This is a genomic window from Dyadobacter sp. OTU695 (assembly GCF_038440355.1).
In the GTDB taxonomy this organism is placed as follows: domain Bacteria; phylum Bacteroidota; class Bacteroidia; order Cytophagales; family Spirosomataceae; genus Dyadobacter.
Map to the genome: position 1 here is coordinate 57,672 of NZ_JASATN010000019.1, position 57,671 is coordinate 115,342.

Annotated in this window: 49 protein-coding genes (2 of these 49 cut by a window edge); 8 read left to right on the top strand and 41 right to left on the bottom strand. The window is 49.7% G+C overall.

Features of this window, described 5'->3' with window-relative positions:
- The 5 genes from AAHB90_RS26285 to AAHB90_RS26305 form a co-directional block, all read right to left on the bottom strand.
- Positions 1-1,003: the 5' portion of a TonB-dependent receptor gene (locus tag AAHB90_RS26285; protein ID WP_446717930.1), read on the bottom strand. Its footprint begins 2,333 nt before the window's first position; only the first 1,003 of its 3,336 coding nucleotides appear in the window; it begins with the start codon at positions 1,001-1,003; its stop codon lies beyond the left edge, outside the window.
- A gap of 192 nt (positions 1,004-1,195) precedes the next feature.
- Positions 1,196-2,320 (bottom strand): FecR family protein, encoded by a 1,125-nt coding sequence (locus AAHB90_RS26290; RefSeq protein WP_342088209.1) that lies wholly within the window; start codon positions 2,318-2,320, stop codon positions 1,196-1,198.
- Positions 2,321-2,436: 116 nt separating this feature from the next.
- Positions 2,437-3,036, bottom strand: a complete 600-nt coding sequence (locus AAHB90_RS26295) for an RNA polymerase sigma factor (RefSeq protein ID WP_342088210.1) — start codon at positions 3,034-3,036, stop codon at positions 2,437-2,439.
- A gap of 103 nt (positions 3,037-3,139) precedes the next feature.
- A complete protein-coding gene (locus AAHB90_RS26300; RefSeq protein WP_342088211.1) occupies positions 3,140-4,150 on the bottom strand; it encodes a T9SS type A sorting domain-containing protein in 1,011 nt (336 codons plus the stop codon).
- 78 nt (positions 4,151-4,228) lie between these two features.
- Complete coding sequence (locus AAHB90_RS26305; protein WP_342088212.1) at positions 4,229-5,773, bottom strand: sulfatase family protein; 1,545 nt, start codon at positions 5,771-5,773, stop codon at positions 4,229-4,231.
- 175 nt (positions 5,774-5,948) lie between these two features.
- Here AAHB90_RS26305 and AAHB90_RS26310 point away from each other — a divergent pair, with 175 nt between their 5' ends.
- Together AAHB90_RS26310 and AAHB90_RS26315 are read left to right on the top strand one after the other, a co-directional pair.
- Positions 5,949-6,392 (top strand): DUF6934 family protein, encoded by a 444-nt coding sequence (locus AAHB90_RS26310; RefSeq protein WP_342088213.1) that lies wholly within the window; start codon positions 5,949-5,951, stop codon positions 6,390-6,392.
- Positions 6,393-6,408: 16 nt separating this feature from the next.
- Positions 6,409-6,567, top strand: a complete 159-nt coding sequence (locus AAHB90_RS26315) for a hypothetical protein (protein ID WP_342088214.1) — start codon at positions 6,409-6,411, stop codon at positions 6,565-6,567.
- A 42-nt stretch (positions 6,568-6,609) separates the two neighbouring features.
- Here AAHB90_RS26315 and AAHB90_RS26320 read toward each other — a convergent pair whose 3' ends face one another.
- The 16 genes from AAHB90_RS26320 to AAHB90_RS26395 all read right to left on the bottom strand — a co-directional run bounded on the left by AAHB90_RS26320 (position 6,610) and on the right by AAHB90_RS26395 (position 31,315).
- A complete protein-coding gene (locus AAHB90_RS26320; RefSeq protein WP_342088215.1) occupies positions 6,610-7,794 on the bottom strand; it encodes a cellulase family glycosylhydrolase in 1,185 nt (394 codons plus the stop codon).
- 22 nt (positions 7,795-7,816) lie between these two features.
- On the bottom strand, positions 7,817-8,845 hold the full coding sequence (locus AAHB90_RS26325; RefSeq protein WP_342088216.1) for a family 43 glycosylhydrolase: 1,029 nt from the start codon (positions 8,843-8,845) through the stop codon (positions 7,817-7,819).
- A 20-nt stretch (positions 8,846-8,865) separates the two neighbouring features.
- Positions 8,866-10,941: a hypothetical protein gene (locus tag AAHB90_RS26330; RefSeq protein WP_342088217.1), complete on the bottom strand. Its 2,076-nt coding sequence runs from the start codon at positions 10,939-10,941 to the stop codon at positions 8,866-8,868.
- Positions 10,934-11,806 (bottom strand): sugar phosphate isomerase/epimerase family protein, encoded by an 873-nt coding sequence (locus tag AAHB90_RS26335; protein WP_342088218.1) that lies wholly within the window; start codon positions 11,804-11,806, stop codon positions 10,934-10,936. The genes AAHB90_RS26330 and AAHB90_RS26335 overlap by 8 nt, the downstream gene beginning before the upstream one ends.
- Positions 11,807-11,864: 58 nt before the next feature.
- A complete protein-coding gene (locus tag AAHB90_RS26340) occupies positions 11,865-12,983 on the bottom strand; it encodes a Gfo/Idh/MocA family protein (RefSeq protein ID WP_342088219.1) in 1,119 nt (372 codons plus the stop codon).
- Between the two features lie 145 nt (positions 12,984-13,128).
- Positions 13,129-13,854 carry a ThuA domain-containing protein gene (locus AAHB90_RS26345; RefSeq protein WP_342088220.1) on the bottom strand — a complete coding sequence of 242 codons (726 nt, stop codon included), beginning with the start codon at positions 13,852-13,854 and terminating at the stop codon, positions 13,129-13,131.
- 165 nt (positions 13,855-14,019) lie between these two features.
- On the bottom strand, positions 14,020-17,598 hold the full coding sequence (locus AAHB90_RS26350; RefSeq protein WP_342088221.1) for a PVC-type heme-binding CxxCH protein: 3,579 nt from the start codon (positions 17,596-17,598) through the stop codon (positions 14,020-14,022).
- A gap of 51 nt (positions 17,599-17,649) precedes the next feature.
- Positions 17,650-18,351 carry a DUF3823 domain-containing protein gene (locus tag AAHB90_RS26355; RefSeq protein ID WP_342088222.1) on the bottom strand — a complete coding sequence of 234 codons (702 nt, stop codon included), beginning with the start codon at positions 18,349-18,351 and terminating at the stop codon, positions 17,650-17,652.
- Positions 18,352-18,378: 27 nt separating this feature from the next.
- Positions 18,379-20,286, bottom strand: coding sequence for a RagB/SusD family nutrient uptake outer membrane protein (locus AAHB90_RS26360; RefSeq protein WP_342088223.1), 1,908 nt, complete (start codon positions 20,284-20,286; stop codon positions 18,379-18,381).
- 17 nt (positions 20,287-20,303) lie between these two features.
- The gene (locus AAHB90_RS26365) at positions 20,304-23,798 is read right to left on the bottom strand and encodes a TonB-dependent receptor (RefSeq protein ID WP_342088224.1); all 3,495 of its coding nucleotides are present in this window, start codon (positions 23,796-23,798) and stop codon (positions 20,304-20,306) included.
- A 217-nt stretch (positions 23,799-24,015) separates the two neighbouring features.
- On the bottom strand, positions 24,016-25,161 hold the full coding sequence (locus tag AAHB90_RS26370; protein WP_342088225.1) for a FecR family protein: 1,146 nt from the start codon (positions 25,159-25,161) through the stop codon (positions 24,016-24,018).
- Between the two features lie 92 nt (positions 25,162-25,253).
- The gene (locus AAHB90_RS26375) at positions 25,254-25,871 is read right to left on the bottom strand and encodes an RNA polymerase sigma factor (protein ID WP_342088226.1); all 618 of its coding nucleotides are present in this window, start codon (positions 25,869-25,871) and stop codon (positions 25,254-25,256) included.
- Positions 25,872-26,019: 148 nt separating this feature from the next.
- Entirely contained in the window at positions 26,020-26,940 is a 921-nt protein-coding gene (locus AAHB90_RS26380; RefSeq protein WP_342088227.1) for a hypothetical protein, read from the bottom strand.
- Between the two features lie 76 nt (positions 26,941-27,016).
- Entirely contained in the window at positions 27,017-28,090 is a 1,074-nt protein-coding gene (locus AAHB90_RS26385) for an aminotransferase class V-fold PLP-dependent enzyme (RefSeq protein WP_342088228.1), read from the bottom strand.
- A gap of 106 nt (positions 28,091-28,196) precedes the next feature.
- Positions 28,197-30,104, bottom strand: coding sequence for a phosphoglycerate dehydrogenase (gene serA / locus AAHB90_RS26390; RefSeq protein ID WP_342088229.1), 1,908 nt, complete (start codon positions 30,102-30,104; stop codon positions 28,197-28,199).
- A 236-nt stretch (positions 30,105-30,340) separates the two neighbouring features.
- The gene (locus AAHB90_RS26395; RefSeq protein WP_342088230.1) at positions 30,341-31,315 is read right to left on the bottom strand and encodes a YheT family hydrolase; all 975 of its coding nucleotides are present in this window, start codon (positions 31,313-31,315) and stop codon (positions 30,341-30,343) included.
- 115 nt (positions 31,316-31,430) lie between these two features.
- On the opposite strand from AAHB90_RS26395, the gene AAHB90_RS26400 reads away from it, so the two are divergent.
- Complete coding sequence (locus AAHB90_RS26400; RefSeq protein ID WP_090386381.1) at positions 31,431-31,622, top strand: cold-shock protein; 192 nt, start codon at positions 31,431-31,433, stop codon at positions 31,620-31,622.
- 63 nt (positions 31,623-31,685) lie between these two features.
- Here the strand turns inward: AAHB90_RS26400 and AAHB90_RS26405 are convergent, their stop codons facing one another.
- The 11 genes from AAHB90_RS26405 to AAHB90_RS26455 form a co-directional block, all read right to left on the bottom strand.
- Positions 31,686-32,621 carry a polysaccharide deacetylase family protein gene (locus AAHB90_RS26405; RefSeq protein ID WP_342088231.1) on the bottom strand — a complete coding sequence of 312 codons (936 nt, stop codon included), beginning with the start codon at positions 32,619-32,621 and terminating at the stop codon, positions 31,686-31,688.
- A complete protein-coding gene (locus tag AAHB90_RS26410) occupies positions 32,618-33,646 on the bottom strand; it encodes an aldo/keto reductase (protein ID WP_342088232.1) in 1,029 nt (342 codons plus the stop codon). The genes AAHB90_RS26405 and AAHB90_RS26410 overlap by 4 nt, the downstream gene beginning before the upstream one ends.
- 102 nt (positions 33,647-33,748) lie before the next feature.
- Positions 33,749-34,129 (bottom strand): co-chaperone GroES, encoded by a 381-nt coding sequence (locus AAHB90_RS26415; protein ID WP_188934320.1) that lies wholly within the window; start codon positions 34,127-34,129, stop codon positions 33,749-33,751.
- 97 nt (positions 34,130-34,226) lie between these two features.
- A complete protein-coding gene (locus tag AAHB90_RS26420) occupies positions 34,227-35,696 on the bottom strand; it encodes an MBOAT family O-acyltransferase (protein ID WP_342088233.1) in 1,470 nt (489 codons plus the stop codon).
- A gap of 4 nt (positions 35,697-35,700) precedes the next feature.
- Entirely contained in the window at positions 35,701-36,645 is a 945-nt protein-coding gene (locus AAHB90_RS26425; RefSeq protein WP_342088234.1) for a glycosyltransferase family 2 protein, read from the bottom strand.
- Positions 36,646-36,717: 72 nt separating this feature from the next.
- The gene (locus AAHB90_RS26430; protein WP_342088235.1) at positions 36,718-38,415 is read right to left on the bottom strand and encodes a hypothetical protein; all 1,698 of its coding nucleotides are present in this window, start codon (positions 38,413-38,415) and stop codon (positions 36,718-36,720) included.
- Positions 38,402-39,835 carry a DUF6056 family protein gene (locus AAHB90_RS26435; protein ID WP_342088236.1) on the bottom strand — a complete coding sequence of 478 codons (1,434 nt, stop codon included), beginning with the start codon at positions 39,833-39,835 and terminating at the stop codon, positions 38,402-38,404. The genes AAHB90_RS26430 and AAHB90_RS26435 overlap by 14 nt, the downstream gene beginning before the upstream one ends.
- A complete protein-coding gene (locus AAHB90_RS26440) occupies positions 39,828-40,778 on the bottom strand; it encodes a glycosyltransferase family 2 protein (RefSeq protein WP_342088237.1) in 951 nt (316 codons plus the stop codon). Before AAHB90_RS26440 ends, AAHB90_RS26435 begins: the two co-directional genes overlap by 8 nt.
- An 85-nt stretch (positions 40,779-40,863) precedes the next feature.
- Complete coding sequence (locus AAHB90_RS26445; protein WP_342088238.1) at positions 40,864-41,787, bottom strand: DMT family transporter; 924 nt, start codon at positions 41,785-41,787, stop codon at positions 40,864-40,866.
- Between the two features lie 2 nt (positions 41,788-41,789).
- Entirely contained in the window at positions 41,790-42,872 is a 1,083-nt protein-coding gene (locus AAHB90_RS26450; protein ID WP_342088239.1) for an LptF/LptG family permease, read from the bottom strand.
- Positions 42,873-42,886: 14 nt separating this feature from the next.
- The gene (locus AAHB90_RS26455; RefSeq protein WP_342088240.1) at positions 42,887-43,549 is read right to left on the bottom strand and encodes a metal-dependent transcriptional regulator; all 663 of its coding nucleotides are present in this window, start codon (positions 43,547-43,549) and stop codon (positions 42,887-42,889) included.
- Positions 43,550-43,702: 153 nt separating this feature from the next.
- On the opposite strand from AAHB90_RS26455, the gene AAHB90_RS26460 reads away from it, so the two are divergent.
- From AAHB90_RS26460 to AAHB90_RS26475, 4 genes are all read left to right on the top strand, one after another.
- Positions 43,703-45,052, top strand: a complete 1,350-nt coding sequence (locus tag AAHB90_RS26460; RefSeq protein WP_342088241.1) for an Nramp family divalent metal transporter — start codon at positions 43,703-43,705, stop codon at positions 45,050-45,052.
- Between the two features lie 77 nt (positions 45,053-45,129).
- Entirely contained in the window at positions 45,130-47,076 is a 1,947-nt protein-coding gene (locus tag AAHB90_RS26465; protein WP_342088242.1) for a KUP/HAK/KT family potassium transporter, read from the top strand.
- 143 nt (positions 47,077-47,219) lie between these two features.
- Positions 47,220-47,408, top strand: coding sequence for a hypothetical protein (locus AAHB90_RS26470; RefSeq protein WP_342088243.1), 189 nt, complete (start codon positions 47,220-47,222; stop codon positions 47,406-47,408).
- Between the two features lie 90 nt (positions 47,409-47,498).
- Positions 47,499-48,956 carry an ATP-binding protein gene (locus AAHB90_RS26475; RefSeq protein ID WP_342088244.1) on the top strand — a complete coding sequence of 486 codons (1,458 nt, stop codon included), beginning with the start codon at positions 47,499-47,501 and terminating at the stop codon, positions 48,954-48,956.
- Here the strand turns inward: AAHB90_RS26475 and AAHB90_RS26480 are convergent, their stop codons facing one another.
- The 8 genes from AAHB90_RS26480 to AAHB90_RS26515 form a co-directional block, all read right to left on the bottom strand.
- Positions 48,957-49,475, bottom strand: a complete 519-nt coding sequence (locus AAHB90_RS26480) for a phosphoribosyltransferase family protein (RefSeq protein WP_342088245.1) — start codon at positions 49,473-49,475, stop codon at positions 48,957-48,959. It abuts the gene before it with no gap.
- Positions 49,476-49,535: 60 nt separating this feature from the next.
- Complete coding sequence (locus tag AAHB90_RS26485; protein WP_342088246.1) at positions 49,536-50,240, bottom strand: glutamine amidotransferase-related protein; 705 nt, start codon at positions 50,238-50,240, stop codon at positions 49,536-49,538.
- A 23-nt stretch (positions 50,241-50,263) separates the two neighbouring features.
- A complete protein-coding gene (locus AAHB90_RS26490) occupies positions 50,264-51,649 on the bottom strand; it encodes an aldehyde dehydrogenase family protein (protein ID WP_342088247.1) in 1,386 nt (461 codons plus the stop codon).
- Between the two features lie 98 nt (positions 51,650-51,747).
- On the bottom strand, positions 51,748-52,521 hold the full coding sequence (locus tag AAHB90_RS26495) for a glucose 1-dehydrogenase (protein WP_342088248.1): 774 nt from the start codon (positions 52,519-52,521) through the stop codon (positions 51,748-51,750).
- A 50-nt stretch (positions 52,522-52,571) separates the two neighbouring features.
- A complete protein-coding gene (gene tnpA / locus AAHB90_RS26500; RefSeq protein ID WP_342088249.1) occupies positions 52,572-53,039 on the bottom strand; it encodes an IS200/IS605 family transposase in 468 nt (155 codons plus the stop codon).
- Positions 53,040-53,406: 367 nt separating this feature from the next.
- Entirely contained in the window at positions 53,407-54,783 is a 1,377-nt protein-coding gene (locus tag AAHB90_RS26505) for a glutamine synthetase family protein (protein ID WP_342088250.1), read from the bottom strand.
- Positions 54,784-54,811: 28 nt separating this feature from the next.
- Positions 54,812-55,435 (bottom strand): DUF4230 domain-containing protein, encoded by a 624-nt coding sequence (locus AAHB90_RS26510; protein WP_342088251.1) that lies wholly within the window; start codon positions 55,433-55,435, stop codon positions 54,812-54,814.
- A 3-nt stretch (positions 55,436-55,438) separates the two neighbouring features.
- Positions 55,439-56,452, bottom strand: coding sequence for a bile acid:sodium symporter family protein (locus tag AAHB90_RS26515; protein WP_342088252.1), 1,014 nt, complete (start codon positions 56,450-56,452; stop codon positions 55,439-55,441).
- Between the two features lie 209 nt (positions 56,453-56,661).
- Here AAHB90_RS26515 and AAHB90_RS26520 point away from each other — a divergent pair, with 209 nt between their 5' ends.
- Entirely contained in the window at positions 56,662-57,489 is an 828-nt protein-coding gene (locus AAHB90_RS26520; protein ID WP_446717931.1) for a glycoside hydrolase family 16 protein, read from the top strand.
- A gap of 35 nt (positions 57,490-57,524) precedes the next feature.
- Here the strand turns inward: AAHB90_RS26520 and AAHB90_RS26525 are convergent, their stop codons facing one another.
- Positions 57,525-57,671, bottom strand: partial view of a PepSY-associated TM helix domain-containing protein gene (locus tag AAHB90_RS26525; RefSeq protein ID WP_342088254.1) — the end only. 1,011 nt of this gene lie beyond the right edge of the window; only the last 147 of its 1,158 coding nucleotides appear in the window; the start codon falls outside the window, past its right edge; it ends in the stop codon at positions 57,525-57,527.

Below are 57,671 nucleotides of genomic sequence, written 5' to 3' on the forward strand. Positions count from 1 at the left end.
CGTAAATAGCAGTGGCGGAAGCGTCTTTCAAAACCTCAATCGACTCTATATCAGCATTATTCAACAAAGTAGGATTGCCGGAATAGGGAAAACCATCGACCACATAAAGCGGCTCGTTGCTGCCCTGAATGGAGTTGGTTCCCCTGACGCGCACGCTGATGGGACTGCCCGGAGCGCCCGTATTCTGCGAAACGTACACACCCGCCGCACGCCCCGCGAGCGACTGCACCAGGTTGGTAGCCGGGTAGGCATTCAGTTCCGACGATTTAATGGAAGAAACCGAGCCTGTAAGATCGCTTTTTTTGATCTGGCCGTAACCGATCACGACGATTTCCTGTAACGACTTATCTTCCAGCATCAGACTGACCGTCAGGTCGGTTTGGCTACCCAGCACAATTTCCTGGGATTTATAACCTACAAAACTGAAAACCAGCACTGAATTGGGCGCGCTTGTTTCGGGAATTTCGAGCTGAAAAGTACCGTCGGTGTAAGTGGTTGTGCCCGTTTGCGTTCCTTTCAGGACAATGCTCACGCCGGGTAGTCCCGTGTTCGACTCGCCATCGAGTACTTTGCCGGAAACTGCCCGTTTGGGTGCATTAGCCGGAATAGGTTGCCCTGCCGGCGCATCGGGCGCACTGGTTTCTATTCTTCTAAGGATGATGATCTTGCCCGACACTTCGTAGTCGAGCCCGAGCGGCGTCAGAATATGGTCGAGCGCTTCGTATAATGGCTTATCTTTTAGTGAAACTGTCACTTTCCGGGCCGATTTGATCAGTTTGGAACTGAACACGAAGCGTACATCGACCTGTTTTTCCACCTGGCTGAGTACCTTCTTTACTTCACTGCCGTTCGCTGTCACCGACACTTTCTGGCTGAGGAGGGATTGCGCGCTACCTTCACGTGCATAACCCGCAACGATAAATACAAAGGCAAGCATGAGTTGAGTAGCTGTCATTCGCATGGTCCACAGTAATACCCTACGGTACTTTAAAGGTTTTTTCATAGATTTGATTGTTTTGTAGAATAGGAAATTTGGCAAAACGATCCCTGCCTCCCACTGGGGAGGGTAATGGCGACCAACCTGTCAGGGAATTTTTCGGAGCCGGTGATGCGGGAACATTGCCGGCTCTTTTCTTTGGGTAAACTTTCTGTTTTTTCTGTTCTGGTTTTTAAAGGGTTACGTGATTGTTTGTGGTTAATTCCTGCATCCTTTGCTGTGGATAATCACCTGACCATCGACGATCTCATAGCTGGATTCTACGGCCTTGCATATAATACTGAGCTTGTCATGAAGTGTCTGGTTGTCGAGGCGTGCGGTGAGCGGGCAATCTTTCAGTAATGCCTCATCGTAGAGAATATCGATGCCATAGGCCCTGGCGATGGTGTTAAAAACGTCGCTGGCTGGTGTATCTTCAAATTCAAACTGGGGGATTTCCTCCTTGGCAACCACTATTTCAGGCTTTTCGACCAGCGTTTTCACCATTTTGACCTCGTTACGGGCGTAGATGATCTTCTGGTTCGGGGTAAGCACGACGCCCTGCAACTGCTTGTCGGCCACCTTCTCTTTCAAATGCGGATCCGACTGTGCGAATACCGATACTTTTCCAGTTCTCACTTCCACGGTCACTTCGCGGGAACCGCCATAGGCTTTGATGCGAAAACTGGTACCGAGGACCTTCGTCACCAATCCATTGGCATACACCAGAAACGGATGACCGGGATCTTTCGCAATGTCGAAAAACGCTTCTCCTTCAAGAAATACCTCCCGTCGCTCCCCATCGAACCGTTCGGGATAGCGAATGCGGCCTTTTGGTGCAAGGCTGATCTTACTGCCGTCGCTCAATGCCAGTTCCATGGTTTGGGAGGTCGAATTGACCTTTTCGGTAAGCGATTCGCTGCGCTCGATCATGCTGTCCTGCTGGCCGAGCTGCGGCTTTTCTTCCCTTTTAATCATCACCGAATAAACGGCCCAGCCCAGGAGCATGATGAATGCCACTGAGGCAGCAAACTGCATCCAGGGGATGGAAAATACCGGTACCAACCGACGGGAAGTCCGGGCGGGCTCCTCACTGGTTTCGGTAATCCGGCCGACGGTCTGTTTCACCACCTGATTAATCTCCGCATCGTCGATCTCCGCCTCGTGCAGGCGCAGGGAAAGCACAATAGCTTTGGCTTGCTCTATTTTTTCGAGCATTTCGGGATTAGCGTCAATCCAGTCGTCCCAAAGCGCGTCGGTTTCAGGAGTGGGCGACAATGTCCATTGGCGAAAGAAATCGTCCCAGACAAAGTCTTCAACAGAAAAATCGTTGTAGCGGTCCATACCAGTTCATTGTGTCTAAATGAGTATAGACAAGGCCGGACGCCGGATACCAACAATTTTTAAATTATTTCTTCAAAAAAGAATAAAAATCTCCGGAAAGACTGATGATCTGGGATTTAGAATAGAAAATGCAGCAGAAAAAATATGAGGAATTCCACTTTCCAATGCATTTTCAAATGCCGGATAGCGATTTGAAGCAAGTTAGAAACCGTCTGCGGCGTAATGGCCATTACCTCGGCGATCTGTTCCCGGCTGAGTTCCTGGAAAAATTTGAGGTACACCACTTCCTTCTGCCGTCGCGGCAATGCATTCAGCAGTTTCTGCAATTGGTACGTGCGGGTATTGGTCGCCTCGTTTCGGATGTAGTCGTCCTCCACCGAGAACTCGATTTCGAAATAGTCGTCCTCCTCCTGCAATGCCTCCCCGCCCACCCATGTGCGCGAAGACACCTGCCGGTGCATAAGCCGCCGGAGCGAAGCCATCAGATAAGGCTTTACTGCCGCGTCAGGACTGAGGTTGTCCCTTTTTTCCCACAGTATCAGAAACAGGTCCTGAATACTGTCCTTTACCAGTTCGCGGTCTTTGGAAAACTTGCTCCCGTAGCGGAAAAGCAGGCGGAAATTATCGGACATCAGCTTTTCGAACGCCCGCACCTCCCCTGCCAGGAAATCCTGCCAGAGCACGCGATCTTCCGGAAAAGAGGACTTTGAATTCATAACTTGTTGAAAGGGAAGACTAAATAAGTCAAACTTAACGGCAAACTCAATTTATTTTACAAGATAAGTTTAATTGAATCAGGTTATCGTCCTATCTGAAAAACTATTCGATCATCACTTTAAGTACCTGCTTTTGACCATTCTGATTTTGTAATTGCAAAAAATAAACCCCGGAAGCGGGCGGGCTCAACGGTTTCAGGCTTAATTTGTCCAGGCCCTCGATAACCGTTTTCGAAGGCAGTACCTTACCATTTACATCGATCAGACGGACCGAGGCCGCATTTACCTCTTTTGCGGAGAGCGTAATATGGTCTCTTTTGGCCGGATTCGGTGCTACGAATGCATTATTCTCGACTGGTTTCGTTTTCTCGTCGCCGATGGATATTTCATCGATCCGGACCTTACCTACCCCATTCCGGAAGCGCATTTCGAAGTTGGAAAGCTTGGTTTTGGAATAGGCGGACGCACCGGGATAGGCTTTTGTAGCCCTCGCTACGGGCTGGTTATCGGCCCACAGATCGTATGTGCCCGGCTGCACCGTTTCTTCGGTGGATGCCGTAACGTGGTAAGAAAAAGGCTTTTCCGAGTTATTCAGCGCCCATGTGAGGGTCACCTGCTTCTTTTCGGAGTAAGTTTCACTTACCTGCCTGGTTTCCAGGTCTTTAATATTAAAACCACTTTCAAGAAAGTTAACCGAGCATTTGGCAAACATCAATCCGTTACCCGGGAATGAGTTGTTGACAGGGTTGAAATCCTCGCCAACATAGAAATAGATGGCATTCAATGCAGCTGCCTGAATCCCTTCCACGCTAAATGTAATACGGACAACGAGCGTTTCGGGGCCGGGACTGAACGGCGTGGCGCGCATAGCACGTATAATACCTCCCGTTGCTGAATCCAGCCGGCTACGGGTGAGCTCCATATAGCCCTTGTGAAATTTGTGGTAGGACAGTGCCGGAGCCGTGAGAATAACGTGGCTGAACTGGCCGGTATCGGGCTGCGGGTTGATCAGCCCGGTGGTTTGGCTGAAATCCTGGTGAAAATAAACGTTTTGGGCGCTGCCGGCCAATGACGCCAGCAGCGCGAATACGGAGGTAAAGTATCTTTTTAGCATAAACCGGTTAGGAGTTTATGCATTTAGACGCAGAGAGTTTGAAATGGTAACGCGGTGTAGTAGTAAATTTTGAAAAAATCAACGACTTCGTCCAGCCTCTCGAACCTTTTCAAGTTCCGCGGCCATCGCCTTTACCCTCGCCGGATACTTGTCCGCCATATTGTTTTTCTCCCCGATATCTTTACTCAAATCATACAACTGAGGTTTGGGATTAGCGCCAGTCTCGATATTGGTAAGCTCTGCCACCGCCTTTCCTTCACGCGGCTCGATGTACTTCCAGTTCCCCTGCGTGATCGACAATGCCCCACCCTGCTTGATCAGCCAGCTACGGCCGATCTGGCTTTTGCCCAACATCGCATCCATTACATTAAAACTGTCCACAGCCTCCTCACTTTCCGGTTTCTGCTGGAAGAAATGCGCGAACGAAGCCATCATGTCGATCTGGCAAATCAACGCATCTGAAACGGTACCTGGCTTAATCACCTGTGGCCAGCGCGCCAGCCAGGGGACACGGGTGCCCCCCTCGAATGCGCTGTATTTGCCACCACGCAGCAGGCCTGCGGCGCTGTGGCCTTTCGCCAGTTCGACGGCGCGGTCGGCGTAGCCGTCGTCCAGTACCGGGCCGTTGTCGCTTGAAAAGATGACCAGCGTGTTGTCGGCGATTTTGAGCTCGTCGAGTTTCTTCAAAATCTCCCCTACCATCCAGTCCATTTGCAGGATCACATCACCCCGCAATCCCATTTTGCTTTTGCCTTTAAACTGCGTGCTGGGCATCCGGGGAACGTGGATATCGTTGAGCGAGAAATAGAGAAAAAACGGGCTTTTGCGGTTGTCTTCTATAAATTGTTCTGCTTTGCTGAGAAACACATGCGCGATTTCTTCGTCGGTCCACCGGGCCTGTTTACCGCCTGTCATCCAGCCGATCCGACCAATGCCGTTTACAATGGTATTGTTATGCCCATGATTGGGCGAAGCGGGTAGTTTTAGCAAATCGGGATTTTCAAGTCCCGTGGGTTCATTGCCGATTTTCTTCGAATAATCGACTTCGATAGGGTCGGCCGGGTCGAGGTCCTGCACATCGTGATTTTCGACAAAAACCGTCGGAACACGATCTGAGGTTGCGGGAAAGAAGAAGGCATAATCAAACCCGACTTCATTTGGGCCTTTGGTAATGGGTTTATTCCAATTGATCGTCTTATTGGTTTCACCCAGTCCCAGGTGCCACTTGCCAACTGATGCGGTTTTATAACCTGCATTCTGAAAGATTGCCGGCAATGTAAGTTGGTTAGTCGGAATGATCAGCGACGCATCGCCGGGAAGCACGCCCGTACCCTTTTGCCGCCAGGGATACTTGCCTGTCATGAGCGCGAAGCGTGAGGGCGTACACGTAGCCGAGCTCGCGTGCGCGTTCGTGAAGCGAATGCCTTCTTTGGCGAGGCGGTCGAGATTAGGTGTGCTGATTTTTGTGGCGCCATAAGCACTAAGGTCGCCATAGCCGACATCGTCGGCGTAGATAAAAATGACGTTGGGTTTGGATTGCTTTTTCTGCGCATTTACCGCAAACGGCACAAGCATGGCTGCCGCCAGTAGCCACGGCGACATCAATGAGTACTTCAATTTCATAAGGTTGGGGTTAAGAATTCTGGCCGTGAAGATATTCATTCGGAATGATTTCGCCGGTTGAAAATCGAAAACTTTGCCCGGAAGCAGGATCTTGAAAAAAAGGCAACCGCCTGCTAATCGGATTTGGAGAGGGTGGGTTGGAATGCGTAATGTTGTGAGAATACAGCACTATGTTATGGATCAGCCCTTTTACGATGTTAAAGTTCTTGAAGATGGTTGCCGCTTTGACTTTCTAAGTATTGGCTATACTGCAACCCATAAAGCGATACTTTACAAAGAGACCGAGATTCCTTTTTTATTTTCCCTGACATTAGCAGAAGTCCAATGGGACGGGAAGCTCTCAACGACTATCAACAATAGCAATGCAGACGTAAAACCCACCATGGCGACAATTACCAAAACATTTGAAACTTTTACCGCTGCCAATCCGAGGGCTGTCATTGTGTTTATGGGAAATACCGATGCAAAAACCCGACTATACAGAATTGCCATTTCTCGAGATCTCGATAAACTGTTGGAAAAATATGTGATATGGGGAATCAGAAATGATAACGGAAACGCGAACTGTTTGAACCCAATCAGCCCTATCAATATTTCTTCGTTACCAGCCGATTTCTAATTTAAATATGATCAGGATGAAAACACAAGCAAAGAAAATGCAAGATTTCAAACCGCAGCCTCTCAAAGGCGTTTATGCCAATTCCGACGAACTGGGCAGAGACATGAACAGGTTTTTCCTAGAGAGTCTTTTGGAATCAGCTTACAATCGATTGCAACAAAAACAGGAACAATAACAAACAGCCCGGAATCGCTTCCGGGCTGTTTGTTATTTAAAACTAGCTCTTTTTCTCGCTGGTTAATTTCTTAATCAAATCGACCTCAGCCTGCTTGTAAGGCGTTCCGTCTTTTCTGAAAATATCGTGGAACCACAGGTCGGGCTCTTTGGTGTAGGTCTTTTTCCAGCTGTCCCAAGGATAAATAGTCTGTGATTTGCCATCCACAAGGCCCCAGTTGATGGCACCCACATTGTATTTCTTGGCAACAGGCAGTGAACCCTCAAAGAAGCTGCCATTTCCGCGCGACATGTATTCGGTACAGATCAGCGGACGGTCGTATTGCTGCAACCACTTGATGCGTTTTTCAAACTCCTGCGCATTTTCGTAGTTATGGAACGTAATGACGTCCGACTGCTCGATTTGCGCTTTTTCGATTGGTTTCAACGTCTGCGGCGTCGACCAGTCGCCTGCCCATACGCCGGATGACAGCGGCTGCGAAGGGTTCACCGAACGTGCCCATTCGAACGATTTTACCATCAGTGGCAAAACGTAAGCCACTTTGTTGGGCAATTCCACTTTACCGTACGAGCTGTTGTTGGTGTTATCCGGCTCATTCCAGATATCCCACATCAGTACCCTGTCGTCGTTAGCGAATGCCGCAACGGTACCTTTCACATACCTTTCCAGGCGCGGATACTGCGTGCTATCCTTCAATGCGTTGAAACCCGGGTTTTGTACCCAGCCTGAGTTATGAACACCTGGCTTAGGGTCGCGTTGCTTACCCAGTTTCGGAAATGGATCCCAGCAGGAATCGAACAGCACCAGCACGGGTTTGATATTGTGCTTTTTGGTAATGTCCAGGAAAGTGTCGAGGCGTTTGATGAACCCTGCGGAATCCTGCTGGTAGAGCAGATCGTGCAGGTATACGCGCATAGTGTTCATACCAATGTTTTGCGCCCAGCCGAGCTCTTTATCGATGGTAGCGGTGTCGAAAGACTCCGCCTGGAACATTTCGAGCTGGTTAATAGCCGTGCTAGGCAGGAAATCGGCGCCTACCAGCCAGCCTTGCTTGGCATACCAGTCCTTGGCTTGCTCTTTGGGCCATATTTCACGGCCGGCGCCCGGGTTCCCGGCAGCTTGCTCCTGTGCGGGCGTTTCCTCTTTCTTTTCATCTGCTTTCTTGGCGCAGTTCTGCAACATCAGGCAGGCTGCAACAGCCCAGATCGTCGTTTTTAACAATTTCATCAGGTGTTTAGAATTGGTTTTGTTATTTAAAAAGCGGTGCAGGCCGGTTTTCTATGCTTGGCTCCGCATTGGAAATTTCGGGCCATCCGTTTTTCCAGATCAATTTATCCAGCATTAAAACGCGACGATTGGCTCCGGTAGAAACCCTGGGTTCGGCCTTGCGGATCGCATGGTACAAAAGCCAGTCGGCGCCCGCATCGTCGGTTATCCAGCGTGCATTATGCCCCGGCCCGGCATATACATCATTGCCATGGAGCAATATGGTGCCTGTGCCGCGTTCTTTCAAATCCTTGCCATCCTGGTCGAGAAACGGCCCGAAAATGGATTTGGAACGCCCTACCCGGATGTGGTATTTACTTTTTTCAAATTCGCAGCAGCTTTCTTTCGAACCTAAAAAGTAGTAGTAATCGCCTTTTTTCTGGATCATCACCGCCTCGAAATCGCCCGCTGCTATTTTGAATTTCTTCGAAAGATCCGGCACCGATTTGCCGTCGGCCGACAGTTCCACGCCGTAAGTGCCTTGCGTAGGTTTGTCGCTGAAACTACCCCAGAATACATACTTTTTGCCATCAACTTCGAGGTAAAACGGATCGATCGAGTTGGGTACTTCCACGTCCACGCTATTAAACAGCTTTCCCTGGTCCACAAACGGACCGGCCGGCGCATCTGCGATCGCGAGCCCAACACCCGGGTTCACATCGCCCCAGGTCGAATAGGCATAATACATGTGATACTTCCCATTCACTTTCACGACGTCAGGAGCCCAAATGCCGCCTTTTTCTTTCCAGGCAGGTTTGGTAGTAAATGCCTCTTTGACATAATCCCAATGCACGAGGTCTTTAGAACGCACAATCGGTACCAGCCGTGAACCGCTGCCATCTCCCCAGTCGTCCTGCGTTCCGTAAGCGTAAAAGTATCCGTCGTCGGCCTTCACGACCGTCGGATCGGCCAGAATGGGTTCGAAAACCGGGTTTTTGTATTCCTTATCGCCCGGGCCTCCCGGACCAGTCAGCATCAGTGGTATTAGCAGTGATAAGAGTGGTTTAATCATTTTGTTTCGGTTTAATATCGTTATTCAAGCCAGACAATCTGGGTGAATGCGCCATTCGCGGCCACATCCCAGACCTCCACACGCAGCCATTTCCGGCCTTTCATGTTTTGGGTAAATTTAAAACTCTTCTGGCCGAATGCCTGTGTGTCGCTCAAATTAATCATGTCGTGAAAAACTTCCTTTCCATCGCCGGAGATCACCTCGGCGCGATTGAGGGGAAAAGTCCATTGGGCGTCCAGGCTGATTTCTACATTCCCTTTCGGGTCCGCCCTGGTTGTTTCGCCTACCACGGCATTATTCACTTTAAATGAGGGGATCAAAACCTCGCCGGTCGTGACGAAAAACCTCCCTTTCCGAATGGCATCCAACACTGGCTGCCAGCCGTCTTCGAAGCGAGGAAGCTGGTCGAGTTGAAGGTAATTGACATTCAAATGCCCGTACAATTCATAATCCGGCTCAATCCGGAAAAGGTCCGCTTCGGCCAGCACATTCTTTTTATAACCCCAATTGGCCATATCATCCATCAGGTCCAGCACGCGTTTCCCGAGTTTCGGTTGCGACAGATCGGCCGGCATAGCCTTCCATGCAGCGCCCAGAAAATGATCGGATTTAAAGAATGCCTCGTCCTTATGTTTGTCGGGAAAACCGGTGGAGCCCTTCGTACGCGCGTGGGCCGTCCACGCGAGTCCGTTTTCCATTTCCAGTAATTTCAGCATTTCGTCTTTGTTGCCAATGCGGTAAACCTTGCCGTATTCAGGGTGGTCTTCCACAAAAGGCTGATCCTTCTCCCGAGACATGAGCCAATAAACCGGCTTTGGAAAAATATTCATCCAGTGCCCGCCAAAGAAATTATTCGGCTCCTCGCCTGGTAACAACAGAAAATTGCCTCCGGAAAGCCGTGCACATTCCGCAAACATCATTTTCAGTTCCGGCCAGCGCTTCGCCTCCGGCCCACGCGGGCTGCCCGGACCGTGAAACTCTGCCAGGTGCACGATATTCACACCCGTATTTCTGAAAGCCTTTACAAAGCCCGGCATATCGGGCAGCGGCTTGCGCGTCAGAACGTCGTCGACATGCTCCTGATGAAAGTGGCTGGACATGGTATAATAGCCAGGAATGGGCTCATATTTGTCCGAATGCGTAAATGCCTTCACATTTTCCAGCACCTTGCCATCCTTTTCCCGACTCAGCAAGCAGAAGAAATTGTAACGCTGCTGCGTCCCGGGAGGCGCATTGAACCATGGTACCCACCTGCGGTCACCGAGCAGATCGTGGCGGATACCGATGCCGAACCCGGGAAGCAGGCTGCGATAGTTCTCGCCATACCAGATGTGTTCGAGGTTATAGCAATTATCGAGCGGATAAAAATACTGGTGCGGCGCGGGGAATACAGCCAGGTTACCTTCTTTTCCCTGACCTATGATTGTGCGGTATTTGACGGCCATCATCTCGACCGTATCCATTTTGGCTACCGTCACATTACGCATAAAATCCTCGGTATCGGCCCAGAAAAGTTTCTGCCAGGGGCTTTCGCGAGACGTAAGCCCTATGTCGTAAATCACTGCCAGCGAATCGATGTTCGTCGACATCACCGCTGCGATGTTCATCAGCGGACTGCCGTTGTACAATGTGAATTGAATGGATCCGGAGAACGGCCCCGCATTGGCGCCGTTCACGGTAATTTCCGTGCGGGAGCCATTGCTGGCCACTTTTATATCGGTTTTGTCAAGCGTGACGGCGTAGCTCTGGTATTTCTGGTAGGCGGTTTTATCAAAGAAAATATTCCAGCCATTCTGCGAAACGAGGTCACGCTTGCCTACCGTGAGGATAACGGCCGGATCGAGATTGCGGGCGATGGTGTATTGCTTTTCTTTGGTACCAATACCCAGGCTGCCGATCAGCGGATTTGTTTTGTTTAAATCAATGGAAACTTTCCCCGTTTCCGCATTGCCGGCGGGCCATTCCACGTTCAGCATTGCATCGCTGACGACCGCCTGGACACCACTTTTCTTGTCAAAACCTTTTAAATCGACGGGCACCTGCGCTTTCAGGTTTGCCGCTATGATGGACAAGAAGATAATCAGGATGTTACGCATTGATGGTAGAATGTGTTGGGACAAACATTTTCTTGTAGAAGGCGAGCCCTTCTTCCGCCAGCTCATCGGCGCTGTTCGCCAGTGGTCGCCAGATGCAGGCCGCACGCGCAAGTTCTTTGGAGGGTTGTCCGAAGGTTTCGATCACTACGGCGCCGTCATAACCGATGTTGGTAAGCGCTTCCTGAATGCCCTGCCATTCCAGATGGCCGGTTCCCGGTGTGCCGCGGTCGCTTTCGTTGCCTTGTACATGACAAAGCAAATCTTTCCCGATTTTCCTGATCGAAGCCGGAATATCTTTTTCCTCGATATTGGAATGGAACGTGTCGAGCACGATTTTGAGATGCGGACTCCCTACTTCACCTAAAATTGACAATGCCTGATCGACCGTGTTGATCATATCGGTTTCGAAGCGGTTCAAAGGTTCCAGGCCAAGGATTACCCCGTAGTCCCCGGCAATCTGACTCACTTCTTTCAATATATTCACGCACCACTCGCGTTCCTGCTTTTTCTGTTCTTCCGAAACAATGCGGGTTTTGCCAACGGCCGAATAAACAGGCCCGCCAAAAACCGGGCTGCCCATTTGTTCGGCAATGCGGATGCAATCGATGATGTACTGCTTGCCAATCTCGCGAAATGCGGGATCGGTACTTGAAATGTCCCGCTCCGGCCCGAATGCACCACTGATGGTGATTTTCAGGTTGAGGTCGCGGGCTGTCTCTTTGATGAGTTTCCAGTCGATGATACTGGTGTCTTCGACGGCTATTTCGATAATGTCATAGCCCATGTTCTTCACCTTGGTGAGCAGATCGATATTGGCCGTCGAGAATGGGGATACCCAGATGAAGGTGCTGGCTCCAAATAACATAAGGGTTCAGGATTAGCAAAAGCCAGGTTGTAATGCCTGGCTCTTTTAGTAGGATAAATTATGCTTCAAAACTCGGGACATTCACACGGATACCGCCCTTCATGGCCGACTCATGTGCGCAAATGCCCGCGCAGGTGTAGTTGGCGGCCAATGCGGCGTCCACTGCCGAATCACGGCCTTCGACAATCGCTGCCACGAATTCCTGCACCAAATGCGGGTGGGAACCGCCATGGCCGGCGCCCTGAAGGAAAGAAACGTGGTTCGGATCGTCGATCCTCTCGCGTTTGGTGAAATGCTTGATGGGTTCAATCAGGAGTTCGTCGGTATCCGGCACATTGATGCGCGACGCATTTTCACCACCATCAAATATCACATGCTCCTCATCCTGCAACTGCTCCCATTCGAACGACATTTTGGTGCCATACACATCGTAACTCTCGCGGTACTGACGCACGACGTCGAACAGCGAACGGGTTGCTTCTGCTACCACATCGGTGCCTTTCAATGTAAATGTGGCTGTTTCAACGGCAAAAGGCGATCCGTAGCGACTAGCAAGATCATCGCTCAGACGGCCGGAGCCATGGCAAACGACGGTTTCAGCAATGGTATTATTGATTTTCAAAAGCGGGGAAATGGCATGCGTGCCATTCAGCATCGGCGGGTAACCTTTCCAGTACTCGCCCCAGCCTTCCATGCTCATATCCTGAATATGCGATCCGCGCACAAACTGAATGCGTCCCAGCTGACCGGTTTGTGCCAGGTTCAGGCCATAGAGAAATTCACGGGTATAAAGCGCGGTTTCCATCATCATATACACCTTACCTGAGCGGCGCTTGGCCTCTACAATGGCCTTGCAATCTTCGACAGTCATGGCCATCGGAATGGTGCACGCGGTGTGTTTGTTGGCATTCAGGGACGCGAGCGTCATGCGGGCGTGGTCGGGTACGGGAGTTACCACGTGTATTGCGTCCACGTCGTCGCGCTTGGGAACGTCTTCGAAGTGTTCGAAAACCAGGTTAGGGTCGAGATTGAACTTGGCGGTCAGCTCGTCGCGGGTTTGTTTGCTGCGGGTACAGATACCAACGGCTTTGATATTCGGATGACTTTGATAAATGGGAATAAACTCCTTCCCGAAACCCATACCCACGATAATTACTGTGATTTGCTTGTCGCTCATTGTTATTTTGTTTAAAGCCCCCGGGTTGAAACCCGGGGTTAAGAAATGGATTGATTTGCTTCTTTGTTCGAGCCTACGGCTCTTTTTTCTGAGCCAGAGGCTCGAACATTTTCGGCCCGGGGTTTCAACCCCGAGGAAATGGGGCCTACTTTGATGCCCATTCTACTGCGTTTCTCAGAATGGTTTGATATGGCTCAATGGTATGCGATTTTGCATCATGGCCCAATGCAATGCCTACAATTCTTCCCTTCGGATATTTTACAATGAAAATGCTTGGAAAAACCTTGTCCGAATTTTCGGCTCTGGCTGTCGCCAGTACTTCGATGGGCGTGCCGGCAGAATCCGGCTTGAAGTAATACAGCTCGTCGTCCAGCTTGAAATGCTCAGGGACGCCCTTGGTTACAGGGTGCTTTTGGGTAATCGTTACTTCAAACGGCCCGTATTTATCATGACCTTTCGAGCCGCCTCCTACGAGCTTCTGGTTGTATTCTGGCCAATCCGCCCAGTTGTACCAAAGCGCGGGGTGCGCCAGTACCAGGCCTTTTCCCGAGTCTACAAATGCAAAAATGGCTTTGCGCGTCGCTTCGTCTGCAATAGGCTGGTTGTTGCTGAGGTATAGCACGTCGATGTCTTTCAGTTTGGCCAGAATGGTGGTCGGGTCGCTGGTGTATTCCACCGTCGCGAGGCCATCTTTTTGCAGCGTTTGAACATCTTCCTGCTTATACCACCGGTCGAAATCGTGCGAGGCGCCGCCGCCTACCAGCAGCACACGGATCGCCTTTTTCTTTCCGGGGTTTGCCATTGCATTGCCGGAAATCATAGCTAACAGAAGCAGTAATGCGGCAATGACTTTTGTGGTTGATCGGGTCATTTTTGGTTTATGAGTTTAAAGTTTAGAGTTCAGAGTATAGGAGTCTAAGGGGCTATTAGTCAAGGCTTGCTGGTGATGGATTTGAGAGTCTTGCGTTAGGTAGGTTCCCGAGTATAAGCAATGATTAACACCACTCTAAACTCATAAACCCTGAACTCTCTAAACTCATAAACTCTTCACCACGCGCAGGATCCCGTTCATACCGCGCCAGTGACCTGGGAATGTGCATACGTAGGGATAGTCGCCCAGCTCGTTGGGTACTGTGAATTCCAGTGTTACGGTTTCACCGGTGTTCACCAATCTTGTGGAATACAGCACTTCAGGGATTTTCGGAACATATTGCATTTCTGCAGCTTTGGGATTAGTGAGAAGTTCATCCGCGGCCTTGCCTACTTTCTGCAACGTGCCCGGTTTGATGATCAGCAGGTTATGCTGCATTCCGTCTGGGTTTTCAAGGTTAATGACTACTTTCTGGCCTGCCTTTGCGGTAATCAGCTTTTTGTCATACTGCATGATCTCCTTTTCGACTTTCAGTTCGATCAGCATCGCATCGGAAGCGACGGCCTTCGGAGCAGATTTAGCAGATGCGCCTGCATTATTTCCAGCTTCGTTCGGGCGGTTCAGTTCCAGTGATGCTTTTTGAAAATTACCTACAAACCCGAAACGGCCTTCATATTCTCCGATCCTGTCCTCTCCTTCCATATCCTCCCCGCTCCGCACCGAATTGCTCAGCGGCGCATTGAAAAGCATATGCGCTTTGCCGGTAGCCGCTTCTTTGCCATCAATCTCGATACGGATGTTACCGCCTTGCGTGAGGCTCGCTACTACGTCAAACTTGTCCGGCAATGTGCTGGTTGTGGCTGCCTGGCTGAGCATTCCATGCTGTTTCACGGCCATAATCAGCTTGCCATCCTGGATGTAAAGGGCATACCCGCCATCTTTTCCGCCCTGGCCGGCAATGAAGCCTTGCAATGCACGGTCGCGTCCCTTGTTAATGGTGGCGCGGATTGTGATCTCCTTGCCTGTCACATCGGGTGGGAATTGCAGCGTATTTCTTCTTCCCAATGGATAAACCTCTTTGCTGAGCGCCTCCGTTACCTGGGTGGTGAATGTCGACTGCTGCGAACCATTGCCCGCAGCCGCCAGAAAGCCCTTTTCATGTTTGATCGCCGCAGCGAGAAGGGCGCGGGAAAGCCATTGGTCCTTCGCATTCTGCTCATCGAGCGTGGCCTGGTAAACGGCCGCACCTGCTTTTTCCGACGCCGGCAGTTCCGCTATGGCCACGAACACACTTAGCCGGGTATTCAAACTGGCGTCGTTCATGCCTTTTTCAAGCATTTCAAAACTCTGCTCTTGCCTCGGCAATACGCTTGCGGCCGCTTTGCGCACGCCTGCCGCCGGGTGGCTCAATGCCTTGTTCACAACCTGCAATGCTTCTGCATTCGGGCCATCAAACATACCCAGCCCGTGTAACGTCCACAAAGCATGTACTGCAGGGCTGTTCAAGCCAATTTCATCGACCTTGGGATTGTTGATAATCTTGTACAAATCCGGCACGACCGATAGTTTTTTCGACTCCACAAGCAAGCGCTGGGCGGTCATCCGCCAGAACATATTGTCGTTTTCCAATGCGGCAACCAGTCCCGGCAAATCGTCTTTCGAGAGTTTCAATGCATTCGACTTCCTGCCTTTTTTATAAACAATTCTGTAAATGCGGCCGTGATTGAGGTCGCGCATGGGGCTGCTGAATGCATTACCCGGGCCATGCGGCTGTTCTTCAAATGGGAGAATGAATTTCGAAGGCGACTGCGCCGGTACGAACACATTATGCTGGATGATGAAATTATACCAATCGGCAACCCATACAGCACCGTCGGGGCCCACTTCGGCCTGCACGGGTCCAAACCATTCGTCGGAGCTGGCCATGAAGTTCCAGCCATCCTTCTCCTTAAAACCCGCTCCGTCCGGTTCCAGAATGGATTTGTGCACCAAACGGATCGTAGGCTCGCTGACGAATGCTATCCGGTTCCAGTATTCTTTCGGGTAATTTCTGGCCGTGTAAAAATGGTGGCCTGCGGCGGAAGTGAAGCCTCCTACAACGTCGACCTGCCGGAGGTTCGGGGTTACGGCATGCGCATCGTAATGCCCGTCGATCTTCTGAATAGCCTGCACCGACTGCTGTTCTTCACCCAAAGTACGCTGCATCAACCTACCCGGCATCGAAAAGAACGCGCTGTGCGTGTTGTTGGCAGTGGAGAGGAAAACGTTGTTATCCTCCGTAAAACCGAGCCCCCAGGTGTTGTTACTGCTGCTGCCGAGGTATTCAAAGTCTTTTCCGTCCGGTTTAAAATGGTAAAGGCCCTGTGAGAAACTCATTTTCTTGCCATTGATAGTCCCGTCGAATGCCGAGTAACCCAGCACGCCCCAGATTTTATTATCAAATCCATATTGCAGGTTAGACGGGCCGGCGTGGGTATCGTTTTTGCCCCAGCCTGTCATAATCACCTCGCGCACATCGGCCACGTCGTCGCCATTGGTGTCTTTCAAAAACACGAAATCAGGCGCCATGGAAACGATCACACCGTCGTTTGAAAAAACCATGCTGGTAGGAATGTTCAGCTTATCGGCGAAAACGGTGAATTTATCAGCCTTGCCGTCACCATTGGTATCTTCGCAAATCTTAATGCGGTCGTTCGAAGCGCCGTCCGTTTCCTTGAATGTGTTGGGGTAATCGACCGACTCTACGACCCAAAGCCGCCCGCGCTCGTCCCACGACATCGCTATGGGATTGGTAATGTCAGGCTCCGAAGCAAAAAGTTGTATTTCAAAATCCGGCGGGATCTGCGTCAGCTTGTTGGATTCGGTGGGTGAAAGCGATTCCTGCATTTTAGGCACCACGTGCCGTTTGGTATAATGCGAAATTGTGTCGGCATCGTAAATATCAACGTCTGGCAGGTTCAGAGCCGCGATCTGCGCCTGTACCTGGTCGCCGATCGCCCATAGCACACCATTTCTTACCAGGTCGAGAAATCCCTTGTTAGTCCAGGTGCTATCCTCGTGACCATATGCGGTGTAAAAAACCCGTCCTTTGCCCTCGTTGCGCACCCATGTGTAAGGCTCGTGCACCTCGCCCTCCGGGTGGGCTTCCACGCGCTCGCCCAGGACGGTCTTATCGGGATTCAGGTTTTTGTGGACGTAAGTTTCATCCCAGGTCTGAAAGGCGGTAATGCCTTTCATGACCTGGTGATCCGGTTTTAGAATAGTATTCTTAAATGTGCCTGTCTTGTGCGAGGCAAACTGGCCGCCGATGGTTTTGATATACCAGGAAGAATTCCTGAAACAACCGGAGGCCGAATGGATCGGGATAAGGCCCTTGCCTCCCTCGACGAATGCTTTCATCGCGCTTTCCTGCGATGGCGGGAGTGAATCGTGGTTGGCATAGATAATCAGGCCATCGTATTTGCTGAGATTTTCGGGGTTAATATCGTTGAGATCGGTCGTGTACGACATATTGATCCCGCTTTTGAAAAGCTTGATCGACAACCAGGGAGCATATTTACCCGAATCGTGGTGTTTGCTGTTGTGCCCCAGAAACAATACTTCGGCTCTTCGGCCCTTGGAAGCGCCGACCTTGGGATCCGATCGCTCGGAGGTTTGTACCCCGGCGGCAGGCCCTCCTATTTTACTCTTTGCACATGCCAGCGCCATCAGCCCGACAAGCAGGAGTGCAATGTAATTCCTCATTCAAATTGGTTTTTAAAGAAAAGTTTCGGTTTTAGTGCGGGAATCAACCCCTTATAAATTGACTTTCTGGACCGGCGAGAAAACCATGTCCTCCACATCCTTAATCTTCACGCCTACCCTTGCGAACACGTAGGCCTGGGCAGGCGAAAGCGTTGGGACGCTGGCTGTGAGATTAATGGCATTCAGGTCTTTGATATCAGCCCCGGGCATATCCGTTACTGCAACATTGGTAGCGCGTGCCACAAAATCTGTTTTGTTCACATACAATGAGACCCTTTCGATGTCTTTACCCTCGCTGCCGGTCAGGATTTTTTCGAGTTTGAGCGACACATTCACCTTACTCTCGCCCCCGCTGAACTGCGGCGTGCGGATCATGTAGTAAGGTATTACCTCCACATCCAACGTCTGGGTGCCCGAAAGGTTTACGAACACCGTATCCTTCGAAGCCGCGTCCTTGACAATCGTTTTGAATGGCCCCCGGTTTCTTGGAAAAACCAGTTTGTAACTGCCATCGAAAAGCAATGCGGAGTAGGAACCATCCTGCGCGATCGGCGCGTCGATGGCCGCCAGCTTGCCAAAACCGGGCTGCCAGAGTTGGAGCCGCACCTGGCCTTCTTCCACCCCCACAGGCTCGCCTTTGTACACGATCTGGCCTGAGAGCGTCGATTTGGGTTCGGTGTAGTTGTCTTTGTCGCAAGCCGTCAGGAGCGCAACCATCGCAATAAGCGGCATTATATGAAATCTGATTTTCATGATATCGTATCCTTTGAATGTGATGGTCTATTGGTTCGGGTTTCTGACGAGCTTCGGATTATTGCTGATGATCGCGTCGTCGATGTACGAATAGTAGTTACCGAGCTGGAAACGGTCGGCGCCAGTGACACGGCTCAGCTTGACCGGCTTGTAAATCCATTTGCCATTGTTAGCAGAGCCCGGATCGTAGATTTTGTACGACCACAATCCCCACGGCTGCGTGTTGCGCTTGGTGGCCTTACCCAGGTCTTTGGAAACTTCCGCCACGGTAATCGCATTGCCGTCCTGAATGAGGTGGGCGATGCGCCATCTTTTCATGTCATACAAAAGATGCCCTTCGAAAGCAAACTCCACGCGGCGTTCATGCACGAAGCGGTCGAAATTGAGTTCGGAGGCTTTCAGGGGCGTTACCAATCCTGCACGTGCGCGGACCTGATTCATGTAACCTGCCGCTTCTGCTGCCTGGCCCAGTTCAAATGCGGCTTCTGCTGCATTCAGGAGCACTTCGGCGTACCGGTAGCGGACGAGCCACACCTCGCTGTTCACCCCGCGCTGGCCGGAGCCGAGCACCGGATCGAGGTATTTGCGGAGGTAAAACCCGGTTTGCGCAGTGAATTCAAATCCGTCGATCGGGCCGTCGAAGCCTACGACTTGTTCGGGTACCGTTTTACCCGGAAGCGTTTTTTGGGCACCGCGGTCGTCGCCGCTGATGATTGTGCCATTGGCGAGCTGGTAACCGGCCCAGATATCCACTTTACGGCTTTTGAATGTGGTACCCGGCAGGATCACCGTTCCGGCAAGGCGGGCGTCGCGGCCTGCGAAAATGTCGGTTTGATCGTTGTAGTAGATCGGCGTTCCGTTTGCATTGGTGGTGGGAATCGGCGCGAATGTGTTGTCCAGTTTCTCGAATGCTTCTACAAATTGCAGCGACGGGTTAATGCGCCCTCCTTCCTCTTCCTCGGCACCGTAACGCGGCTGGTTCCAGCCGGTGAAGTAATGCACCTTTCCACTTTGCAGTTTGAAATCCTCTACAAAAATGACTTCGGAATTATTGGCCTTATCATAGAAAATGCTGGCGAAGTTTTCAGACAGGTCCGGCTTTTTGGTATACAATGCATAGGTCCCCGCCTTACCGGAAATGATTTCCTTGGCAGCTGTCAATGCTTTGGTATAATAACCATTCGCCATCGTCGCCGGAATGCCTACCTCGCCGCCTGGAAGTGATACTGCTGGCGTATTAGCCCCGTATTTGGCAATCGAACCCGCATAAAGGGCCGCTCTCACCTCCATGGCCAGCGCCGCAGCCTTGGTAGCACGCGATTTCTCGCCGGGTGTCGCCGGGAGTTTGTCCTTGATCTCCTCAGCCTCTTTGATGATGAAATCATAGATTTCCGACTCCTCCGCACGCGGATGTTGCAGGTAGCTCGGGTCGCCGCTGTAATCGTATACCATCGGTTCGAGGATCAGCGGCACACCGCCCATTCTTTTCGCCAGCTCGAAATAATAGGATGCACGCAGGAAACGTGCCTCGGCGAGGTAACGCTCGCGAACGGCCGGGCTGAGCTTTTCAGCAGCAGTACATTTCTGGATAAACAGGTTCATTTCGCGGATATAGGCGTAATCCCAGTGCGCCCATGAACCGAAACCCCAGCCGCTGTTCTGGAAATTGTTGTACCTGCCCGCCTCCGACCAGAAAGCCTCGTTGAAATCACTGATAGTCATCCAACCGGGATAATCGTTGATCGTTTTGAATGTGGATTGATCGACGTAGCGGTTGTACAGATCGCCTAATACCGAAAGTACCTGGCCTTCATCTGTCCAGATCTGTTCTTCAGAAAGCTGGCCGGTTGGCGGACGGTTCAGAAAATCGTCGTCGTTACAGCTCCAACCCAATGTCAATACGGCAATAGATAATATTTGAAATATCTTTTTCATGTTGGAATCCAATCGGTTTAAATAGATAGGTTGATGCCTACGTTCACAAACTTATTCTGCGGGAATTGCAACCCGTTATCGTTCTCGATTTCAGGGTCGATGCCGTACTCTTTCACATTGTCGATCGAGAACAGGTTATAGCCGTTGATATAGAACCGGGCACGTTGCAGACGAAGTTTTTCCAGGATCGATTTCGGCAGCGAGTAGCTAAGCTCGATCGTTCTGGCCCGGATATACTTCACGTTGTGCACCCAGAAAGTCGAGTTTTTGTAATTGATATGGCCGCCATCGTTGTAGCGTAGCGCGGGGTATTTACCAGGAATCCATTCACTGTTTACGTCGAACGGGTCTGCCCGGTGCCATCTGTCGAGGAAAATGCTGTTCAATGCACCTTCGTTCTGGTATGGCCAGCGCTGCTCGTAGTTCTGGTTCCAGGAATACATGGCGCCGCCCGAGAAGTCGGCATTGAAACCGATGCCTTTCCAGCTTACCGAGAAGTTCAATCCGAAGTTTACATTTGGCTGACCGGTTGCATTGTAGCCTATCGGTCTCTCGTCCAGTCCGTTAATCACATTATCGCCGTTGATGTCTTTGTATATCAAATCTCCCGGCAGCAAGGTGCGGTTACCCTGGCCGTCGATATTCACCGGATATTCCGCGATCTGCTGCGCCGATTGGAACTGGCCAGTGGCCTCATATCCCCAGAAAATATTAGTGTAGCGGTTCTCCTTCGAGTTACGGAATCGGTCCCAGGAGTTGTTGAAAATCGGCTTGTAGGATTCATTGAACCTTGTGCGTGAGAACGATACATTACCGCCTACCGAATAGTTGATGTTACCGGCTTTGCCATTGTAGGTCAATGCGCCTTCCCATCCGCGCTGCGAGTCGCTGTTCACGTTCTCATCGGGCAATGAATAGCCTAATTCACTGGGTACCAGGATGTCGTATTTGCGGCCAAGCAATCCTGTGCGGAGCCGGTAGAAATAGTCCACGCTACCGGTGATCTTCGTTCCCAGGAGAGAGAAGTCGGCGCCGATGTCCAGGATTTTACTTTTAAACCATGAAATCGTATTGATGATCTGGCCTTTATCCCGCGATGTTACCACGGCATTGCCGCTCAGGATCACATTTCCTTTGTTGTAATCGTAGCCTGGCAGGTATGCATACGGGCTCAGCGGCCTGTTGGGATCGTTATCGAAAAGGATATTGTCGTCCCCCAGGATACCGTATGACCCTCTGAATTTCAGGTCATCCAGAATGCTGTGCTCTCCAACCACTTTTTTGAAAAAGTCTTCCTCCGAAATCCTCCAACCTGCCGAAGCCGACGGGAACCAGCCTACCCGACGGTCGGGCGCAAACTTCCACGACGCGTCGCGCCGGGCCGAAACTTCGAGATAATACTTGCCTGCATAATCGTAATTCACCCTACCGATATACCCTATACGTGCAAGTTCCGTATCGCTGTCATTATACGTATCCATCGTTGGGAAATAGATCAATGGCAGCACGTTGGTTTTGGGAACGGCATGCACCCATTGCTCCTGTACCTGCTCGTCCTGCCATTCGGACACGAATGTCGCGCCGACGGTGTGTTTGCCGAATGTGTTGTTGTAGGCGAGCTGTCCCTGGTACACATTGCGCATGACTTTTTTGGTGCCGCGCTCGCGCCACGGGTTGGTGGAGCCGCCGGTTACGGTGTAAGTATCGTCGTTCGGATTGTAGGTGTAAGCCTTGTAGGTGTACTCGTGGCCGTTCATGACGCGGTCGGCGATGTAGTAAGAATACATTCCCCTCGCGCTCAAACCTTTCACACCCGGAATCTGATATTCTGCCGAGAAGTTGGTTTGCAACACGCGCCAGTATTCGGTCCAGTAGCCGCCGAGTTTCTTGTTATTATAAGCCCAGTTGGTTTCGTTATGCTTGATATCGTTCAGATACTCAGGGTTATCGTTCGCGTACGGGCGCTCGAACGGGCGGTTGCGCAGGATCGCGAAGCGGGGGAGCCAGTAGTCGTCTGCACCGGGGATACCGGGCTGGTCGCGCTTCTCAATCCGGCCGTTGATCTGCACACCGAGTTTCAGGCGGTCGGTAATTTTCGCATCCACATTGCTCTGGATGTTCGTTCGGTCGAATGTAAATTCCCGGCCCAGCACGGAGTTCTGGCTCAGGCGTGTCGCTGAAATGTAATAGTTGATTTTATCCGAACCGCCCGTCATGTTCAGGTTGATCGAGCTCAGCGGCGCATTCTTCTTGATAATGAAGTCTTTCCAGTTGAATGTCTGATAACCGCGTTCGGTACCTGCCCTGTATTTTTCAAGTTCTGACTGCGTGATGGACGTTTTGCCATACTGGTTCATTTCCGCTTCCGCCTTGCCTAACATCCATTGATAGGAATCGTTCACCACATTCGGGAAGCGCGACCAGTTTTGCCAGCCGGTGTAAGCATCGACGCTCACCGTATTTTTAGCACCCATTTTACCGCGTTTGGTCGTTACAACCACCACCCCATTCGCCGCACGAACCCCGTAAATGGCCGCAGAAGCGTCTTTCAGCACCGAAATGCTTTCAATATCGTTGGGGGAAATGTTGTTGAACTGACCCGCATCCTGCTGGATACCGTCGATGACGAACAACGGGTTACCCATATTACGGATCTGGATGTTGGCACTCGCACCGGGCCGGCCATCCGGCATCCGGAATGTGACGCCAGGGATTTTTCCTGCCAGACCCGAGCTTACCGTGGAACCGCCGTGTACGCGTTCGATGTCCTTGCTGGTCACCGTGGCGATCGCGCCCGTGAGTGATTCTTTTCTTTGCGTACCATAACCTACCACAACCACTTCTTCCAACGCTTTGTTATCTACTTTTAAAACGATGTCCAATGTGCTCTGGCCTGCTGGAACGGCCACTTCCTGCGAAATAAACCCTACAAACGAGAAGATCAGCACATGCTCGCCATTGGGCAGCGTGAGCGAGAAATTGCCTTTTTCGTCCGTGGAAGTACCCGTCTGCGTACCTTTCAATACCACACTTACGCCGGGCAAACCTGCACCGGCTTCGTCTTTCACCACACCCAAAATGGACTTATCCACCGTCTCGGCGCTGATTTCCACAATCGGCGTTTCCTCCGACACCGGCTCGGCCGACGCATGGTCGGGTTTGATCACGATCAGGTCGTTCTTGATATTGTAATGCAGTTCCAGCGGTTTCAGTAAAGCGTCTAAAACGGCCGATAATGAGCCATTTTTAACCTTCACCGAAGCCCGGCGGTCAGATTGGATCAATTTTGAGCTGAATATGAACTTCGCATTGGTCTGCTTTTCCAACTGCGCGAAGATCGTTTTGATCTCCTCGTTCCGGATGTCAACGGTAACCTTCTGGCTCAATGCGGATTGAGCCCTCCCGTCGTTTGCCCACGTGATGCCTGCGAACAGGCCAGCCAGGATACATTGCATTAATGTGATTCGCATGAGCTTGATGAGAAAGTCTTCAGGTCGTCGAACTTTTTTCATATTTTTGAATGAATTTGTTGTTTAAGGAGATTATTCAACGAAATCTTCCCCTGTTCATCCATTGTCCAAATGGATGTAGCAGTAATGTCCGTTACTGTGGGGGAACCTGGGATCAGTCATGCTGGAACATGGCTGGTCTTTTTTTATTTTCAGGCAATAGGGTATCGTTACGTCATAGGCGGCGTTTAGGGTAAAATGTGATATGTCGGGTTTAAAACTACTTACATCCTTTTCCCAGGATCGTTATCTGGTTATCGGTCACGTCATACTGCGCATCCAGCGCATTGCAGATCACATCGAGCTTTTCCTTCAAAGGCTGCCCGATCAAAGTCGCGTTCAGCGGGCAACTGCCCATTTTTTCCCGGTCATAAACGATCCGGACGTTGTAGGCGCCTTCCAGTATCCGGAACACCTCCGAAACCGGAGTTTCATCAAATACAAATTGTTGCTTGGAAACATCTTTATCCGAGGTTACCGTCGCGACAGCAGGCAACGGAATGATTTTACCGCTCTCTTTCGAGAACGCGATCCGCTGATCGTGGCTGAGCGTTACGCCTTCCAGTTCGGGCTTATCCAGAACGGCTTCCTTTTGGCTGTTGTCCAGGTTACCGATGGAAAAAACGGAGACCGTGCCCGTTCGAACTTCTACTTTGATATCCTCGCTTTCCGAAGAAGCGTCGATCGTGAAACTGGTTCCGAGCACTTTGGTAGCCAGGCCGTAACTGTATACCAGGAATGGTTTCTGTTTGTTTTTTACTATTTCAAAAAACGCCTTTCCCGTCAATGTAACCTCTCTCCTCTTCTTGTTTACGCCCTCCGAATAGCTTAATCTGCCGCCCGGCTGCAATACTACCGAGCTTCCGTCTTGCAGCAATACCGTCATCGGCTTGTCGGTGTCATTGTATTTCTGAATGGTATTGGTCGTACCCGTTTCCTCCCGCACCGCCACTTCCTGCAAAGGGCCATCGGCTTTTTTGTAATAGAACCAGTAACTCACCGATCCTATACTCAGGATCAGCGCTGCTGATGCCGCCACGCGCGCCCAACGCCATCCCTGCCTGCGGCTTGTTTTGAAAACGGCGACGGGCTCGTGGTCGGGCATCTTCTGTCCGTCGTCATGCATGTGGCTTTCGACGATACTCCACATTCTGTCGCTTTGCTTCTGGGTGGGCTGATGCCTTCCCGTATCTTTTGCCAGCAGAATAACGTACTCCCGCGCCGAATCCACGGTCTGGCGTTTTCCCGGATTGTTTTCCAGGAAAGCCCGCCATTTGCGGTCGCTGAGCTCGTCGGGATGCATTACCCAAGCGATAAACGCTTCATTTCTGATCAGCTCGGTCAGAGAATAAGGATCGTGCTTCATGTTTCGCGGGATGCAGTTATCGTCGTTCAATAGTACAGAGCGACGAAACGCGGATTTAACCTCTCCAAAATGAAATTTTTTGAAGAAATATTTTAAAAAAATAGTAACAGCCAGAAAATCAGGGAAGAAATGAGCAGGATTTCCCGGCTCTGGCGCAGGGAAGTCAATGCTTTGTAGATGAAATTGCGGACGGATTTCTCATTGACGCCCATGATCCCGGCTATTTCTTCAATGCTGAAATCGTCGAAATAGCGAAGGGTAAGTGCTTCAACTTGCCGCTCGGGCAATTGTGCAAGTAATTCCTGGATACGTTGCGCACGGATAGATGTAGATTCGACCTCGATCAGGATCGCTTCCGAATGGGTGTGGTTTGCGGGCGTATCCTCATCGTCCAGCTCACTGATTTCCTCCATGGAAGGAAACTTATCCAGAGCGACATGAATACGCCGGCGCAATGCGCGGTAAAGGTAAAATTTGACCGAGGTAACGTTTTCCGTGAGGTTTTGCCGCAGCCGCCAGATATCGATGAACACATCCTGAACCGCGTCCTCTACGAGCGAGGAATTGGTTGAAAGCTTGCTGCCGTAGTTGTAAAGTGTGCGGTGGTATCTCTCGAAAATCGCAGTAAAGGCTTGCTCATCGCCCGTGCGAATCCTTTGCCATAGATCATGATCTTTGGTTTCCCCCGTTGAGGTAGCAATCTGAATCACTGCTTTTGTCCGTTTTCGTAAGAAAGCATAAAGCTAAAAATTTATCCTTAAAATACCATTGAGGTGTCGGCTATCCTACGCGGGCAATCCCCATTAATGCAAAAAGCTGCCTTTTAAGGCAGCCTTGTTACTTTACATATGTGTGTTACTATAAGTTTCGCTTGATTTCCCTCACAAATGCAGCCGGGACACCCACCAACCGTGCGATTTCCTTCTGGGTGAATTTGGTTTCGCGGAGAAGGTTTCCGACGACGGTGGTATTGCGTTCGAGACGCTCCTTGGCAATTCCTTGTTCAAGGCCCTTCTCCTCTGCCTCCTCTTTTACAATATGCAAAATAGCTTCTTCGATTGTCATAGCTATTGGGTCTGGATTAATTGATCTGTCTATTTCCTGTCTGGACTGCTTATCAAGTTCCTCGCTTCCCAGTCTCACATAAAATTTCAAAAAATGCATCAACTTTACAATCTTCTCCTTCGGAATTTTACTACTTAAAAGCTTCTTTGCCAGATCAATTTTCAAACGGTAGAGTTCATCAACCGAAAACCTCTTCCCATTAATCGCCAGCTTAACCGTCTGAATTACCTGGGCAAAAGGATTGTCACTGATAGCAAGCTCGTCGTCCGATTGATCCAGTATCTTGAAACTGTTGAACCGAAAACATAAACTCGTTCCCAGGCAAGCCTGTTCGAACTGATCGGGCAGGAAATATTTGCATTCATCCGTCAGAATAGCAAATGCGGTAATGGGCTGACGGTACTTGTCCCAGATACGGTAATAATAGGTGAACATTCGGTCAGCGAAACGCTCATCACGGTAACCTTGTACTTCGATGTGTACAAGCAACCAGGCTTCCCTCCCGGACCGGCGGTAAACTTTTACCAGCTTATCTACATACTTCGGGGCGTAATTATCATTTTCGGGAGGAAAGAGCTGTTCCAGTTCCTTGTCCAGGTATTCAAAACCGCGTCCGAGCTCGAAAAGTCCGTCTGCGTTAGGAAAGAAAAATTTAAGAAAGTCATCAAAAATATCTTCCAGTATCGATTTCCATAGAATGTCGTTCCGTTTCATTTGAAAAAGAAAAGGGTGCCTGAACATTTGTACGTTCAGGCACCCTTTTGGTAACACTATTCTACAAGCTATTTTTTCAGAGCTTTCCGAGCTCGTGGATCAGCTTTTCGGTTTCCTCCACAGAAGTTGCCGGGAAGTTGGCAATGCGCAGCTGGGTAGCCTTGCCAGCACCATAACCGCTCCCGATCACCATGCCTTTTGCTTTAATGCTCTTGATAATATCTGCTGACGGCGCTTCTGTATCTGTCACAATTACTGTTTGAGAGCGGAAAGCTTTGTCTTTCACAAATGCTGAAAAACCTGCCGTCTTCTCGATAAACTTGTAAAGCAACCCTGCCTTGTGTTCAGTCTCCTTACGGATGTTCTGCACACCGATCCGGTTGAAGTCCTCCGCAACCTTTCCCAGCAGGTAAATGCCCATCACATTCGGCGTCGCGGGCGTTTCGTTGTTTTGCGCATTCTTCCAGAGTGTTGGCAAGTCGTTATGCGCGCCGATGGAATAGGTGTTGCGAATGCTCTTCGCTTTTTCCAGACAACGCTCGTTTACGATCCAGACACCGAGGCCAGCCGGCAGACCGAATGCTTTTTGCACGGAGAAAAACGCCGTGTCGATAATGCTGTAATCCAGCTCGGGATAGGGCGCAGAAGACACCATATCTACGGCAATGAATTTGTCAGGATGCTTCTGTTTCAATTTATGGATCTCAGCAACCTGCATTTGAACACCCGAACTGGTTTCATTGTGCGTCGTGGCGATCAGTTCGGCATACTCCGGCACTTCGATTTCCGAAGCGACAAAACCCTCTCCCATCGGTTTTTCAAACTTGTGGGCGTATTTATTCAATGCATTGGAATAATCGTAAAACTTCTTCGAAAACGAGCCATTTACGAGATGGAAGCTTTCCAGTTCCACCGTACTGAACAGAATGCGCTCCCATGCTTCGGAAGCCGAGCCGAGAAAAAGGATCGCGTGCGTATCAGGTACGTTGAGTAGCGTGCGCAGCTGGTCGACTGTGAATTTATGCAAGTCGCGGTATTGCTGGCTGCGGTGCGAGATCGAACCGAGCTGGTTTTCGACGAATGTCTTCAAATGTTGCTCAAACGTCGGATACAAGGCTGCTGGCCCAGGGGTGAAATATGTTAATGACATGGGTAGAAATAATGAATGACCGGGTCGCCGGCACGATAAACAGGTGAATGAACCGCTATGAAACAGAAATGGTCAGCCTTGAATCAGCTGACCATTCGCATACTTCCTAGTATAGCATCCGGAAACGGATCGTTCCTTCCACCTCTTTCACTTCCTGGATAAATTCCTCTGTATAATCTTTGGCGATATCCACGATCACGTAGCCGATATGTTCATTGGTTTTGAGGTATTGGCCGGTGATGTTGATATTGTTTTTCGCAAAAATCTGGTTCAGCTTCGCCAGTACGCCCGGTACGTTGGCGTGAATGTGCAGCAAGCGGTGCGAGTCTTTCAGCTTTGGCAATTGTACCTCGGGGAAGTTGACGCTGCCGTAAGAGCTACCATTATTCATAAATTCCAGCAATTTGGAAGGCACGAAATGGCCGATATTTTCCTGCGCTTCTTCGGTGCTGCCACCGATATGCGGGGTCAGGATCACGTTCGGCAAGCCAAGCAGCTCGCTTTCGAACATCTCGTCGTTGGTTTTCGGCTCCTTAGGGAATACGTCCACGCCCGCGCCGGCTACTTTACCGCTTTTCACGGCATCAGCCAACGCTTTGATGTCCACAACGTGTCCGCGTGAGAGGTTCAGGAAGATCACACCGTCTTTCATCAGATCAAACTCGCGTTTGCCGATCATGTTCGTGTTTTCCTTACGCCCGTCCACGTGCAAGCTCAGCACATCGGACATTGACAGCAATTCTTCCAGTGTATTGACTTTCTTGGCATTTCCGATAGACAGTTTTTCAACCGCGTCGTAGAAATAAACCTCCATTCCCAAAGCTTCGGCGACCACAGAAAGCTGGGTACCGATGCTTCCGTAACCCACCATACCGAGTTTTTTACCGCGGATTTCGAAACTACCGTTCGCCGATTTGTCCCAGATGCCTTTGTGCATGGAATTGCTTTTACCAACGATATTCCGGATGAGCATGATCATTTCGCCCACAGCCAGTTCCACCACAGAGCGTGTATTGCTATAAGGTGCATTGAACACCGCGATACCCTTTTTGGCCGCTTCTTCGAGGTCGATTTGGTTGGTGCCAATGCAAAACGCACCGATCGCCATCAGTCGGTTCGCATTTTCGAGTACACGTTTGGTAATGGTCGTTTTAGAGCGGATACCGATAATGGATACATCCTTGATACGCTCGCAAAGTTCATCTTCATCGAGAGCGCCTTTCACGAACTCCACATTAAAGCCCTCTACTTCGAACGCCTTACGTGCAACCGGGTGCACGTTTTCAAGGAGTAATACCTTAATGCGGCTTTTCGGAAATGACTGACTTCTGCTGAATTTGTTATCATAAAGAAAATCGTCGAAAGAAGTAGCGATGTGATCAGCCACTGCCGTTACTTTCGGACGTTCGACGTTTTCTGTAAATGCATAAAAACGGTTGGCAAGGCCGGAGGCTTTCAATTCATAGTCCGTATAACCATCACCGATAGCGTAAACGTCGCCCGACAGGTTCAATGCAGAAAGTATCTTGATCTTTCCGCCGTCCATGGACAAAACATTTTCCTCATCGATGCCGATGATATTTCCTTCTTCGTCAAACAGGAACTCATTGGCGTACACATGGTCGGCCAGAATACCCAGCTCAGTAGCCACGGGAACGATAAATTCCTTAAATCCGCTTGAAACGATAAAAATCTGCTCCGCATTCTCCGTTAAAAACTGCGTATTGCGCTTAAACGAGTCCGAAACCTTGGTTCTCAGGAAAGAAACCAGCTCTTCAATGTGCGAGCGGTTCGCTTTCAGTAAGGCGATTCGCTGGCGCAGACCATCCGCAAACGACATTTCGCCATTCATACCCTTGTTGGTCAGATCAGAAATCTTCTGAACAATCTGATCACGCTCCGGATGGCCTTTGAGGGCGATCGCGGCCAATTCGTCGAGCCCCTCCACTTTCGTGAACGTGCTGTCGAAATCAATGATAATGTACGGTGCTGGATTGAGTGTTAATGTGGACATGAAGCAGGAAATAACTGAAAAATGATCGAGTTAATGTAATTTTTATCTCTAAGGGTCCGGCCTGTTTGAAACAGGCCACAAAATTACCAAAATCTATTGGTATATAGCGCTAACAAAATAATGTTTGGAACAGTTTTATTCTTCGACGAAGTGCCCACGAATGTGTCGTACAGGATCGGAAATGTCAGGAAATAGTCAGAGTGGCAAGGAAGTAGTCAGGATACGGTCAGGGATCGTCAGAGGGTGGTCAGGAATTGCAGGGCATGTTTTTCCGACCAGTAGAATTCGTCCGTAAGGCGCGCGGGCCGGAAACCGCAATGGCCGCCGTCTCTCGTCGCCAGCAAAGTCACATTGGAATGCGACCGGAGTACTTCAATCGGAAGGCTGTCGAATGGGACTATCGGGTCGTTTTCAGCATTTACGATCATCGTCTGTACCGAAATCGGCTCGATAAAGTGCATCGAGCTGCATTCTGCATAATAATGGTCCGCTCCGGTATACCCGTGCAGCGGCGCGGTGTAAATATGATCAAAATCGTAGAGGGTTTTGACCAATGCATGGTCCTTCAAATCAATCCGCTGGGGGTACAGGCCCGCTTTTTCCACCACTTTGGGTTTCAATGATTTCAAAAAACGGTGCATATAAATCTGGTTCCGGGGCTCAATGATCGCCAGGCTGCACGCTTTCAGGTCCATCGGCACGCTGAACACGATCGCACCTTTGATACGCCGGTCAATCGTGGCGCCCGATTCGCCAAGGTATTTCAAAGTCAGGTTTCCTCCCAAACTAAAACCAATCAGCCGCAGATCCGAATAACCTTTTTCAAATGCATACTTCACCACCGCATCCAGATCTTCCGTCGCCCCGCTGTGATAAAACCGGGCGGTCTGGTTCATCTCGCCGCCACAGCTCCGGAAGTTCCAGGCAAGGCAGTCGAACCCGTGAAAGTTGAGAAGTTTAACCATCCCCGTTATGTACTGGCGCGTGGAGTTACCTTCAAGACCATGCGAGAGAATTACCAGTGGTTTCGGCTCCTCGCCTTCGGCATATGACCAGTCCAGATTCAGGAAATCCTCATCGGGAGTTACAATTTTTTCACGAAAATATTTTATACCGTCTATCCGCCGAAAGAGTGCCGGGTAAATGCTTTGAAAATGCCCATTTGGAAGCCAATAAGGGGATATTCTTGATTTGAGGCGAGTTAGCGGCATAATATAAAACGCATTCTGAGAGGTTGGAATAATTCTAAGGTAAAGAAACTTTAATATTGCAAATATGCTTTTTATATCTAAATTTGGTCATTACAAAATAATAAGATCAATACTAATGGCAGAAGGTACAGTTAAGTTTTTCAATGAATCAAAGGGATACGGATTCATTCAACCATCATCAGGAGAGAAAGACATTTTCGTTCATGTTTCAGGTCTTCAGGACGATATCCGTGAAAACGACAAAGTGTCTTACGAAGTAGAAAATGGAAGAAAAGGCCTAAACGCAGTTAACGTACGCGTTATCTAAGGTTAGTTCATAATAAAGACATTTCGAAAGCACGTTCCCAACAGAGCGTGCTTTTTTAATGCCCTATTTTTTGCTTTTTGTCAAAGCTTCGTAAGCCTGCTGCGCTTCTTTATCCGCCGGCTCCATCCGCATGAGCGAACGGCGCTCGTCTGCATCTTTCACCCACCGATAAAGCCACGAAAAGCCCCAGTTCCCGTGATAATGCAACGGCAACCGGTAAGCCTGGTCATCCATCGCCTCCGCCAGGCTTATCAGCCGGTATTTCTTTTCTTTTAGCTTTTGAACTAAAACCGGCAGATAGTCGGTATTGAGCAGGTTGTCATGACACAGGTAAATCTGCCTTACCGGCCTGCCTGTTACTTTCAGCGCCACACCATCGAAATACTCGAAAAGTTGCAAACTAAGGTCGACATAGCGGTTCCCAATCGCCTTTGCTTCTTCTGTTTTACCTTCTTTCAATGCCTTTTCGTAAAGCTGTGTAAAAAGCCAGTCTTCACTTTCCACTGTAAATGGTGTCGAAATGTAACGATGTGCAGTCAGAAACTGCCCTATCCGGGCCTGTTCCGCACTATCCTTGCCCATTCCATTGAACGGAAACCGGAAGTATTCCAATTTCTTGCCCGCCTGTCTGGCCATTTCCCGCGACAATTCCTCTCCTTTTAAAACTTCCTCCTTAAATGCTTCGAAGCCTGTCTCTCCATAATTAGGATGCGAATAGCTGTGATTGCCAACGGTAACGTAGGGCCGGGAAATCCAGCTTTGAAGCAGTTTTTTGTTCTGTTCAAAAGCATTGTTCCGCTTCAAATTGCCCTCATTAATAAAAATCGCCACGGGCAGATTTAACGAATCCAGCTTTGCCAGTAGTCCGGATGAATTACCGCTTGCTGCATATAAATGAACATTCGGGACGTCATCGATCGTAATCGAAACGCTACGCTCCTGCGCCAAAACCGGCATTCTAGTGAGCAATAAAAGGAGGAGACTGCAATACTTTCTCATGGCTTGCCCGGGATTCGTTCGCGCGCCTGCCGCTCGATCATCCATTGCGGATACTCGGCTTTCAATGCGCTTACTTTATTCAACAGATCCAATTCGGCGGCATCCAGCGTCACGCTGGTGGAGGCAATGTTGTCTGCCAGTTGCTCCGGTTTTTTAGCACCGATGATGACGCTCGTCACAGCCTCCTGATGCAGCAACCACGCTAACGCGATCTGCGCCACCGATACCCCGTGCGCCTGGGCGATGGGCTGGATGACATCGATAATGTCGTAAGCTTTTTCCTTGTCGACAGGAGGAAAATCGAAGGTATCGCGGCGGTTCTCTCCGCTAAATTCGCTGTTACGGGTATATTTCCCGGACAAAAAACCACCCGCCAGCGGGCTCCAAGGCATTAATCCAAGGTTCTGGTCTTTCATCATCGGAATCAGCTCCCTTTCCAGGTCGCGGCCGGCGATGGTATAGTAATGCTGACATGCGACAAATTTTGTCCAGCCATTCTGCGCAGCAATACCGTTGGCCTTCATAATTTGCCACGCCGCATGGTTGCTCACCCCCAGGTAACGAACCTTGCCCGAGCGCACAATGTCTTCCAGCCCACGCATGGTTTCTTCCAATGACGTCTCCGCATCCACGCCGTGAATGTAAAACAAATCGATATGGTCGGTGCCGAGGCGTACAAGACTTTCATTCACCGAATCCATCAAATGCAGCCGTGATAACCCCACCTGATTCGCGCCGGGAGCCATCCGTCCGCGCGCTTTGGTGGCAATAAAAACATCGCTGCGCTTCACACCGAGTGCCTTGAACGCCGCTCCCAAAATCTCTTCCGACTTACCATATGAATACACATTAGCCGTATCGAAGAAATTGATGCCCGCATCCAGCGCCGTTTTCACCAAAGCCGTCCCCTCATCCTGCTGCACTTTCCCAATTACTTCAAAATAACCATCGCCCCCGAAAGTCATCGTCCCGAAACAAAGTTCCGAAACGAGTACCCCGGTATTGCCCAGAAAGTTGTATTTCATTTTAAGTTAAAGGTTTATGAGTTTAGGAGTTTAAGGTTTAAAGTTAATGAGTCAAAATAGTTTAGATCCCACGCTATACTCATCAACTCTAAACTCATACACTCATTCAAACAAATCCTCCGACCGCTCCAACATCAGTATCGAAGATTGTGGAACGATCACGTATTTCTGGCCATCGTATTCGAGGTCGATCGCGTTACGCTGGAGATAAATGGCCAGGTCGCCTTCCTTGGATTGGAGGGGCATATATTTCACTTTTTCTTCGGTCTCTTTCCAGGGCTCATCTTCCGCAGCCACGGGAATCGGGTAGCCCGGCCCTACTTTGATCACATAACCACTTTGAACCTGCTCTCTTTCGGTGACCGTCGGGGGCAGGTAGAGACCGCTGTTGGTGCGGTCGCTCGGGCTTTTGGGGCGGATCAGAACGCGATCCCCCACTACGATCAGACTTTTCAGCCTGTTGTCGGATGTTACTTCGTACATTTCAATTGATACTTAAATCGGTAATAAGAACGTCGGTAGTCCTTCAAAATCTGTTAACAAATAATTAAAGGCAAATGTTTGCAGCTACCCCTCCCTTTTAGAACTGGAAATAGATAAACTGGTTTTCCGAAACTACGCCCAGCAAGAAGTTTGCCAGCAGGATGAGCGGGAACAGGATGAAGAATACAGTGGTGTTCCGGGTCGGTATTTTCAGGTAATAATGCTCCTTAACCATCAGAAAAATGATCAGGAACAGGCAGAACCACATTTCTGCATTATTCATCGGTGTTTGCAACGGCTCGGAGAATGAGAAACCGGCCATCTTTTCAAGAATCAGGAACGACCGGCTTACCGGCGCCTTGTGGTTGCGGAAGAAAACCCAGGTAATGGTGACCAACGTGAAGGTAAACACCATGTTCAGGACATCCATAAAGACATTTTTGGGCATTTCGATACCGGCTTGCTTCAACCACTTGTCGCGCAATGAAGCGGCTACCTGGTAAAAGCCGTGCAATGCGCCCCAGATCACATAGTTCCAGCTCGCGCCATGCCATAGCCCGCTCACGAGGAATACGATGAACTGGTTGCGGTACTTGATCCATTCGCCTTTCCTGTTTCCACCCAGGGGAATATAGAGGTAATCTTTAAACCACGATGAAAGCGAAATGTGCCATCTGCCCCAGAATTCTGAAATGGATTTGGAAATATAGGGCGTCTTGAAGTTGTCCATCAAAGTAAAACCCATCACACGGGCCGCACCGATGGCGATGTCCGAGTACCCTGAAAAGTCGCAATAGATCCGAAATGCAAAGAAGATAGTGGCAACGATCAGCGTAAGCCCATTATGCTCGGTCGGCTTTTCATAGGCATAATCGACGAGCATTACGAGGCGGTCGGCGATCACCATTTTCTTGAAAAAACCGAAAGCCATTTGCATCAGCCCTGCCTTGACCTGCTCGAAATCGTATTTGAAAAACGAGTGGAACTGGAAAAGCATATTCTGCGGCCGCTCGATCGGGCCTGCGACGAGCTGCGGGTAGAACATCACATACAGGGCATAAATCCCGAAGTGCTTTTCGGCCGCCTGGTTGCCACGGTATACCTCGATCGTATAGCTCATAGCCTGGAATGTATGGAACGACAAACCGATCGGTAACAGCAACGCGCCGCTTCCCGTCGTCATCCATTCGGCAATCGGGCCGGGAATCAGTCGTGTGAATGCGGGAAATGCAGGCCTTAAATGCAGGTTGGTAAGAATGGCATTCACCGATTCCTGCACGAAATCGTAGTATTTGAAGAATGCGAGAATACCAATGTTCGAGATCAGGCTGATGACCAGCAGGAGCTTTTTCTGCCGCTGCTCCTGCGATTTTTCAATCCAGATCCCCGCATAATAGTCGATTATGATGGTTCCAAACAAGATCAGGATGAAAACCGGTTTGAAAACCATATAAAAATAGCAGCTGGTAGCTAGCAAGAGCATCCAACGGCCTTTCCACGACAGGCTGAAATATGCCAGCGTGACTACTATGAAAAAAACTGCAAATTGAATCGAATGAAAATCCATCAGGTCAAATGTACTCCCGGTTGACTATTTCCTCTTTGATAATGAACAAGGGCCGGTTTTTGGATTGAAAAAAAATCCGGAGCACATATTCTCCAATAATGCCCAACGCCAGCAATTGTACCCCGCTGAACAGGATAATCACAAAAAGCAGGGCTGCGAAACCCTCAATCACATGGGCAAAAAATAACTTTTTGAGCACGACCGTCGCGAAGTACAGCAGCGATATGACAATGGCCGTCATGCCCACCCGGCTCATAAATTTGATCGGAAACTCGCTGAAATTGAAAATACCGTTGTAAGCGAGGCCGAAAAGCTGTTTGAAGGAATATTTGGACTCCCCCGCAGCGCGTGCATCACGCTCGTACTCGTAGCCGACCTGCTTGAACCCAATCCAGGAGCGCATTCCGCGCAGGTAGCGGCTTTCTTCGGGCATCTTGTTCAGAACATCGACTACCCTGCGGCTGATCAATGCAAAGTCACCGCTGTCGAGCGGGATATCCACATAGGAAATGGAACGGAGAATGCGGTAAAACCAGTAATACCCCATTTTTTTAACAAAACCCTCTTTCCTCTTTTTACGCACCGCGTAAACTACGTCGTTGCCCTCTTGCAGCAATTTGTAAAATTCCGGCAAAAGCTCCGGCGGGTCCTGCAAATCGCCGTCGATTACGAAGAGTGCTTCCGTGCCGCGCGCTGCTGAAATACCGGCCGTCAACGCGAGCTGGTGGCCGTGATTACGCGAAAGAAAAACGCCATGATAACGCTCGTCCGTAAGAGCCACCTGTCTGATTTTGAGCGCAGTATCATCCCTACTGCCATCATCTATCAATACCACCTCAATGGACAGCGGGCTGGCATCCATCAACGCGTTGATACGTTGTACCAGCAGCGGGAACGTCTCAGATTCATTATATAGCGGCGCGACGATTGAAATTTGAGGAGTTTTCAATATGCTGAGTTTTTCAATGACCAATGGAGGCAAAAATACACCTTTCGGGCTATTATCGAAACATTCTGTTATTTAAGGTATTGTCACTTTTCCAAGAACGCCACCTTTAAGACCGGCTCCTTCCACATTCACTATTCCCAGGTCGTAAGTGCCCGGGAGCAAGGAAGAATGCGGTATTACAATGTCAAAGCCTTTGTCGTATTGCTTAAAGAAATTGCGTCCGACGTACTTGTGCGGCTCCATTTTGAAGAAATACAGGCGCTGCGCATTCCGCACAAATGCATATTGCCCATGCGAGCGCGCGGGTGAAATTATTCCTTCCGGATCGTTCAAGTAAATGCCCTTTTCGCGGTGCTCAACGGTAACCTGCCGTTCCACGGGAAATGCGGTCGTAAGGGCGTTGACCTGTCGGCCCAACTCGTTTCCTTCCCTGGGATAGCTGTACACGCCCGTTTTGACGAGGGACTTCATCACATTATCGACGTACCGCGCTCCTTCCGAATAAGGCACATGGCCCAGACCGAAACCATTGTGCTCCTGGTTGTAGCCATTTACCATATAATATTTGCGACGCTCCGAAATAACCGGCAGATAGGTATAAATCGAAACTCCCCAGATTACCAGCGCTACCAACGCAACCACTTGCAAAGCCCGCTTCCGCAGGGTTTGGTTTTGGGTTGAAACAATAAAAGTTAAATAGGTGACTATGAGGAACAGGGCAGGGTAAATCTTGTAATTACTAACTATCATCACAAAAAATCCGAACCGGGGCCGCAAAAGCCCGATTACCAATGCTTCGACAAGCAAGAAACTCAGGATACCCAGCAAAAATGCGTTCAGATTATCGGTACGCTCCGGGCTGAGCGGAGCGGCATTGTTTCTGAATATGCCAAATGTTCGCGCCAACCACGGTGTAAATTGTCGCCAAAGCCAGATCACCACCCAGATCATGACCATGAAAGCCATCAGCACCGGCAGCGCCGACCGCACGACAATGCTCTTTTCAGGAAAGAAATCGAATAGCCCGCCCAGGAATGCAAAAAAGCCCAGCACCGACAAATGCGGATATTGGGCAAAAAACGCAAAACTCGACTCATTACCCTGCGCCGACATTCCGTAAAAGTAAAAGCCTACCGCCAATGCACCCACCACCACCCACGCAGCTAACTGCTTGTATTGCGACCGCAACAAAAGCACGGCAACACCCGCCGGCCATACAAATATCCCGCTACTCATCGCGTAAGTAGCGCACACGCCCGCGAGCAACGCTCCCGCGAAACGCTTTCCGGATAGCAAAAACATCGATAGCACCACGAAGAAAACCACCGGCTCATGCTGCCAGCCACATATTGCCCAAAGGAAGATCAGGTGGTATTGCAGTTGAAAAAGCAGAAACGGCACGGGCAGAAAGTACCAGACACTCAGATTCGACCGCCTGAAAGCCCGCCAGAAGACGGCCAATGTGCCAAACGTGAAAAGTGCCGCACCAATATGCAGGAAGGTAAAGTTGAGATGCCCGGTAATCCAGTAATAACCCAGTGTTGCCAGCTTACCAACCACCATCCGGTGCTCGTTGTTAGGCTGAAAAAGGAGTATAAGACGTTCCGGCAATGAGCCGCTCGTGATCCACTTATGCAGAAAATCCGGGAAGGGGTCAAAATCGTCGTACCAGGGCAGGTTTACCGAATAGTATAGAATCACCGCCGCCCACAACACCACAGGCACGGCCATTACCAGGAAGATCAGCGGCTTTTTATTACTGTTGTCCACCTTCAGTATCTTTCATGTAAATGGCTTCCTTGCCAAAATAGCCCGCCGTGCATTTGTTCCACCAGTGGTTGCGGTCGGTTTTGATGTCGTCGTCGAGGAAAATGGTCATCGGTTTGGACCGGATCGGCGGCAGGTACAATATACTTTCCTGTGAATTCTTGATCAAAGCATAGCGCTGGTACATTTCCTTGTCGAATGCCGCCGCCTTGCCTTTCAGCAGGTCCGCATACATTGTTTTAACATTGCTGCTGCGCAAAAACGACATGGCTACCGACACCAGCAGCACAGTGTAAACGATGCCATAGCGAATGGTGGTGAAATGCAGGAAAGTAACTTTCCTCTTTTTGAAATAGTGAAAAAACACCCCAATAAGATAGAACCACCCAATCAGGAAGAAGAAAAACACGCAGTTGATCACACGCGGCGTAGGCTCAATTCCCACACCATAATAAGAGGGGAACAGCTGCGCCGACAGCACGCCGATAAACAGCAACAGCGCATACCAGACCGGGATGGAAAAGTAATTTCGGGCGCCGTCGGAAAGCCGTGAAAGCACGAATACCCATGCCAGCGAAAAGAATATCAGCGGCGTACGGAATACCCAGTCGTAACCCAGACAGGCCAGTTTTTTAAATGACGAAACCACCGAGAACGGAACGTTACCTCCCAGCGGATTGCCGCCGATCCGCGCTGCATTGCCCGGGGATGAGAAATAGAAATAGCAGGAAGCCGCCGTCACCACCGCCATCGCTACCATAAAAGCATCGACCTTCCGGTTAAAGAGTACCCGGTAAGCAAGCCAGGCACCGACTAGCAGCACCATGATGAGCAGATTCGTCTCGCTACTTCCGATTACCGCGAATATCAGAAAACCAGATAGCGCACCTACAAACAGTTTCGCCGGCTGGGTATCCTGGCGGTACCAGCGCAGTACCAGCACGATCCAGAGCAATGTAAGGATATTCGGAACTGTGTAAGTGACAAACGCGGCCATCCAGTAAAATGCCTCGGAAATACTCATCATTTTGAGGATATACAGGAAAAAAACCACGCTGGCAAAGCCCAGATGCGCCAATCTTGACAAAGTGGGGGTCAAATGCCGGAACAGGCTGTACAATGCAAATACCATCCCGAGCAGCAATATGACGGGCAACACTTTAAAACCAGCAATCGAATGGAACAATAGCGGGCTTGAATGGTTGAGGAGAATGCCGAAATACCGGCCGGTCCAGGTGGTGTAATAAAGCTTCATGGCTTCGAACCAGCCTATTTTAAACACGGTATCTATATAACAGAAATCGTCCGCCGGCGACGGATGGTTGAAATACGAAAGCGCCAGCAGCGGCACCAGCACGGTCAGCATCAGGAGAATGTTGATCCAGTTGCCTACAACCCGGTATTTTCTATAAAATCTATTCATTGACAATTTTTTCTATGATATAGCGTGGACGGCCTTTTACTTCTTCATAAATCTTACCGATATATTCCCCGATCAGGCCTAACGCCATCATATTAAATCCGCTGAAAAATGTAAGCGGCAGCATAGTCGATGTCCAGCCCGGCACAGTGTGGCCAATCAGGAATGAAAAAAGAATATACACCACGATCAGCATTGCGATAAGGAAATTCGCAAACCCGAAATACAGCACCAGCCGCATCGGGAATGTCGAAAACGAGGTAATGCCGTTCCATGCGAAAAGCAGCATTTTGTTGAGCGGATATTTGGTTTCGCCGGCCTCGCGTTCAAGACGGCTGTAAAATACCTTTTCATTTTTAAAACCTATCAGCGGCACAATGCCGCGGAGGAACATATTTATCTCGCGGAAGTTACCGAGCTCTTTCAGTACACGCTGATCCATCAAACGGAAATCGGCATGGTTGAATACCACGGGAACGCCCATTTTTTGCATTAATACATAAAAACCTTCTGCCGTGAACCGCTTGAACCAGGTGTCGGAACTGCGGTCGCTGCGCACGCCGTATACGACCATAGCACCCTCACGATGCTTTTCGATCATGGCGGTAATGGCGTTGATATCGTCCTGAAGGTCGGCATCGATGGTGATAAAGCAGTCGAAATCGTTGACATGCTGTTCCAACCCGGCCATAATGGCGCTCTGGTGACCGAAATTTCTTGACAGCCCTACTCCGATGACATTTTGGTCTTTACTGCAAAGATCCTCGATGATCGACCAGGTCTTATCCCGGCTGCCGTCGTTTACAAGACAGATCCGGCTGTCCTCCGCGATGAGGCCCTGCTCCTTAATGCCGTTGTAGTAGGTGTTTAATTTAGCATACGTCCGGTACAAGATCGCCTCTTCATTGTAGCATGGTATCACTAAAAGTAAACGAGCTGGATTCATATGTCACCCTGTTGGTTGAATCGACAAAAATAGCAGTAATAAGTTAATAAGCTCCCCTTCATGCCCACCGGCTGACCAATATGACCTATTTACCGGTTTCAATTATCTTACGATTACGCTTCTTCAAGACGGTGCTCGTCAGCAGCGGATAAAGAAGTACCGCGAGCAGGATCAGCAAAGTACCCATGTAAAAGCCCTGGGTCATTCGCTCCTTCTCACCAAAAATAAAAAAGGCCAGCGCAATGCCGTAAACCGGTTCCAGATTGATTGTCAGGTTAATGAGATAGGCCGAGAACTGTTTCATCAGCTGCGTCGCCATCGTGCTCGCGTAGACGGTACACACGAATGCGAGGAACAATATCCAGATCCAGTCGCCCGCTACCGGGATAAACGGCGCGCCCCCGTTCCAGTTTTTATTTTCTGAAATGGCCAGAAAGAGCAGCGAAAACAATGTAGCGCCAACCATTTCATAGAAAGTGATCACCCAGGCATCGATCCGTTGCACGAGCCGGCTGTTTGCTACCGTGAATGTCGCTGCCAGCACTGCCGACGCTAATGCCAGCATAAGTCCCAGGGCATGATCAAATTCAAATCTGAACACGACATACAGGCCGGCAAACGCCAGAACACCCAACCCTACTTCGAGCGGACTGATCTTTCTTTTATTAACCAAAGGCTCCAAAAGGCTGGTCCAGAGCGAAGTCGTGGCCATTCCGGCCAGACAAACGGACGCCGTTGAAACCCGCGCCGATGCAAAAAACAGCATCCAGTGCGCTGAAAGCACAAAGCCAACGGCCAGCATTTTGATTAAATCACGGCCAGCTGCGGCAAAGCTTTTTTTAAATGAGATGATCACAACGCTCAGCCCGATCGCTGCGAAAAGGGTCCGGTACAAGACCAACGCCACAGGTGAAATCGTCACCATCAGCCCTACGATGGCCGTGAAGCCCCAGATCATCACCAGAAAATGTAAATGCAGGTAAGAGCGTACGGAAGAGGACGAAAGCATATTTACCGCGGTAATGTTTTATAAAGCAGCACCCCGATCAGTGAAAAGACAATATTCGGTAGCCACACCGCTAACAGGGTGTTGATCGTCCCGGCCTCCGCGACGCCTTTGGATAACAAAAAGAAGAGGATGTAAATAAATGCCAGCATAAAGCCCAGGGCAATTTGCCAGCCTACCCCACGTCGGCTTTTCCGCGCAGATACAATTACGCCGATCGCCGTCAGGATCAGGATCGCGAATGGCTGAGTAAAACGGATATATTTTTCGATCAGATAAACTTCCAGGCCATCGGCACCGCGGCTTTTCAGCAGTTCGATGTAGTCGTTCAGCTCTGGTAATGTAAAGGTTTCGAAGAGGTTGTAGTCACTTTCAAAATCTTTGGGAGAAAGGTTTATCGTCGTATCGATCTCGGTACCCCGGCTTAGCCGCTCGCCAAGGCTGTCCAACGTCCTTACCTGGTAGTTTTGCAAGGTCCATTTCTTCTTTTTAGGCTGCCAGACGATCTTTTCGGCGTAAAACTTTTGCAGCAGTTTCGTGCCCTTGATCGTCTCCATCGTGAATTTGTTCCCCGTCTGCGTCGTGGTATTGTAGCTTTCAAGGTAAGCGTACACATCGGGGGCGATGGTAATATGGACATTATGCCCGCTGAAATAAAACTCGTTTTTTACATAAGTTTTTTCAAAACCGTTACGGATCTTGTTGGCTTTGGGCAAAACCCAGCCTACCTGGATGAACGTCAGGATACCCAAAACGACCGCGCCGGCCATATAGGGCATCAGCATCCGCGTGAAACTGATCCCGCTGCTCAGCATTGCGATGATCTCCGTACGGGCCGCAATACGCGAGGTGAAGAACACCGTGGCGATGAATACCATCAGCGGACTGATATAATTGATCCAGTAAGGGATCAGATTAAGGTAATAATCGATGATGATTTCTTTGAGCGGCGCTTTTTTGTCGAGAAAGTCGTCGACCTTTTCCGTGTAATCGATCATACAGATGATCAGTACGATGACGAACGCCACGAACACATAGGTAATCAGGAAGTTTTTGATCAGGTAACGATCGAGGATTTTGAAGTTCATGGCTGGTTATGGTCTCATCGGCGCTGCACCAGGAGGTTTTTGGACACTTCGAGACTGATAAACAACGTAGGTCCGCCGTTAATCCGTACAGAGGCCGACTTGTCGTATTCATTAATTTCCTGCACTTCTATCACCGCTCCCAGCGTAATCCCCGACCTGTCAAGATGTTGCAGGAAAGAGGGTGCATGATCGAGCACACCCATCATTAACACTTTTTCACCAACCTGCACGTCGGTAAGAACCAGGTAATCCGGCTCGGTAAGGTTTCCCTTGGCATCAGGAATAGGGTCGCCGTGCGGATCGAACTTCGGATGCCCCAGGAAGGCATCGAGCTTTTCCACCAGCACTTCCGAGGGAATATGTTCCAGCTCCTCTGCGATATCGTGTACTTCGTCCCAGCCGAAGCCCAGCTTTTCAACCAGAAAAACCTCCCATAGGCGATGCTTGCGGATCACCTTGATCGCGACCTTCTCCCCGCTGTCCGTCAGGGTAACGCCCTGGTACTTTTTATAATGGATCAATCCCTTCTCGGCCAGCTTGCGCAGCATATCGGTCACCGACGCCGCACGCGTGGACGTGCTCTCAGCGAGCGCATTTGTGCTCACCTCAATCCCGTCGCGTCCGGAAAGTGCATGGATAATCTTTAAGTAATTTTCTTCTGTGAAGGAGTTCTGCATGGCGAGTAAGCCCCGGTTACCAATCTTAATATCCGGCAAAAGTACGATTTACTATCTGTAAATTAAAAAATTTAGACTAACCTAAAAATATATTAAGAATTTCCTTATATTTGTTTTCAGAGAACTAAATTGTTTATTTCGGAGACTAAGGAAATGATTGACGATTTAAAAATAGATAAGTCTTTGCAAGAGAAAGCACCGGACCGCAGTGAGCAGCTCCGCTCATTGTCAGAAGTTCACTCCTCTATTTCGGTACCGGAAGGCGTCGGTTTCTGGAAAAAATTGGCTGCATTCACAGGTCCCGGACTTATGGTTGCCGTCGGCTACATCGATCCGGGCAACTGGGCTACCGATATCGAAGGCGGCTCGCGATTTGGCTACACATTGCTTTCCGTAATCCTGATCTCGAACCTGTTTGCCATGCTTTTACAGCATTTATCGCTGAAATTGGGCATCGCCACCGGTCGCGACCTTGCGCAAGCCTGCCGCGACTACTACTCCCGCCCCGTTTCTTTTGTGCTGTGGGTGCTTTCTGAAATCGCCATCGCCGCCACCGACCTTGCCGAAGTGATCGGTTCCGCCATCGCATTGAACCTGCTTTTTGGTTTGCCGCTGCCCATTGGCGTGCTGTTCACGGCGTTCGATGTGCTGATCGTCCTGTATTTCCAACAAAAAGGTTTCCGCATTATTGAAAGTATCGTGGCCGGGCTTATGGGTATCATCCTGCTGAGTTTTGTGTATGAAATGATCGTCTCTCAGCCTTCTCTGGCCGGTATTATGGGCGGGCTGCTTCCTAAAAAGGAGATCGTAACCGACTCCGGAATGCTTTACATTGCCATTGGTATCCTTGGCGCCACCGTTATGCCCCATAACCTGTACCTGCATTCCAGCATCGTTCAGACCCGTAATTTCAAAAAAGATGAGCCGGGCAAACGTTCCGCGATCCGTTTCGCGACCATTGATTCCACCGTTTCCCTGGCGCTGGCGTTCTTTATCAACGGCTCTATCCTCATTCTTGCAGCATCCGCATTTCACGCCAACGGCCATTTCGAAATCGCCGATATTACCGACGCCTACCATCTGCTCGACCCGGTTTTGGGTGTGAGTCTGGCAGGCATATTTTTCGCGCTGGCATTGCTCGCATCCGGCCAGAGCTCCACGCTCACGGGTACGCTCGCAGGACAGATCGTTATGGAGGGCTTCCTCAACATCCGCCTGAAACCCTGGGCACGCCGGCTGCTCACCCGCGGCATCGCTATTATTCCGGCGCTGATCGTGTCGTATTTGTATGGAGAACGCGGCACGGCCGAACTGCTGGTTTTCAGCCAGGTGATCCTTTCCCTGCAATTGAGCTTTGCCGTCGTACCGCTCGTATTCTTCACTTCCAACAGCAAAATCATGGGGCGATTCACCAATTCGCGCTCGGTTACGTTGCTTAGCTGGGTGATCGCGGCTATTATTATCGGGCTGAATGGTTTTCTATTGTGGAGGACATTTGTCTGAGCTAAAAATATTAATGCCCGTACGGGAACGTTTTTCTCTACCGTTTCCTAACTTTCGCCGTTTTTCATAAAAGGTGGATGGAATCAAAACACAAAGTTGACAAGGTAACGGCAGCCGGATTACTGGTGGCGTTCGGCATTATATACGGTGATATCGGCACGTCGCCACTCTATGTAATGCAGGCGATTATCGGAAAAGAGATTATATCCGAGGAGATTGTCTATGGTGCGCTATCCTGCATATTCTGGACGCTCACCCTCCAAACGACTGTCAAATATGTTATATTGATTCTACGGGCCGATAACCGCGGCGAAGGAGGCATTTTCGCTTTGTACGCCTTAGTAAGAAAGCATGCCCGGTGGCTGACAGTTCCGGCAATTATCGGAGGAAGTACCCTCCTGGCCGACGGTATTATCACGCCCCCGATTTCCGTTGCGTCCGCTGTGGAAGGTTTGAAATTGTTGTATCCGAATATCCAGACCATTCCCATTGTAATCGGCATTCTGACAGCGATTTTCCTGATCCAGGCATTTGGAACGAAAATCGTCGGACGCACATTCGGGCCTCTCATGGTGACATGGTTCGTGATGCTTGGTGTTCTCGGGCTTTATCAGATTCTGGAACATCCGGGCATATTCAAAGCCTTCAATCCGCAATACGGATACCGCTTACTAACAGAGCATCCCGGCGGCTTTTGGATGCTTGGTGCAGTATTCCTGTGCACAACGGGAGCCGAGGCGCTTTACACCGACTTGGGGCACTGTGGTCGGGGAAATATCCGGGTAAGCTGGATATTCGTCAAGTCTTGCCTCATTCTCAATTATTTCGGCCAGGGAGCCTGGCTACTTTCCGAAACCGGCAATTTACTGGACGGGCGCAAGCCTTTCTATGAGATCATGCCCGAATGGTGGCTTTTGCCCGGTATCGTTATTGCGACTTCCGCTGCAATCATCGCGAGCCAGGCATTGATATCCGGATCATTTACATTGATTTCAGAAGCGATCAGACTCAACTTCTGGCCCAAAGTCCGACTTGTTTACCCCAGTGATCAAAAAGGCCAGCTGTATGTCCCAAGTATCAACTGGCTACTTCTGCTTGGATGTGTGACCGTAGTGTTGTACTTCAAAGAATCGGCCAATATGGAAGCTGCGTACGGGTTAGCAATAACCCTTACGATGATCATGACTACGATCCTGATGTCGTATTACCTGTATGTAAAAAGGGTCAATTTATGGATCGTCATCATGTTTATGCTGTTGTATCTTTCAATCGAGGGAGCATTTCTTGGCGCAAACCTGTTGAAATTTACCCACGGAGGCTGGTTTACGATCATGATAGGGACGTTGGTGGCAGGGCTCATGGCCGTGTGGCTCAAAGCATTCTATATCAAACTCAGGCTCACCGAATATACCAAGCTGGAAAAATACCTGCCCGCATTGCACGAGCTGAGCCGCGATATCAGTATTCCAAAATATACGACCCACCTCGTTTTCATGACCAATGCCTCCCGCGCCACGGAAATTGAAACCAAGGTCATTTACTCTATTTTCCAGAAACGCCCCAAACGCGCCGATGTGTACTGGTTTATTCACGTCGATATTACGGATGATCCTTACACAATGGAGTATAAGGTATTATCCGACGAAGACAACCATGACAATGTAATTAAAATCAACTTCCGCCTTGGTTTCCGGGTCGATCAGCGGATCAATATGTTCTTCCGGAAGGTGGTAGAGGATATGGTTTTGAATAAGGAAGTTGATATTACCAGCCGTTACGAATCACTTAGCAAACAGAACATTACCGGGGATTTCCGCTTTGTAGTACTGGAAAGGTTCCTTTCCTTCGAAAACGACCTTCCATTGCTCGAACAGCTTGTCATGAAGACTTATTTCTTCGTAAAAGATTTCACGACACCGGAAGACAAATGGTTCGGTCTTGACAGCAGTTCCGTTAAGATCGAGAAAGTCCCGCTCATTATCCGACCGGTTGAGAACATCAAACTGAGGCGTGTTTTCAGCTGATTCCCCCAATTAAAACCTTTGAAAGGACCGATACTGGCAGTAACATTGCCGGTATAGGTCCTTTTTCCGTTTCAAACCATTCCCTTTACTAATCCGATGAATTTTCTCCGGCGCATAGCCATTCCCGCGTTCGTAAAGATCCCGTGTATGCCGTGGAAGTGACATTGTTTTACAAAAACTTACGCGCGGGAGAACGTGGTCGAACAATGGAGCCTGATGAAAGCACTGAAAAAGGAGAAATTACTTTGAACAAATACGCTTCGGCAAACCTCTATTTCCCGGGTAAGGATTTCTATCTGACACATTACAATGGCACCTGGGAAGTGAAATAAGGTATAAAAAACTAGAATTTTTTCTTATATTTACAAATATGTCAATTTAATATAGATTGATCTACATTAAATTGACATATTTGTAAAGCTATGGCAAAAAGACTAAAACTTCAACCCATATCCGAAGAGCTGGTATTAAGCAGGCTTCGGTTCGAAAACCCGTGGTGGGTTTCGGGTAAAATTGATCCCGAATACCATGGTATGCAGCCCAGGCTTTACTTTGGGATGTTGCACCAACTGGTGAGTGAAGCCAATGTGAGAAGGGCAGTAGTTTTGATGGGTCCCAGAAGGGTTGGCAAGACCGTCATGATGCATCATAGCGTTCAGAAGTTGCTGGACGACGGTGTTAATCCTAAAAAAATTGCGTTTATCAGTATCGATAACCCCATCTATCTATACATGGGGCTCGAACAACTGTTTTCGCTTGTCCGTAAAGCAGTTGCCGACGAAAGCCTTGATCAGTGGTACTTGTTTTTTGATGAAATTCAATATTTGAAGGACTGGGAGATTCACCTGAAAGTAATGGTGGACAGTTATCCTCACACGAAAATCATTGTTTCAGGTTCTGCCGCCGCCGCGCTCCGGCTTAAAAGCAATGAAAGTGGTGCCGGTCGGTTCACCGAATTCATGCTGCCTCCTTTGACATTCCACGAATACATCCAGTTAAAGAAATTCGATCACCTGATCCGTCCCTCCTCCATTGCCTGGAACGGAAATATCAACAAATTTTTCACCAGCAGCCATTTGACGGAAGTCAATAAGCATTTCATCGACTACATCAATTTCGGCGGCTACCCGGAAGTGATATTTTCGGAGGCGATCCAGGCTAATCCCGGCCGGTACATCAAAAGCGATATTGTCGACAAAGTGCTGTTGCGTGACCTGCCCAGCCTTTATGGTATCCAGGACGTACAGGAACTCAATGCATTCTTTACCACCCTGGCCTATTACAGCGGGAATGAGGTGTCGCTGGATGTACTTTCCAAAAGCAGCGGTATCGATAAAAATCTATTGAAAAAGTATTTGGAATACCTCGAAGCCGCGTTCCTGGTTAGGGTTATTCACCGGGTTGACGATACCGCTAAAAAATTTCAGCGGGCCAACTTCTATAAGGTTTTCCTCACAAATCCTTCTCTTCGCAGCGCACTGTTCGCTCCGCTCGAAGCGACCGACGATCTTTTTGGAAGCATGGTGGAGACGGCTATCTTTTCGCAATGGATACACCGTTACTGGTTTACACCCTGGTATGCCCGCTGGATATCCGGCCGAACCCAGGGTGAAGTGGATATGATAGGTTTGGATAACAAATCCCTGAAACCCGCATGGGCCGTGGAGGTAAAATGGAGCAACAGGTATTATGAAAGGCCTGAAGAACTCAAAAGCCTGTTACACTTTTGCGAAAAGAACAACCTGAAATCCGCTCTTGTGACTACTATCGATAAGGAAGGGTCAATCGAAAAGAATGGTATTACACTCAATTTTGTCCCCTCCTCTATCTATGCGTATGTTGTGGGAGTAAACACGCTTGAAATTCGTGGAAAGTTGTAATCACTTCAAATAAACCCCCTCTTCCTCTGCCCTGCTTAAAACCACCTCCACATGCTCAGTCAGTGTGGTGCTCAATGAGTACCCTACATAATGGGCATGGATAGGAAATTTGTGGTGGCTGCGATCGACGATCACGGCTACCTGTACCTTCTTCATCGGAACTTTCAGGAATGGTTCCAATGCGAATGCAAGCGTACGGCCGGTATTGAGCACGTCGTCGGCAACGATCACAACCTGGTTTTCCACATTCAGCTCGCGGTCGAACAGGATCGGGCTTTGCTGATGGATATTCTTGTCGAAACGCAGTTCTATCAGCTGCACGTCTAACGGGGAGATTTCCGTTAGTTCGGCGGTAAGTCTCTTGGCAAAAGCAAATCCTTCCCCCGCGATACCGGCGATGATAATGCCCTTCTCCTCAAAATTCTGCTCATATATTTCAAAAGCGATCCGACGTATTTTCTGGCTCGTCTGGTGAGCACTCAAAATCTGACGCCTGGATACGGTGCTATTCTCGGTCATTGCGGGTATTTGTAAGTTAAAATCTTAGCTGCGGTAAAAATAGCAAACGGCAAGGCTACTTCATAGTGCAGCGAAGTTCTTTAACCAATTCACAAACGTCAGCTCATGCACCGGCAATTCCAGACTTACAATGCCCATTTCCACCTTCGCCTGCCCGATGCGTTCCGTGCGGATTTCCATCAGTGCTTTTTCATAAGGCTTGGGAAACTCGGGATGAGCCTGTATTCCAACCATATTTTCACCAACCCTGAACATCCCAACCGGACAGTCCTGCGTTTCAGCAAGAAGAGTGCTGTCCGGCGGCAATTCCATTACCTGGTCCTGGCACATCATCAGCAGATTGAAAGACTGCCGTCCGGGCACCATCCATTCTTCATAGCTCAATACCTGGAAGTTATGCACCCCAACACACCATTCGACGACCGATTTCTGTACCTTCCCGCCGAGCGCCTCGGCCAGCATTTGATGCCCGAAACAAACACCGATATATTTTTTACCCGAGTCCCGGATTTCCTTCACAAACTCCTTTAACCTCCCGATCCACGGCTCATCATCGTAAACCGAAAATTTGGAGCCAGTGCAAACGTACACTTCGCACTCATTGGCAGAAGCCGGGAAATGCCCGTTGCAAACATCATAAAATGTAAACTCCCAATCGGGTGCCACCTGCGAAAACAAAGCCGGAAACATCACCCGGTAATCTCCCGCGATGTGTACCAGTTCTTCCCGCACATGGTCGCATTCCAGCAAGCCGACTTTTGTCATACTTTTTACTTTTATCGAAAAGGTTACCCTATTTTCAAATGAAAAGACTTGGGCCGTGTCAATGCCTCGTATCCTACAACCGATAATGTACAACCCCGCCCGGAGTTCTTCACGCCCGTCCAGGCTAATGCCGGATCGAGGTAGTCGCAGCGGTTCATGAACCAGGTGCCGGTTTCTACCTGCTCCCCGATTTGCAATGCGGCATCTACGTCGGAAGTCCAAATGGAAGCCGTAAGGCCGTACTGGCTGTCATTCATCAACTGAATGGCCTCCTCGTCGCTTGAAACGGGCATGATGCCGACCACAGGAGCGAAGGTCTCCTCGGTCATGATCTCCATCGAATGGTTCACATTCACGAGCACCTGCGGCGCCAGGTAAGGCGTGCCCGACTGATGCGCCGGAAACAATGCAGGGTCAATTAATGCCAATGCACCTTGCGCAACCGCATCATCAATTTGCTTTTGCGCAAAGTTGGCCGCTGATGTTCGCACCATCGGCCCTAATGTCGTCTGGTGATTGCGCGGATCGCCGAGAACATATGTTTTCGTCAGTTCCTCAAAACCTTTGATAAACGCATCATAAATGTCCTGATGCACGTAAATACGCTCGATCCCGCAGCACGACTGCCCTGAATTGAAGAAAGATCCGTCGACCAGGTTCTCAACAGCGTCGGCCAGGTTCGCATCCGCCCGTACGTATGCGGGGTCTTTCCCCCCCAACTCTAACCCACCAATGATAAACCGCTCGTTAATAGCCTTTTGAACCGCATGTCCGCCCTCTACTGAACCGGTAAATGCCACATAGTCTACCCGGACGTCGCCGATCACCTGTGCCACCTGGTCGTGACTTAAATGCAAATATTGAAATACGCCATCGGGCAAACCTGCATATTCGAAAGCGGCTGCATAACGCTCCGCGCAAAGCGGTGTTTGCTGTGCATGCTTCAATATCACCGCATTACCCGACATAATAGCCGGTATTACGGAGTTGACGGACGTCAGATAGGGATAATTCCAAGGAGCTACCACGAACACTACGCCTAAAGGCTCTCTTTTTACAAATCTTTTAAAGCCCGGAATTTCATCCACCTCGACATCTGCAAGTGCCTTTTCTGCCACTGAGATCATGTAATTGGCCCGTTCCTGGAAACCACGGCGAATCTCATTGGCTGTGTAGCGGACCGGGCGCCCCATCTGCCAGGTGAGTTCCAGACCTATCTCATCCGCATTGTTCAGAAAATACTCCACAGCCTTCCGGCATATCGCCTCCCGTTCGGCCAGCGTTGTCTTTTTCCATTCTTTTTGGGCTGCTACCGCTTTTTCCAAAGCAATCTCCACCGCCTGAGCACTCGCCAGCTCACGCTCGACATACACCGAGCCGTCAATCGGGCTTATCGTTTTTTGAATCATTTTTTTAAAGGAGAAAAGGGAGGAAGGGAGGAAGGAGGAAGGGGAACCGGAATAGGAAACTCCATCCTCCCCTTCCTCCCTCCTCCCTTTCCTCCTATTTACAAAGGAGTTACATAAGCAGAAGTAATACCGCCATCGACCAGGAAGTCGGTGCCGGTTACGAAGGATGCTTCGTCCGAAGCGAGAAACAATGCGGCGTAGGCCATTTCCTTTGCTTCACCGAAACGGCCCATTGGAATATGTACCAGACGGCGTTGCTTTTTTTCCTCGGTATTCAAAAACTTCATCAGCAACTCCGTGCGCAGCGGTCCCGGGCATAATGCATTCACGCGGATGTTCTCGCGGGCGTGTATGACCGCAAGCTCGCGGGTGAGCGCAAGAACGGCTCCTTTGCTGGCAGTGTAAGCCACCTGCGGCGTGGCGGCCCCCAAAATAGCTACGAACGACGCCGTATTGATAATAGAACCTCCTCCGGCGCGCTGCAATGCCGGTATACCATATTTACATCCCAGAAAAACACCTTTTGCATTGATATTCATCGTGAGGTCCCAGATAGCCTCTTCGGTCGTAACGGCGTTATCGTCGTCGCTGTGCATGATCCCCGCGTTGTTGAAAAGGATATTCAGCTTGCCGAATTTCTCTTCCGCAAATGCAACAGCCGCCTCGCAATCGGCCGCTTTGGACACATCCGAATGCAGAAAATAAGCTTCGCCACCATTCGCAACGATCTCGTCGGCTGTTTCCTGACCGCCAGCATCGTTCACATCTGTTACGACAATTTTAGCTCCTTCTTTGGCAAACAGAATAGCGGTTTCCCGGCCAATACCGCCGCTCCCTCCTGTAATAAGCGCGACTTTGTTTTCTAAGCGCATGGGGTTGTGATGTTATGGTTTAATAAATAGTAATTGAGTCTCTTTTCACTTCAATCCTCGTCAAAGAATTCAAACAAATACTTTTCTTCGAACGGCACTTCGAATTGCTGCAACATATCCCGGTATTCTTCCGCAAATGAGTGCTTTCGATGGTGCTCCTCCTGACCGTGAATATACCGCACGACACGATCTATATCCGATCGGGAATATGAAAAAGCACCATAGCCCTCCTGCCACCCAAATTTATGGTTTGTCCACCTCTTTTGATTGACAAATTCATTGCTTTCATTCTTTACTTCCTTTATAAAGTCAGAAATGGACAACGCCGGCTTGAATCCCACGAAAATATGCGTGTGATCCGGCATGCAATGGATTGCGAGCATCTTCGCATTTCTGTTTTGTACCAGGCCGGTTATATACCGATGTAATTCTTCCTTGTGGTATTTCGGTATCAGGCATTGACGATGTTTAACACTAAAAACAAATTGAAGATAGATCTGCGAATAAGTGTTAGCCATAATTGTTTACATTATAGTGCGTAAATGATAAAATAATTTTGTGTATCGAAGCCTCTGCGGCCGAACTTCTTTGCAACAATTCTACAAACAGGAGGCTGCTACGCAGCCCGACATATTGCAAAACGTCATTTCCTACAAACAGGTGGCTACTCCGTAGCCCGCTATATTGCAAACCGACTTTTTCTACAAACAGGTGGCTACTCCGTAGCCCATATTTCAAACTCACATTTCCTACAAACAGGTGGTTGCTCGACAACCGAACGTTTCGCATTGCTGCCTCGGAGAGGCATCCTGTTTGTAGCATCCATTAGTGCACCACGCCGTTTTGGGCTCCGGAGGAGCCTCCTGCACCCCAAAACGCCCCCAATCAAATCTGTTCAAAATACCGCTTCCGTTCCCAATCCGTCACCGAGGTGTCATACGCGCGCTGCTCGGTTTTGAAAAAATGGGTGTAATGTTCCACCACCTCCGTGCCGAATGCCTCTTTGGCAAATGCGTTGTTCTCAAACAATACAATGGACTCAGCGAGCGTATATGGTACCCGCGGCAAATGCGCGGCCGCGTAAATGTCGCCGATGAAGCATTCCGGCGGTTCGATACGGTTTTTGATGCCGTCAAGGCCGGAGGCGATGGATGCGGCGAAGGCCAGGTAGGGATTGCAGTCGGCACCGGGAATGCGGCATTCGATCCGCAGGCTTGGGCCGCTGCCTACTACCCGGAAACCGGCCGTACGGTTGTCATAACTCCACGCGAGGCGCGTAGGCGCCCAGGAGCCGTCGACGAAACGCTTGTAGGAATTAACCGTCGGGGCGTAGAACGGCATTACATCCGGTACGTGCTTGATCCAACCGCCCAGGAACCAGCGGAAAATGTCCGAGCCTTTTACAGGACCAAACTGCTGGTCGCCATCGAAGATATTCTTGCCGTTTTTCCACAAACTCATATGAATATGACTGCTCGAACCCGCCTGATCTGTTGCGAACTTGGCCATGAACGTAACCGAAAGGCCCATGGCATCGGCTACCTCTTTCAGGCATTGCTTATAAACAATGTGGTTGTCGGCCATTGAGAGCACGTCAGCGTATTTCACATTCAGCTCGTGCTGCCCCAGGCCCCATTCCCCCTTCGAGGTCTCGACAGCTATACCTGAATTTTTCAAATGCCTGCGCGCAGCAGCGGTAAATTTTTCGTTCCGCGTGCCCTGCATGATGTGATAGTCTTCGAGGTAATATCCCGCCGGGCTCAGATTCTGGTAATTTTGCTGAAATGCCTGTTTATAGCTGTTTTCAAGGAGATAGTATTCCAGTTCGGAGGCGGCGAAGCATTCGAGGCCGTCGCCCGAAAGCGCGTCCAGTTGCTTTTTCAGAACGGATCTGGGGGCTATGGATTCCAGCCGGTGCGATTTGTCGTTATGCACATCGCAAATGACAAGCGCAGTCTTTTCGAGCCAGTCGGCCACCCTCAATGTGGATAAATCCGGTACCATGTGGAAATCGCCATAGCCGAGCTCCCAGTTGGCATATTGGTAGCCCGATACCGGGTCCATGGTCATGTCGGTCGTGAGCAAATAGTTACAGCCGTGCGTCCCCGACTTGGAAACCGAATCAAGAAAAAAATCGGCGTCGACGCGCTTGCCCATCAGGCGACCGTAATGGTCGGTAAATGCAACAACAATTGTTTCGATCTCCCCTCCCTCCATCTTGCCCGAAAGTTCATCCAGCGTCAGAAATCCTTTTTTACTCATCAGAAAGGGTTGGTTTAGCACATTGATTTTATCGCAACTTGTCTATTTTGGCATTCATTGGAAATTTGAGCACCACCTTTTTGCCCGAAGCTTTTTCGAGTATGGGCGTCAATATTTTGCAGGCATTTTCCTTCGTTTGTTCCAGTATCCCCATATCGAGGGCCGATTTCTGGATTTGCTTTTCGGCTTGTTTATAAGCCTCCTGCACCAGCTTCGCCTCATCGGTAAATGCGTATTCCGTATTATAAACTTTTGATTTACTGTGATCTATTTTAAAAACACAAAGTTCCGGCTCCGGCATATTGATCACGAGCGTTTCGGCATCCGAGGTAATGTCCTCCATCGATAGCTTTGCCAGATCAACACAGCCGATGGCTTCGCCCTGAACAATCAGGATTGCTTTGGCATTGGGCAACCACATTTTCACAATTTCCTGCTCCACCACATCCTTGAAATTGTACTTCACAACTTCCAGTTTGCCCATCGAGCTGATTTCCTGTAAAACCACAGTATGCATTGTCTCGACTTTATCTTCGCCCCCGAGCCATTCCGGGAGCCAGGAGCCGGTCCGGAAACCCGACCACAATGCATTGATCCCCGCCAAAAGTAAAACCAGCACTAGAAGCCGCACCAACCACGATATCAGACGCATACATCATTTTTTAAGTATAAAATCCTCCGCCACTTCCGCTTCCCGCGCCATCCGCTGCGCAATGATGCTCGCCGTAATCAGTTGCAATGCGTGATAGAGCATGATCGGCAAAAGCATTAAACCAGCCTCTGGCCCCGCAAACAGGACTTTCGACATAACTGCGCCTTGTACCAGCGATTTTTTGGAACCACAAAATACCGCGGTAACCTTATCCTGTCGGTTGAAATGCAGCAAGCCGCTGATGAACGTCAGCAGGAAATAGATCCCGAAAAACAACGCGAGCATTCCTATCCCTAAAAATACAATTTCTTTTATTCCAAGCGAATCGAACAGATGCTCGCCGAACGATTCACAAAAAGAAGTGTAAACGATCAGCAGAATCGACGACTGATCGAAGTAGCGAATGTATTTTTTATAGCGCTCCGCGAAATGGCCCCAGCGACTGTTGAGGACTATTCCGGCAAATACCGGAAGTAGTACTTGCATTGCCAACTTTCCGACTACCGACAGGAGATCAAAATGTCCGGTACCAGAGTCCAGTACGAGGCCCATCCACAAGGGGGTGATAAAAACGCCGATCAGGCTCGAAATGCTGGCATTGAATATCGCTGCCGGTATATTGCCCCGTGCGATGGACACCATGACCACCGACGACGATACCGTCGAGGGCAGGACGGTAAGAAAGAAAATTGCGAGCCACATCGTCTGCCCTTCTTCTCCCTGAAAAAACGACCGGAATGCCAGTGCGAGCACGGGAAAAAGTACAAAAGTCGATAAATGCACCATCAAATGCAGCCGCCAGTTAACAAGCCCTGCTTTCAGTTTTTCGGGGCTCAGGCGGAGGCCGTAAAAGAAAAATATGACCGAAACAGCATAGGTAGAAACGGTGGAAAGGTGCAATGGGCTGTCCTGCATTCCCGGTGCGGGCCACAGCCAGGCGAGCAGGATCATGCTGAGCAATGCAAGCATAAAACCGTCCAGACCGGCTTTTTTGGCAACATCAATGAATTTACGCATATCAAAAATCAACACCAGCCGGCAGAAGCGACGGCAAACTGTTGTTTACAAGAAAAAGGAAAACTGTTAGAAATAAAACCCGGCACAATGATTTATAGTGTCAATTCCTTTCAAATTGCTATTTCGGGTAAATGAGCGGCCGGTACCACTTTCCTCCATAAACGACCAATCAAGACTACCGAATTCCCAACAGACTATAATGACTACCCATGACAACTCCTGACAAATTACTGCTAACGTTCATCCTCACGATTATGAGCCTTCTCCCCGCCGCGGCACAATACAAGCTGGTATGGGCCGACGAATTCGATTACGACGGCGCTCCCGACCCGAATGTATGGCAGCCCGAAAAAGGTTTTACAAGAAACCATGAAGACCAATGGTACCAGGGCGAGAATGCCTATTGCAAAGGCGGTTACCTGATTATCGAAGCAAAAAAAGAGCGCGTCAAAAACCCGAATTACAAACCCGGCAGCGGAAACTGGAAAGAAAGCCGCGAGTATGCAGAGTACACCTCGGCCAGCATGATCACCCGGGGCAAAAAGAGTTTTCAATACGGTCGCTTCGAAATGCGGGCCAAAATCGATACACGTTCAGGCATTTGGCCGGCGTTCTGGACGCTGGGTGAAAAGGGTGAATGGCCGGATAACGGTGAAATCGACATTATGGAATTTTACAGGGGAATGCTGCTGGCAAACCTGGCCTGGGGCTCTAATGAGCGTTACAAACCCATTTGGAATACCAATAAAAAGCAGATAAGCAGTTTTAACGACCCGGACTGGTCGTCGAAATTCCACGTCTGGCGGATGGATTGGGACGAAAATGCCATCAAAATCTATGTAGACGACATACTGATGGCTTCGCAGGATCAGGCAAAAGCCATTAATGCTAAAAACAAGGACATCACTCCCTTCAAGCAACCGCATTACATTTTGCTGGGCATGGCACTGGGGGGCGACAATGGCGGAGATTTATCCCAAACAGACTTCCCAGCCCGTTTTGAGGTGGATTATGTGAGGATCTACCAAAAACAATAATAATGCACCCGGCGCGCCCTATCAGATTGCCGGCTTCATTGCGGGGTCGCCCAGACAGGAATGCTCTTTCTCACTTTTTTAGGAGCCTTTTTTCGCCTGCCCCACCAGATCACAAAACCGGTAACGGGCAATGAAGCGCAAATCAGGCTGGCGAAGAATACGAGTATTTTTCCAGGTAAGCC

What these genes read in the sequence shown, in the direction of transcription:
- AAHB90_RS26290 (WP_342088209.1), bottom strand. Translation starts at nt 2,320, where the DNA reads ATGGACCGCTACAACGATTTTTCTGTTGAAGACTTTGTCTGGGACGAT.
- AAHB90_RS26295 (WP_342088210.1), bottom strand. Translation starts at nt 3,036, where the DNA reads ATGAATTCAAAGTCCTCTTTTCCGGAAGATCGCGTGCTCTGGCAGGAT.
- AAHB90_RS26300 (WP_342088211.1), bottom strand. Translation starts at nt 4,150, where the DNA reads ATGCTAAAAAGATACTTTACCTCCGTATTCGCGCTGCTGGCGTCATTG.
- AAHB90_RS26305 (WP_342088212.1), bottom strand. Translation starts at nt 5,773, where the DNA reads ATGAAATTGAAGTACTCATTGATGTCGCCGTGGCTACTGGCGGCAGCC.
- AAHB90_RS26310 (WP_342088213.1), top strand. Translation starts at nt 5,949, where the DNA reads ATGGATCAGCCCTTTTACGATGTTAAAGTTCTTGAAGATGGTTGCCGC.
- AAHB90_RS26315 (WP_342088214.1), top strand. Translation starts at nt 6,409, where the DNA reads ATGAAAACACAAGCAAAGAAAATGCAAGATTTCAAACCGCAGCCTCTC.
- AAHB90_RS26320 (WP_342088215.1), bottom strand. Translation starts at nt 7,794, where the DNA reads ATGAAATTGTTAAAAACGACGATCTGGGCTGTTGCAGCCTGCCTGATG.
- AAHB90_RS26325 (WP_342088216.1), bottom strand. Translation starts at nt 8,845, where the DNA reads ATGATTAAACCACTCTTATCACTGCTAATACCACTGATGCTGACTGGT.
- AAHB90_RS26330 (WP_342088217.1), bottom strand. Translation starts at nt 10,941, where the DNA reads ATGCGTAACATCCTGATTATCTTCTTGTCCATCATAGCGGCAAACCTG.
- AAHB90_RS26335 (WP_342088218.1), bottom strand. Translation starts at nt 11,806, where the DNA reads ATGTTATTTGGAGCCAGCACCTTCATCTGGGTATCCCCATTCTCGACG.
- AAHB90_RS26340 (WP_342088219.1), bottom strand. Translation starts at nt 12,983, where the DNA reads ATGAGCGACAAGCAAATCACAGTAATTATCGTGGGTATGGGTTTCGGG.
- AAHB90_RS26345 (WP_342088220.1), bottom strand. Translation starts at nt 13,854, where the DNA reads ATGACCCGATCAACCACAAAAGTCATTGCCGCATTACTGCTTCTGTTA.
- AAHB90_RS26350 (WP_342088221.1), bottom strand. Translation starts at nt 17,598, where the DNA reads ATGAGGAATTACATTGCACTCCTGCTTGTCGGGCTGATGGCGCTGGCA.
- AAHB90_RS26355 (WP_342088222.1), bottom strand. Translation starts at nt 18,351, where the DNA reads ATGAAAATCAGATTTCATATAATGCCGCTTATTGCGATGGTTGCGCTC.
- AAHB90_RS26360 (WP_342088223.1), bottom strand. Translation starts at nt 20,286, where the DNA reads ATGAAAAAGATATTTCAAATATTATCTATTGCCGTATTGACATTGGGT.
- AAHB90_RS26365 (WP_342088224.1), bottom strand. Translation starts at nt 23,798, where the DNA reads ATGAAAAAAGTTCGACGACCTGAAGACTTTCTCATCAAGCTCATGCGA.
- AAHB90_RS26370 (WP_342088225.1), bottom strand. Translation starts at nt 25,161, where the DNA reads ATGAAGCACGATCCTTATTCTCTGACCGAGCTGATCAGAAATGAAGCG.
- AAHB90_RS26380 (WP_342088227.1), bottom strand. Translation starts at nt 26,940, where the DNA reads ATGAAACGGAACGACATTCTATGGAAATCGATACTGGAAGATATTTTT.
- AAHB90_RS26385 (WP_342088228.1), bottom strand. Translation starts at nt 28,090, where the DNA reads ATGTCATTAACATATTTCACCCCTGGGCCAGCAGCCTTGTATCCGACG.
- serA (WP_342088229.1), bottom strand. Translation starts at nt 30,104, where the DNA reads ATGTCCACATTAACACTCAATCCAGCACCGTACATTATCATTGATTTC.
- AAHB90_RS26395 (WP_342088230.1), bottom strand. Translation starts at nt 31,315, where the DNA reads ATGCCGCTAACTCGCCTCAAATCAAGAATATCCCCTTATTGGCTTCCA.
- AAHB90_RS26400 (WP_090386381.1), top strand. Translation starts at nt 31,431, where the DNA reads ATGGCAGAAGGTACAGTTAAGTTTTTCAATGAATCAAAGGGATACGGA.
- AAHB90_RS26405 (WP_342088231.1), bottom strand. Translation starts at nt 32,621, where the DNA reads ATGAGAAAGTATTGCAGTCTCCTCCTTTTATTGCTCACTAGAATGCCG.
- AAHB90_RS26410 (WP_342088232.1), bottom strand. Translation starts at nt 33,646, where the DNA reads ATGAAATACAACTTTCTGGGCAATACCGGGGTACTCGTTTCGGAACTT.
- AAHB90_RS26415 (WP_188934320.1), bottom strand. Translation starts at nt 34,129, where the DNA reads ATGTACGAAGTAACATCCGACAACAGGCTGAAAAGTCTGATCGTAGTG.
- AAHB90_RS26420 (WP_342088233.1), bottom strand. Translation starts at nt 35,696, where the DNA reads ATGGATTTTCATTCGATTCAATTTGCAGTTTTTTTCATAGTAGTCACG.
- AAHB90_RS26435 (WP_342088236.1), bottom strand. Translation starts at nt 39,835, where the DNA reads ATGAATAGATTTTATAGAAAATACCGGGTTGTAGGCAACTGGATCAAC.
- AAHB90_RS26440 (WP_342088237.1), bottom strand. Translation starts at nt 40,778, where the DNA reads ATGAATCCAGCTCGTTTACTTTTAGTGATACCATGCTACAATGAAGAG.
- AAHB90_RS26445 (WP_342088238.1), bottom strand. Translation starts at nt 41,787, where the DNA reads ATGCTTTCGTCCTCTTCCGTACGCTCTTACCTGCATTTACATTTTCTG.
- AAHB90_RS26450 (WP_342088239.1), bottom strand. Translation starts at nt 42,872, where the DNA reads ATGAACTTCAAAATCCTCGATCGTTACCTGATCAAAAACTTCCTGATT.
- AAHB90_RS26455 (WP_342088240.1), bottom strand. Translation starts at nt 43,549, where the DNA reads ATGCAGAACTCCTTCACAGAAGAAAATTACTTAAAGATTATCCATGCA.
- AAHB90_RS26460 (WP_342088241.1), top strand. Translation starts at nt 43,703, where the DNA reads ATGATTGACGATTTAAAAATAGATAAGTCTTTGCAAGAGAAAGCACCG.
- AAHB90_RS26465 (WP_342088242.1), top strand. Translation starts at nt 45,130, where the DNA reads ATGGAATCAAAACACAAAGTTGACAAGGTAACGGCAGCCGGATTACTG.
- AAHB90_RS26475 (WP_342088244.1), top strand. Translation starts at nt 47,499, where the DNA reads ATGGCAAAAAGACTAAAACTTCAACCCATATCCGAAGAGCTGGTATTA.
- AAHB90_RS26480 (WP_342088245.1), bottom strand. Translation starts at nt 49,475, where the DNA reads ATGACCGAGAATAGCACCGTATCCAGGCGTCAGATTTTGAGTGCTCAC.
- AAHB90_RS26485 (WP_342088246.1), bottom strand. Translation starts at nt 50,240, where the DNA reads ATGACAAAAGTCGGCTTGCTGGAATGCGACCATGTGCGGGAAGAACTG.
- AAHB90_RS26490 (WP_342088247.1), bottom strand. Translation starts at nt 51,649, where the DNA reads ATGATTCAAAAAACGATAAGCCCGATTGACGGCTCGGTGTATGTCGAG.
- AAHB90_RS26495 (WP_342088248.1), bottom strand. Translation starts at nt 52,521, where the DNA reads ATGCGCTTAGAAAACAAAGTCGCGCTTATTACAGGAGGGAGCGGCGGT.
- tnpA (WP_342088249.1), bottom strand. Translation starts at nt 53,039, where the DNA reads ATGGCTAACACTTATTCGCAGATCTATCTTCAATTTGTTTTTAGTGTT.
- AAHB90_RS26505 (WP_342088250.1), bottom strand. Translation starts at nt 54,783, where the DNA reads ATGAGTAAAAAAGGATTTCTGACGCTGGATGAACTTTCGGGCAAGATG.
- AAHB90_RS26510 (WP_342088251.1), bottom strand. Translation starts at nt 55,435, where the DNA reads ATGCGTCTGATATCGTGGTTGGTGCGGCTTCTAGTGCTGGTTTTACTT.
- AAHB90_RS26515 (WP_342088252.1), bottom strand. Translation starts at nt 56,452, where the DNA reads ATGCGTAAATTCATTGATGTTGCCAAAAAAGCCGGTCTGGACGGTTTT.
- AAHB90_RS26520 (WP_446717931.1), top strand. Translation starts at nt 56,662, where the DNA reads ATGACAACTCCTGACAAATTACTGCTAACGTTCATCCTCACGATTATG.